Source organism: Pseudarthrobacter sp. RHLT3-21 (assembly GCF_059383495.1).
Genome location: NZ_JBWZCI010000007.1, coordinates 111882 through 167814, shown reverse-complemented (window position 1 = coordinate 167814; position 55933 = coordinate 111882). Strand labels below are relative to the sequence as shown.

The 55933-nt window shown below is 66.2% G+C and carries 53 protein-coding genes and 1 tRNA gene (2 of these 54 only partly in view); 25 read left to right on the top strand and 29 right to left on the bottom strand.

The window, feature by feature from the left end:
• The 9 genes from AC50YA_RS10330 to AC50YA_RS10290 form a co-directional block, all read right to left on the bottom strand.
• Positions 1-327 carry the 5' portion of a hypothetical protein gene (locus AC50YA_RS10330; RefSeq protein ID WP_494982190.1) on the bottom strand. 126 nt of this gene lie to the left of the window's left edge, so the window shows 327 of its 453 coding nt (coding positions 1-327); its start codon is at positions 325-327; its stop codon lies beyond the left edge, outside the window.
• Between the two features lie 435 nt (positions 328-762).
• The gene (locus AC50YA_RS10325) at positions 763-978 is read right to left on the bottom strand and encodes a helix-turn-helix domain-containing protein (RefSeq protein ID WP_494982189.1); all 216 of its coding nucleotides are present in this window, start codon (positions 976-978) and stop codon (positions 763-765) included.
• Positions 975-1103 (bottom strand): hypothetical protein, encoded by a 129-nt coding sequence (locus tag AC50YA_RS10320; RefSeq protein WP_494982188.1) that lies wholly within the window; start codon positions 1101-1103, stop codon positions 975-977. Before AC50YA_RS10320 ends, AC50YA_RS10325 begins: the two co-directional genes overlap by 4 nt.
• Positions 1104-1200: 97 nt before the next feature.
• The gene (locus AC50YA_RS10315; RefSeq protein ID WP_494982187.1) at positions 1201-1446 is read right to left on the bottom strand and encodes a hypothetical protein; all 246 of its coding nucleotides are present in this window, start codon (positions 1444-1446) and stop codon (positions 1201-1203) included.
• A gap of 157 nt (positions 1447-1603) precedes the next feature.
• On the bottom strand, positions 1604-2212 hold the full coding sequence (locus tag AC50YA_RS10310) for a type II secretion system F family protein (protein WP_494982186.1): 609 nt from the start codon (positions 2210-2212) through the stop codon (positions 1604-1606).
• Positions 2209-3090, bottom strand: a complete 882-nt coding sequence (locus tag AC50YA_RS10305) for a type II secretion system F family protein (RefSeq protein ID WP_494982185.1) — start codon at positions 3088-3090, stop codon at positions 2209-2211. Before AC50YA_RS10305 ends, AC50YA_RS10310 begins: the two co-directional genes overlap by 4 nt.
• Positions 3087-4340 carry a TadA family conjugal transfer-associated ATPase gene (locus AC50YA_RS10300; RefSeq protein ID WP_494982184.1) on the bottom strand — a complete coding sequence of 418 codons (1254 nt, stop codon included), beginning with the start codon at positions 4338-4340 and terminating at the stop codon, positions 3087-3089. The genes AC50YA_RS10305 and AC50YA_RS10300 overlap by 4 nt, the downstream gene beginning before the upstream one ends.
• Positions 4337-5578: a septum site-determining protein Ssd gene (gene ssd, locus AC50YA_RS10295; protein WP_494982183.1), complete on the bottom strand. Its 1242-nt coding sequence runs from the start codon at positions 5576-5578 to the stop codon at positions 4337-4339. The genes AC50YA_RS10300 and ssd overlap by 4 nt, the downstream gene beginning before the upstream one ends.
• A gap of 153 nt (positions 5579-5731) precedes the next feature.
• Complete coding sequence (locus AC50YA_RS10290) at positions 5732-5947, bottom strand: death domain-containing protein (protein ID WP_494982182.1); 216 nt, start codon at positions 5945-5947, stop codon at positions 5732-5734.
• A 171-nt stretch (positions 5948-6118) separates the two neighbouring features.
• Between AC50YA_RS10290 and AC50YA_RS10285 the strand changes: the two genes are divergently transcribed.
• Entirely contained in the window at positions 6119-7831 is a 1713-nt protein-coding gene (locus AC50YA_RS10285; protein WP_494982181.1) for a bifunctional 3'-5' exonuclease/DNA polymerase, read from the top strand.
• Between the two features lie 109 nt (positions 7832-7940).
• Positions 7941-8174, top strand: coding sequence for a YegP family protein (locus tag AC50YA_RS10280; RefSeq protein ID WP_494982180.1), 234 nt, complete (start codon positions 7941-7943; stop codon positions 8172-8174).
• A 92-nt stretch (positions 8175-8266) separates the two neighbouring features.
• On the opposite strand, the gene AC50YA_RS10275 is transcribed toward AC50YA_RS10280, so the two are convergent.
• Genes AC50YA_RS10275 through AC50YA_RS10265 form a run of 3 tightly spaced genes read right to left on the bottom strand, consistent with a single transcriptional unit; the run spans position 8267 to position 11066 of the window.
• Positions 8267-8944, bottom strand: a complete 678-nt coding sequence (locus tag AC50YA_RS10275; RefSeq protein WP_494982179.1) for an NUDIX hydrolase — start codon at positions 8942-8944, stop codon at positions 8267-8269.
• Complete coding sequence (gene nth / locus AC50YA_RS10270; protein ID WP_494982178.1) at positions 8941-9765, bottom strand: endonuclease III; 825 nt, start codon at positions 9763-9765, stop codon at positions 8941-8943. Before nth ends, AC50YA_RS10275 begins: the two co-directional genes overlap by 4 nt.
• 8 nt (positions 9766-9773) lie before the next feature.
• Positions 9774-11066, bottom strand: a complete 1293-nt coding sequence (locus AC50YA_RS10265) for a hypothetical protein (RefSeq protein ID WP_494982177.1) — start codon at positions 11064-11066, stop codon at positions 9774-9776.
• Positions 11067-11473: 407 nt separating this feature from the next.
• On the opposite strand from AC50YA_RS10265, the gene acs reads away from it, so the two are divergent.
• Both acs and AC50YA_RS10255 read left to right on the top strand, forming a co-directional pair.
• Positions 11474-13483: an acetate--CoA ligase gene (gene acs / locus AC50YA_RS10260; RefSeq protein WP_494982176.1), complete on the top strand. Its 2010-nt coding sequence runs from the start codon at positions 11474-11476 to the stop codon at positions 13481-13483.
• Between the two features lie 228 nt (positions 13484-13711).
• Positions 13712-14497 (top strand): DeoR/GlpR family DNA-binding transcription regulator, encoded by a 786-nt coding sequence (locus AC50YA_RS10255; RefSeq protein ID WP_494982175.1) that lies wholly within the window; start codon positions 13712-13714, stop codon positions 14495-14497.
• 19 nt (positions 14498-14516) lie between these two features.
• Here the strand turns inward: AC50YA_RS10255 and AC50YA_RS10250 are convergent, their stop codons facing one another.
• On the bottom strand, positions 14517-15536 hold the full coding sequence (locus tag AC50YA_RS10250) for a LacI family DNA-binding transcriptional regulator (protein WP_494982174.1): 1020 nt from the start codon (positions 15534-15536) through the stop codon (positions 14517-14519).
• Positions 15537-15553: 17 nt separating this feature from the next.
• Positions 15554-16753, bottom strand: a complete 1200-nt coding sequence (locus tag AC50YA_RS10245; protein ID WP_494982173.1) for a Gfo/Idh/MocA family protein — start codon at positions 16751-16753, stop codon at positions 15554-15556.
• A 214-nt stretch (positions 16754-16967) separates the two neighbouring features.
• On the opposite strand from AC50YA_RS10245, the gene AC50YA_RS10240 reads away from it, so the two are divergent.
• The 4 genes from AC50YA_RS10240 to AC50YA_RS10225 all read left to right on the top strand — a co-directional run bounded on the left by AC50YA_RS10240 (position 16968) and on the right by AC50YA_RS10225 (position 22534).
• Positions 16968-17909: a carbohydrate ABC transporter permease gene (locus AC50YA_RS10240; RefSeq protein ID WP_494982172.1), complete on the top strand. Its 942-nt coding sequence runs from the start codon at positions 16968-16970 to the stop codon at positions 17907-17909.
• A gap of 10 nt (positions 17910-17919) precedes the next feature.
• Positions 17920-18846 carry a carbohydrate ABC transporter permease gene (locus AC50YA_RS10235; RefSeq protein ID WP_494982171.1) on the top strand — a complete coding sequence of 309 codons (927 nt, stop codon included), beginning with the start codon at positions 17920-17922 and terminating at the stop codon, positions 18844-18846.
• A gap of 47 nt (positions 18847-18893) precedes the next feature.
• Positions 18894-20237, top strand: a complete 1344-nt coding sequence (locus AC50YA_RS10230) for an ABC transporter substrate-binding protein (RefSeq protein ID WP_494982170.1) — start codon at positions 18894-18896, stop codon at positions 20235-20237.
• Between the two features lie 92 nt (positions 20238-20329).
• Positions 20330-22534 (top strand): alpha-galactosidase, encoded by a 2205-nt coding sequence (locus AC50YA_RS10225; protein WP_494982169.1) that lies wholly within the window; start codon positions 20330-20332, stop codon positions 22532-22534.
• 428 nt (positions 22535-22962) lie between these two features.
• Here AC50YA_RS10225 and AC50YA_RS10220 read toward each other — a convergent pair whose 3' ends face one another.
• Entirely contained in the window at positions 22963-23412 is a 450-nt protein-coding gene (locus AC50YA_RS10220; RefSeq protein WP_494982248.1) for a pyridoxamine 5'-phosphate oxidase family protein, read from the bottom strand.
• Between the two features lie 318 nt (positions 23413-23730).
• On the opposite strand from AC50YA_RS10220, the gene aroQ reads away from it, so the two are divergent.
• Positions 23731-24210 carry a type II 3-dehydroquinate dehydratase gene (gene aroQ, locus AC50YA_RS10215; protein ID WP_494982168.1) on the top strand — a complete coding sequence of 160 codons (480 nt, stop codon included), beginning with the start codon at positions 23731-23733 and terminating at the stop codon, positions 24208-24210.
• A 49-nt stretch (positions 24211-24259) separates the two neighbouring features.
• Here aroQ and AC50YA_RS10210 read toward each other — a convergent pair whose 3' ends face one another.
• Positions 24260-25444: a MarP family serine protease gene (locus AC50YA_RS10210; protein WP_494982167.1), complete on the bottom strand. Its 1185-nt coding sequence runs from the start codon at positions 25442-25444 to the stop codon at positions 24260-24262.
• A 264-nt stretch (positions 25445-25708) separates the two neighbouring features.
• Between AC50YA_RS10210 and AC50YA_RS10205 the strand changes: the two genes are divergently transcribed.
• Positions 25709-26386, top strand: a complete 678-nt coding sequence (locus AC50YA_RS10205) for a Crp/Fnr family transcriptional regulator (RefSeq protein WP_160674379.1) — start codon at positions 25709-25711, stop codon at positions 26384-26386.
• Between the two features lie 254 nt (positions 26387-26640).
• On the opposite strand, the gene AC50YA_RS10200 is transcribed toward AC50YA_RS10205, so the two are convergent.
• Genes AC50YA_RS10200 through sp36 form a run of 3 tightly spaced genes read right to left on the bottom strand, consistent with a single transcriptional unit; the run spans position 26641 to position 28285 of the window.
• The gene (locus tag AC50YA_RS10200) at positions 26641-27552 is read right to left on the bottom strand and encodes an NUDIX hydrolase (protein ID WP_494982166.1); all 912 of its coding nucleotides are present in this window, start codon (positions 27550-27552) and stop codon (positions 26641-26643) included.
• A 17-nt stretch (positions 27553-27569) separates the two neighbouring features.
• Complete coding sequence (locus AC50YA_RS10195; RefSeq protein ID WP_494982165.1) at positions 27570-28127, bottom strand: RidA family protein; 558 nt, start codon at positions 28125-28127, stop codon at positions 27570-27572.
• A gap of 2 nt (positions 28128-28129) precedes the next feature.
• Positions 28130-28285, bottom strand: coding sequence for a Sp36 family protein (gene sp36 / locus AC50YA_RS10190; RefSeq protein WP_099093395.1), 156 nt, complete (start codon positions 28283-28285; stop codon positions 28130-28132).
• Between the two features lie 37 nt (positions 28286-28322).
• On the opposite strand from sp36, the gene AC50YA_RS10185 reads away from it, so the two are divergent.
• The 5 genes from AC50YA_RS10185 to AC50YA_RS10165 all read left to right on the top strand — a co-directional run bounded on the left by AC50YA_RS10185 (position 28323) and on the right by AC50YA_RS10165 (position 35681).
• The gene (locus AC50YA_RS10185) at positions 28323-30590 is read left to right on the top strand and encodes a transglycosylase domain-containing protein (protein WP_494982164.1); all 2268 of its coding nucleotides are present in this window, start codon (positions 28323-28325) and stop codon (positions 30588-30590) included.
• 6 nt (positions 30591-30596) lie between these two features.
• Positions 30597-31544: a metallophosphoesterase gene (locus tag AC50YA_RS10180; RefSeq protein ID WP_494982163.1), complete on the top strand. Its 948-nt coding sequence runs from the start codon at positions 30597-30599 to the stop codon at positions 31542-31544.
• Positions 31545-31688: 144 nt separating this feature from the next.
• Positions 31689-33497: an ABC transporter ATP-binding protein gene (locus tag AC50YA_RS10175; RefSeq protein ID WP_494982162.1), complete on the top strand. Its 1809-nt coding sequence runs from the start codon at positions 31689-31691 to the stop codon at positions 33495-33497.
• A complete protein-coding gene (locus AC50YA_RS10170; protein WP_494982161.1) occupies positions 33494-35434 on the top strand; it encodes an ABC transporter ATP-binding protein in 1941 nt (646 codons plus the stop codon). The genes AC50YA_RS10175 and AC50YA_RS10170 overlap by 4 nt, the downstream gene beginning before the upstream one ends.
• Before the next feature lie 170 nt (positions 35435-35604).
• Positions 35605-35681: transfer RNA gene (locus tag AC50YA_RS10165), tRNA-Pro, on the top strand.
• Between the two features lie 149 nt (positions 35682-35830).
• Here AC50YA_RS10165 and AC50YA_RS10160 read toward each other — a convergent pair.
• The gene (locus AC50YA_RS10160) at positions 35831-36040 is read right to left on the bottom strand and encodes a hypothetical protein (protein WP_494982160.1); all 210 of its coding nucleotides are present in this window, start codon (positions 36038-36040) and stop codon (positions 35831-35833) included.
• A 132-nt stretch (positions 36041-36172) separates the two neighbouring features.
• Here AC50YA_RS10160 and AC50YA_RS10155 point away from each other — a divergent pair, with 132 nt between their 5' ends.
• On the top strand, positions 36173-37447 hold the full coding sequence (locus AC50YA_RS10155) for a helix-turn-helix domain-containing protein (RefSeq protein ID WP_494982159.1): 1275 nt from the start codon (positions 36173-36175) through the stop codon (positions 37445-37447).
• Positions 37448-37486: 39 nt separating this feature from the next.
• Here the strand turns inward: AC50YA_RS10155 and AC50YA_RS10150 are convergent, their stop codons facing one another.
• Complete coding sequence (locus tag AC50YA_RS10150) at positions 37487-38440, bottom strand: phosphoribosylaminoimidazolesuccinocarboxamide synthase (protein WP_494982158.1); 954 nt, start codon at positions 38438-38440, stop codon at positions 37487-37489.
• A gap of 1 nt (position 38441) precedes the next feature.
• Entirely contained in the window at positions 38442-39758 is a 1317-nt protein-coding gene (purD, locus tag AC50YA_RS10145) for a phosphoribosylamine--glycine ligase (RefSeq protein WP_494982247.1), read from the bottom strand.
• 104 nt (positions 39759-39862) lie between these two features.
• On the opposite strand from purD, the gene AC50YA_RS10140 reads away from it, so the two are divergent.
• The 3 genes from AC50YA_RS10140 to AC50YA_RS10130 are packed head-to-tail and all read left to right on the top strand — an operon-like array spanning position 39863 to position 42872.
• Positions 39863-41440 carry a molybdopterin-dependent oxidoreductase gene (locus AC50YA_RS10140; protein WP_494982157.1) on the top strand — a complete coding sequence of 526 codons (1578 nt, stop codon included), beginning with the start codon at positions 39863-39865 and terminating at the stop codon, positions 41438-41440.
• A gap of 36 nt (positions 41441-41476) precedes the next feature.
• Positions 41477-42493 (top strand): asparaginase, encoded by a 1017-nt coding sequence (locus tag AC50YA_RS10135; RefSeq protein WP_494982156.1) that lies wholly within the window; start codon positions 41477-41479, stop codon positions 42491-42493.
• Position 42494: 1 nt separating this feature from the next.
• A complete protein-coding gene (locus AC50YA_RS10130) occupies positions 42495-42872 on the top strand; it encodes a sterol carrier family protein (protein WP_494982155.1) in 378 nt (125 codons plus the stop codon).
• Between the two features lie 98 nt (positions 42873-42970).
• Here the strand turns inward: AC50YA_RS10130 and AC50YA_RS10125 are convergent, their stop codons facing one another.
• The 3 genes from AC50YA_RS10125 to AC50YA_RS10115 all read right to left on the bottom strand — a co-directional run bounded on the left by AC50YA_RS10125 (position 42971) and on the right by AC50YA_RS10115 (position 45896).
• Positions 42971-43684: an HAD family hydrolase gene (locus tag AC50YA_RS10125; RefSeq protein ID WP_494982154.1), complete on the bottom strand. Its 714-nt coding sequence runs from the start codon at positions 43682-43684 to the stop codon at positions 42971-42973.
• Positions 43681-43971, bottom strand: coding sequence for a hypothetical protein (locus AC50YA_RS10120; RefSeq protein WP_494982246.1), 291 nt, complete (start codon positions 43969-43971; stop codon positions 43681-43683). The genes AC50YA_RS10125 and AC50YA_RS10120 overlap by 4 nt, the downstream gene beginning before the upstream one ends.
• Before the next feature lie 113 nt (positions 43972-44084).
• Positions 44085-45896 (bottom strand): glycoside hydrolase family 15 protein, encoded by a 1812-nt coding sequence (locus AC50YA_RS10115; RefSeq protein ID WP_494982153.1) that lies wholly within the window; start codon positions 45894-45896, stop codon positions 44085-44087.
• A 136-nt stretch (positions 45897-46032) separates the two neighbouring features.
• Here AC50YA_RS10115 and AC50YA_RS10110 point away from each other — a divergent pair, with 136 nt between their 5' ends.
• Positions 46033-47115 (top strand): App1 family protein phosphatidate phosphatase, encoded by a 1083-nt coding sequence (locus AC50YA_RS10110; RefSeq protein WP_494982152.1) that lies wholly within the window; start codon positions 46033-46035, stop codon positions 47113-47115.
• A 24-nt stretch (positions 47116-47139) separates the two neighbouring features.
• Here the strand turns inward: AC50YA_RS10110 and AC50YA_RS10105 are convergent, their stop codons facing one another.
• Positions 47140-48687: a GH1 family beta-glucosidase gene (locus AC50YA_RS10105; RefSeq protein ID WP_494982151.1), complete on the bottom strand. Its 1548-nt coding sequence runs from the start codon at positions 48685-48687 to the stop codon at positions 47140-47142.
• Between the two features lie 105 nt (positions 48688-48792).
• Positions 48793-49872 (bottom strand): LacI family DNA-binding transcriptional regulator, encoded by a 1080-nt coding sequence (locus AC50YA_RS10100; RefSeq protein ID WP_494982150.1) that lies wholly within the window; start codon positions 49870-49872, stop codon positions 48793-48795.
• A 77-nt stretch (positions 49873-49949) separates the two neighbouring features.
• Here AC50YA_RS10100 and AC50YA_RS10095 point away from each other — a divergent pair, with 77 nt between their 5' ends.
• Complete coding sequence (locus AC50YA_RS10095; protein WP_494982149.1) at positions 49950-51479, top strand: AAA family ATPase; 1530 nt, start codon at positions 49950-49952, stop codon at positions 51477-51479.
• Here AC50YA_RS10095 and AC50YA_RS10090 read toward each other — a convergent pair.
• Both AC50YA_RS10090 and AC50YA_RS10085 read right to left on the bottom strand, forming a co-directional pair.
• On the bottom strand, positions 51449-51757 hold the full coding sequence (locus tag AC50YA_RS10090) for an MmcQ/YjbR family DNA-binding protein (protein ID WP_494982148.1): 309 nt from the start codon (positions 51755-51757) through the stop codon (positions 51449-51451). The two genes, AC50YA_RS10095 and AC50YA_RS10090, sit on opposite strands and share 31 nt — an antisense overlap.
• A gap of 5 nt (positions 51758-51762) precedes the next feature.
• On the bottom strand, positions 51763-52542 hold the full coding sequence (locus tag AC50YA_RS10085) for a phosphatase PAP2 family protein (RefSeq protein ID WP_494982147.1): 780 nt from the start codon (positions 52540-52542) through the stop codon (positions 51763-51765).
• 109 nt (positions 52543-52651) lie between these two features.
• Between AC50YA_RS10085 and AC50YA_RS10080 the strand changes: the two genes are divergently transcribed.
• The 4 genes from AC50YA_RS10080 to AC50YA_RS10065 form a co-directional block, all read left to right on the top strand.
• Positions 52652-53773 carry a DNA alkylation repair protein gene (locus tag AC50YA_RS10080; protein ID WP_494982146.1) on the top strand — a complete coding sequence of 374 codons (1122 nt, stop codon included), beginning with the start codon at positions 52652-52654 and terminating at the stop codon, positions 53771-53773.
• A 127-nt stretch (positions 53774-53900) separates the two neighbouring features.
• Positions 53901-54938, top strand: coding sequence for an alcohol dehydrogenase catalytic domain-containing protein (locus tag AC50YA_RS10075; RefSeq protein WP_494982145.1), 1038 nt, complete (start codon positions 53901-53903; stop codon positions 54936-54938).
• A gap of 24 nt (positions 54939-54962) precedes the next feature.
• Positions 54963-55802, top strand: a complete 840-nt coding sequence (locus tag AC50YA_RS10070) for an oxidoreductase (protein WP_494982144.1) — start codon at positions 54963-54965, stop codon at positions 55800-55802.
• Positions 55799-55933, top strand: the 5' end (the start) of a protein-coding gene (locus AC50YA_RS10065; RefSeq protein ID WP_494982143.1) for a (R)-mandelonitrile lyase. It continues 273 nt past the right edge of the window; 135 of the gene's 408 nt are visible here — the first part of the coding sequence; its start codon is at positions 55799-55801; its stop codon lies off the right edge, out of view. Before AC50YA_RS10070 ends, AC50YA_RS10065 begins: the two co-directional genes overlap by 4 nt.

Genomic DNA, 55933 nt, shown 5'->3' with positions numbered 1-55933 from the left:
CGATGGCGCCACCTCAACGGAGTGCAGGCCAGTGGCGGCGTGCCAGCTCGGCGTAATGACGAATGCGGAGGAAACCACCTTTGCGCCGACGTAGTAATCAGCGCAGCCGGCGGCCAGTTCGTAGCCCGTCGGCGGGACAACTTCGCCGGAATCCTGGACGCCCAGAGTTGACACGCTGAAACTGAGATCCGCGCCGTCCGTGAGCCAGCGGTCCCCGAGGACTCGTTCCAAGTCCCCCATGAGCTCATGGGCCTTCATGCCGAGTTCATCGGCGAGCTCTGCGAACTCACGGAACGTGTTGGGCATCTTGATAGTGGTTGTAGTCATGGCTGGAGACCAACTTTCATACTTGATTGGAAGCATCCCCCCGCGGGATGCCGTGAGTGTAGCGGGATGGTGTGACAAACAAGGGGTAGCAGGTTCAAAGATGAATCGGACCTAAAGGACTGGCTTGTCATAGTCCCTCACCCCGTCACGAAACCCGCCGCCCCCGCCTCCATCAGCGACATTCCAACGCCCGTAGCCCGCCCGGTAATTCGGGGCAGGCTGGCGCTCACGCGGCTGCACGGCCGTGGCAGTCGCTCAGCCCCCGGTAGGGCAGCAAAGGGAGGTCTAAACACCGGGCCGACACTGTTTAGCGTCTAGGTCAGCAGGAACGACGCAGGCGGAAGCCTGGAACCAGCCAAGGGGGTACACAGTAAGGACACCCTTGAGCGGATCCCGACCGCCGCCACAGATGATTGTGGAGCGGGCCGGGACGGGTTATGCCACGATTGCCGACATGGGGCAGCCCAGCACCTTAGCCAGCTTGCTAATTTCCTTGGCGGTAAACGTCGTTTCACCGGAGAGCTTGCGCCGCAGCGCAGCTTGGGAAATGCCGACACCGGCAGCAATGGCCTTAGGCGTGATTCCGGCCGCTGCAATGCGTTCCCGGATCAGCTCTAGCGTCATGTCGTAGTAGGACACCTTGGCGCTCATGCCGTCACGGCTCCGAAGGTGGCACCCACGAGCAGCGAGGGGAGGAGGAAGAATGCCAACACCAAGAAGGTGTAGAAGACGAATTGCACTGTGCCTTGCACGGCGCGGGCTGTAGGCTTGTTCATGTTGCCGGTCCTGACTACTGGTAACCACGCCCCGGGGGATTGCCGTCCTGCCGGGGCTTTACCCGACTTAGAGCGGGTAACTTCAACTAGTGTCTGTCTATTCTGCCGTTGCCATTCCGGCCTCGGAACCTGAGAGCCGGCGGCGGCGCTCCTTCCGCTCGCTGGCACCGGGGTATAGCTCCACAACGTTGCCAGCGAGCTCGGGGGACTCCTGTCGTTGGCAGGTACACGCGCCCAATCCTGCATCGGAGCGTGTTCCCGAGTCCCGTAGTGCGGCGCCCGTTGCTCCGGTGCTGAACTCCGGTGCAGGCACGGCCGAAAGGCTGTCTTGGATGATGGTCATGGTGATGGTTTCCCTTCTGTGCTCCGGCCGAGTTGCCGGCTGATTCGACTCTTCCCGGCTCAGCAGGTCTCGGTAAGGGCCAACATCCTGTAAGTGGATAAGCGCGGCTTTGAGCGGATTGTGGAGGACGGGACGGGTGTGGAGGAATGGATGGGAGTCAGGACCCGGACGGCACCAGTGCCAGCAGGACCGGGACAACGCCCAGACAGATGAAGGCCGGGAGCGAGCACAGGCCCAGCGGAATGACCAGCTTCACGCCGAGGGAAGCCGCCCGTTTCTCGGCAGCGCGGAATCTTTCCCGGCGCAGCCTGGCGGCCTGCGCATAAAGGATGGCCGACGACGGCGCTCCAGTCAGGGCGGCGAATCCCAATGCGTCACGCAGTTCCAGGATTTCAGGAAGCCTGACTTCTGAACTGCGCCAGGCTGTCTCCCAGTCGGCTCCGATGGCGAGCCCAGACACCACCGGGCGCAGCGCCTTGCCGTAGTCCGTGGAGGCCGAGGCCGCGACGAGTTCCAGGGACCGTCCAATCCCTGACCCCGCGTCCAGCATCGCGGCCACGAGCTCAAGCATCATGGCCGTGTCACGCAATCCATGAAGACGGCCGCCTTGAGCGAGTGCTTCATCGGCCCCTTGCGACCTGGCACGCACTTCCACTCGCAGTCTGAGCAGTCGCGTTCGGACCCGGTTTGGCTGCGAAAGGGCCAGGCACTCGGCCGCAGCCAGAACAACTGCCAAGGCAAGCCCCGGCACAAAAATGTCCGTCATGGCACACCGGCCCCGGCGGCAGCACGGACCAGGCGGGCGGACCAGATCCTCCCGGCGATGGTGAGGCCCACTCCCGCGGCGAGCGCCGCCATTCCCAGCGGCGTCCCGATCAGAATGGCCACCGGATCCACGCCCAGCGCTATTCCCAGGCCCAGTCCCATCAGCGGGAGCCACGTCAGGAGTCTGACCGTGGCTTTAGGTCCGGCGAGGGCTGTCTGGCGTGCGGCCTCGGCATCGTCTTCCACTTCCAGTTGCGCCGCAAACCGCGCCAGGACGTCAGCTAGCGGACAGCCGCTGGCTTCGGCGATATCAAAGCAGGCGGCCAGCTCACACCAGATCCGTAGCTCCCGGCTGTCGGCGCGCGAAAACTCCGCTTGCGCGGCCTTCCTGATCGCCTCAGACACCGGTGCGCCCCGGAACGCTGCTGCCCGGACTGCGCCAAGCATCACCAGGGAGCCTGCGCTCAGGCTCGGACCGCTGCGCCCGGCCGCCGGCCCACGGGATAGTTCTGCTCTTCCTGCGTGGTCCTGCGACGCGCCTGAGCCTGCGTCCGTTGTTGCGGAACCTGACTCCGGACGGCCACCGTGGACCAGCCACAGTTCATCCCATAGCCGTGCCGGAGTGCGGCCGCCCTTCAGCAGCGCAGCAAGCTGCTGCACCACAAGGGTCAGGGACAGGTCACCCTGTTCCCGTCCGGCACGGTGCACTTTTCGCCACGAGCCGCCCGTTCTGGTGCCACCGGACCCGGGGCGAACCCGACCGGCGAAGCCTGGGCCCGCACTCCCCACGGCGCGGAGGAAACGGCCTGTGGCACCGCCGGGCGGGCTGAAAACCAGCACGACCGCCAGCCCGAGGACCACGGCCAGAAGAAGTGTCATGCGGCGGCACCCGCTGCGACGGACAGTCCCAGCCTCGAGCTCAGCGACTCCCAGGCAGGACCTGTGCCGAGCTGGCCGCGTCTGGTCTCCAGCGCCGGAACCACGGCAAGCCCGCCGGGACCGTCCTGCACCACGCCGACACAGGCAACCTGCCGCCCGTGGCTGGACCGCTCCACGTGGACCACAACGTCCAAGGCGCTGGCTGCCTGGAGACGGACGGCGTCCTGGCCCATGCCCGCGAGTGCGCCCAGGGCTGTCAGGCGGGCCGGGACAGCGGTGGCAGCGTTCGCGTGGATGGTCCCTCCTCCGCCGGTGTGGCCGGTGTTCATGGCGGTCAGGAGCTCCCGGACCTCGGCACCGCGGCATTCCCCCACCACCAGCCGGTCCGGCCGCATCCGCAGCGCCTGCCGGACGAGTTCGCCCAGGTCCACTTCGCCGCCGCCTTCGAGGTTTCCGTGCCGGGACTCGAGCGACACAATGTGCGGATGGACGGGGTTCAGTTCGGACGCGTCCTCGATCAGGACCAGGCGTTCGGCCGGGGAACACAGCCCCAGCAGGGTGGAGAGCAGAGTGGTTTTCCCCGAACCCGTGGCTCCGCTGATCAGGAAACTCAGCCGCTGAGCAACAACGCGTTCAAGGACCTCGTGGACCACGTTGCCGAACATGCCGCCGGCACGGAGTTCGTCCATTGAGAAGACCTGCTCCCGCCGGATGCGGACGCTCAGGAGGGTGCCGGCTGTCGAAATCGGCGGGAGGACGGCGTGGACGCGGTAGCCGCCGTCGAGCCTGACATCAACGCACGGGGACCCGTCGTCCAGCCGTCTGCCGCCTGCGGCCACAAGCCGCGATGCCAAAGCCCGCACCTGCGCCTCCCCGGAAAACGACACCCCTGCGGGTTCGATGCCCTGACCCCGGTCGATCCACACGGAATCCGGGGCGTTGACGAAGATGTCGGTGACGTGGACGTCCCGCGTCAGTTCCTGGAGCGGGCCAAGCCCATTCAGCTCGGCGCTGATCCGTTCCACGGCAGCGAGGGAGCCGGCAGTCCCCAGCAGCCGCCCGGTGGCCTGGACCGCGGCGGCGACCCGGGATGGGGTGACCGGTCCGGCGTCGGCCATGACGGATTCACGCACCGTTTCCAACAGCGCCGAATCCAAGAACCGCGGATCCAATACACGGGCCTGCCGACGGCGTGCCCCCGTCCGCTGGTCCGCGGGCGACGGCGGCAGGACTGGCTGCCGCGAGTTCACGGCAGGTCTCCGACGGGGATGTCGCCGTCCAGCAGATCGAGCACCGAGGCGGCGAAATGCCTGACGCTCCGCCGTTTGCCCACGTCAAGGAGCCGTCCGTTTTCCCCGGCCGCTGTAACGCCGCGCAGCTCCGGAACCCGGCCGTGGACCGGCAGCCCGACGGCGTCCGCAATCAGTCCGCCGTCCAGCGCAGCACCGGCCTTGCCCCGGACCAGGAGGGCCGCCTCAACCGGCGGCAGCTCGTGAAGCAGCCGGGCCGTAGCCACCGCGGCCTTGAGCTGCGCCGGCACAACCACCAGGATGCGGTCACAGTCCCAAGCAAACGTGCGCACAGGCTCGGCGCCCCGACCGATGTCCACCACCACCAGTTCATAGCCACGCCGGGCCGCATCCAGCACGCCACCGGTGGTGGCGGCATCCACCGGTGCGTGGCGGTCTCGGCTGCCGGGCCAGGACAGGAAGGAAAACCCGCCGGCGACCGGGAGTGAGTCGGCCAGCTGCTCAGGATCGATGCTTCCGCTCGCGTCGGCCAGGTCGGGCCAGCGCAGCCCCGGCGTCTCCTCAGCGGCCAGCGCCAGTTCCAGGCCACCACCCCAAGGGTCCCCGTCAACCAGCAATACGCGCACACCCAGGCCGGCCGCCGCCTGGGCGATCCAGATTGCCGCGGTGGTGGCGCCGGCACCTCCGCAGCCGCCTGTTATCCCGAGGACGAGCCCTCCCGCCTCGGGCGACCGCGACCGGCTCAGGTACTCTGCCAGCCAGGCCGAGGCATCCGGAAGCACCGCCACCCGCTCCGCTCCGAGGGCTGTAGCCAGGTGCCAGAGACTGTCCCCCTCCCCGTTCAGGCCCACCAACACGGCAGGGGCCCGCCGCCGCGGCGGCAGCTCACGGACATCGCTCCCCACCAACACTGCGGCCGCGGCGTCCCAGTACTTGGCGGCATCAGCCACATCCGCCACCACTCGCAGCTGGCCGCCAGCGGCAGCCACAATCCGTTCCACTTCGCCCTGCAGAAAGTCGTAGCCGGTGACCAGGAGAACCTCGGCACCAGCAGGGTCCGGCAGCCAGGCTCCCGCAGCCTGTCCCGAGGCAGGCGCACGGGACGTGGAACCACCGGACCTGGAATCGCGAGTCTGGGAACCATCGGAGTCAGATCCATGGGGCGGGGAGGGCCGGGCACGGGACAACTGGGTGGAAGGCCGCTCGGAAGGGGGTGGAGATAGCTGGTGCCTGCTCATGCAGCAACTCTCCACGGTGGTCATGGGCGAGAAACAGGGGCGTGCCACCCTATGTGGACAACTCCCCCGAACGGGCCGGCCGAACGCGCCGAACGGGCCGAACGGGCCGAACGGGCCGAACGGGCCGAACGAAAGACCAGCCCGAACAGCCGGTTATTGCTTCCTGTATTTGCGGTGGACGGCCTGCTTGCTCACCCCAAGGCACAGGGCAATGGCTTCCCAAGACAGACCGGTCTGCCTCGCCTTTCGGACCAGCGACGCTTCGGTGCGGCCAACTTCCTTCTGCAGTTCCGCTACTGCGTACAGCGCTTCAGCAGGGCCTTTCCCGTCCATTGATGCGACCAGTGCTTTCATCCGCTCCATCTCCATTCGTCAACTTTAGTTGACGCCGGAGGGTCCGTCAACATATATTGACGGCCTCCAGATCGATGGCGCTCACACCACGGCTCACACCAGAGCCCACGTCACGGGCCCAGGCCGTGTCTCACGCCCCGGCCGCCCGGTCCACACCTACCCCCGCCACAGGGCAGAATTGGACCTATGTATCTGCTGCTCGCCACCCACGCCCACGGCGCGGCCCTCCAGCAGGTCACGCAGGCCGGCGATCCGCACCCCGACCGCCCCGAACCTCGCCTCATCAGCGCAAGCGAGCTGGCCGGCGTCGTACGCCAGCTGGAAAACCGGCCCCGCGAGGCGCCGCCCCGTTGGATCTGGCACCGGACCCAGGACTGGTACCCCGCGCTGCTGGCGGCGGGCGTGGAAGTGGACCGCTGCTATGACCTCAGCCTGTGCGGCAATATCCTGGCGTATTCGCAGTTCGCCGCCCACACGGAGTACGCCCGGAACGCCGAAAAGGAACCGCTCGACGATCCCCAGGAGCTGCCCCGCACTCTCCAACCGCCGCCCCCGCCGGCGGACCAGGGCGCGCTCTTTGACGACGTCCGCCAGCGGACACCGCGCCACACCCTGGCGGAGCTCCGCGCAGAATATGCCGCGCAGCAGGCAGCCATTGCCTCGGCAGCTCCGGAGGAAAACAAGCGGAAGCGGCTCCAGCTGCTGCTGGCCGCCGAATCCGCCGGCGCCATGATCGCCGCGGAGATGCAGCACACCGGTGTCCCGTGGCGCGAGGACCTGCATGAGCAGATCCTCGCCGACTACCTCGGGCCGCGCCCTCAGGCCGGCCACCGCCCCGCGAAGCTGGAGGCCCTGAACACCGAACTGCGGGGGCTGCTCAACTCGCCCGGGCTGAACCCGGACTCGCCGCAGGAGCTGATGCGCGCCCTGCACCGCAACGGCATCGAGGTGAAGAGCACGCGGCAGTGGGAGCTGATGGAGTCCAGCCACCCCGCCATTGAACCGCTCCTCGCCTACAAGAAACTATCCCGGCTCCACGCCGCCAACGGCTGGGCCTGGCTGGACGCCTGGGTAGCCAACGGCCGCTTCCAGCCCGAGTACGTGGTGGGCGGCGTGGTGTCCGGCCGTTGGGCCTCCCGGGGCGGCGGTGCCCTGCAGATCCCGCGCCAGATCCGCGGCGCGGTCCATGCGGATCCCGGCCACAAGCTCATCGTCGCGGACGCTTCCCAGCTGGAACCCCGGGTGCTGGTGGCGCTGGCGCAGGACTCCAAAATGGCTGAAGCGGCGCGCGACAAGGACCTGTACGCCGGCATCGCAGCCCAGGGTTTCGGCGGCGACCGCGCCAAGGCGAAGATCGCCCTCCTGGGCGCCATCTATGGCGCCACCACGGGCGAATCCGGGCGCCTGATGCCGCAGCTGGCACGGACCTACCCCCGCGCCGTCGGTTTTGTGGAGCAGGCTGCGCGCGACGGCGAGGCCGGCGGCACCGTGACCACCAGGCTTGGCCGGAGCAGCCCGCCGCCGTCGGAAGGGTGGTTCCGGAGCCAGCAGTCGGCCACCGCCGAAGAGCAGCGCCGAGCGGAATCCATTGCCCGTTCCCGCGGCCGCTTCACCCGCAACTTTGTGGTCCAGGGATCCGCCGCCGACTGGGCGGCGTGCTGGCTGGCGGAATTACGACGGCGGCTGCGGGCCTTGCGTGCCGACGGTTCCGTCCAGGCGGAGTTGGTGTTCTTCCTGCACGACGAGGTGATGGTCCATGCCCCCGAGGCCGGCGTCCAGGCCTGCATCCGGGCCATCGAGGAAGCTGCCGCCGCCGCGAAGGAACTGCTGTTCGGTCCTATCCCGGTGGAATTTCCTGTCAGCGTGGCCGTGGTGGACTCCTACGACAACGCGAAGTAGCAAAGGCCCCACGGGCAGCCCGAAGAAACCTACCCGGGAGTAGTTGGTCGAACCGCTGTGACCATGGTTACAGTCAGAGCAGCGACTGAAGCAGACGGTCCAGCTATTCATGCAAAGACGCATATCAGGGGAGGTCCGGCATATGGCGGGCAGGTTTGAAATTCATCGGGTAAGTGACGAGTGCTATCGGCTCAGGCTCACCGACTCAAACGGGAATACCGTGGCGGTTTCGCCCGACTTCAAGCATCTCGGTGCCTTGAAGGACGGCATCGATGCCCTGCGTGAAAACGCGGCCACGGGCATTGTTGTTGATCTTCGGCAGCAGCCGCTCATCACCAGCTAAGTCGGTGCGCACCAGCTAAGCCGGCACACACGGTGCACGACCGGCGGGCTCAGGCCTGCCGGGCCACACGCATTCTACGGACCACACCCACGCTAGAAGGCCACCTCGTGCAGCCGGGTGCGGTCCCACGGCACGGCCCAGCCCAGCTGCTCAAAGAGGCCGTCCAGGATGATTCCTGTGAAGCCCCAGACCAGCACACCGCTGACCGCGAAGGCGGGGCTGCTGAAGGTCCTGCCATCGCGGCTGACCGTGGCCGTCACCCGGTTGGCCGGATCCAGCAGGTCCCGGACCGGGATCCGGAAAACCTGGGCGGATTCGGCGTAGTCCACCACGTGAACCGGCGACGGCGACGCCCACCACCCGAGCACCGGCGTCACCAGGAAGTTGCTGCGGGCCAGCCCAAGCTCCTGCAGCACGCCGAGGACCTCCACACCGGCGGAGTCCAGCCCGGTTTCCTCTTCGGCTTCCCGGAGGGCTGCCGCAACCGGGGTTTCGTCCCCGTCGATGGAACCACCGGGAAAGGCGACCTGGCCGGGGTGGGAACCCAGGGTGTGCGCGCGTTCCAAGAGCAGGACGTCAAGGTCCGCCGCGGCCAGCGGTTTGCCGGAGACGGCCGGAACGTCGTCGAGCACACCAAAAAGCATCAGGACTGCCGCCTTGCGGGCAATGGATTCGTCCACGGTCAGGGCCGCCCAAGCAGTGTTCGGCGCCGTGACGTCGCCGCTGTCCGATCTGCGCACCAGGTCGATCAGGTCCTGGCGTGCGCTCACGGGAGCCGCCTCTGCGATTCCATCCGGATTTCAGCGGCGCGGTGCGTCTCGGCCAGCAACCGTTCCAAGAGAATCTCGCTCCCGGGCGCCAACTCGTATTTGAGGAGTTTGGCGGCTTTGCCGGGATCGGTCTCGCCCAACCCGTAGCTGGGGCACCAGTTGGCCACCGGACACGCGCCGCAGGCAGGCTTCCGTGAGTGGCACACCCGCCGCCCGTGGAACACCACCCGGTGCGAGAGCATGGTCCAGTCCTTGGGCTCAAACAGCTCCGCGACGTCGAATTCGATCTGCACCGGATCCTCGGATGTGGTCCAGCCGAAGCGCCGTGCGAGCCGGCCGAAGTGCGTATCCACGGTTATTCCGGGGACGCCGAAGGCATTGCCCAGCACCACGTTGGCGGTTTTGCGGCCCACTCCGGGCAGCGTGACCAGGTCCTCCAGCCGGCCGGGGACCACGCCGTCGTACTCGTCCACCAGGCGCGTACTCAGCGCCATCACGTTCTTCGTTTTGGCCCGGAAAAAGCCGGTGGGCTGCAGGATCGCTTCGAGCTCGGCGGGATCGGCCTCTGACATGGCCCGGGCGTCCGGGTAGCGCGCAAACAGGATCTTGGTGACCTGGTTGACCAGCACGTCGGTGGTCTGGGCCGACAGGACCGTGGCCACCACCAGCTCGAAAGGGTTCCGGAAATCCAGCTCCGCATGGGCGTACGGATACTTCTCCGCGAGGGCCTTGTTGATCCGTCGCGCCCGGCGCTTCAACGCCAGCAAAGACTCCGGAGCTGCTGTGGCCGGGCCGGATCCGGGTCTGCGGGAGGTGGCCACGGGGCCGGCTAGCCGCGCTCGATGTTGCTGAGGTCGCGCAGCACGCCCACCCGTCCGTCTGTGTGCTGGACCAGGAATTCATGGCCGCGGTCTTCCAGGGCCAGCACCCAGCCGCCCGGTTCAATTACAAAGGCGGGGGCCCCGGTCTGGGCATCCACCGCGGTCCGGTGCTGGGCCACGGCAAACCAAAATGCCTCATGCGCCGGCTCTTCGTACGATTCTTCCGGCCTGGATGCCGGATCCACGGTGGCGCCGATGGGCTCCACGCTGCGCACCTGCTGATGCACGGCCGTGGCCGTAGGTTCCTGGGCAGACGGGCGCGCCGTGGCAGAGACACCGGTGCCGGCATCGTGTTTTGCCGCTTCGGGCTCAGCGGCGGCGGACGCTGCCGCAGCGGCCGCGGGAGCCGAGGCCGACGTCGGGGTGTCACCCTTTGTTGTCTCAGCAACGGCGGGCGTCACTGAGGCGCCCGTTGCTGAAGGGGAAGGCACGACGTCGGCCGTCTGGGTTGCGGGGCTCGGGTCAGCGGCAGCGGACCACTCGCTGACCTCCGGGGCGGAGGAGACAGCCGCGGAGGCCGCCGGTGCGGAAAAGGCCCCGGCCGAAGCGGCGGGGGTGGCGGCACTCGCGGAAGTTGCCGCTGCCGCAGAAGTCGTTGCAGGCGGGGAAGCTGCCGGGACGGGCGAGGCCGCGGGCTTGGGTTCCTTGGGCGTGTGCGGCTTGGGCAGCGGGACAGCCGAGTCGCGCGCCATCACGTGGGCCGGGGATTCGTCGCGCCCCAGGAAGTCGCCGGCGAAGAACGGGATGAACCGGCTCAGCACGGTCCCCGCGAACAGCACGATGGAACCGGCCAGGCCCACCAGCAGGCTGGGCACATAGGCCGCGGCAGCGGAAACGAAGAAGAACGCCAGGGCAAAGGAAGCCACCACCGAAGCGAACTGGTCAAGGGACAGCGACCCGATGCGGACCTTCGTCGCGGGAGCGAGCCGGCGGGCAGCAAAGAGTGCCGTGACAATCAGCGGCAACACAATGCCGAGGCCCAGGAAGAACAGGCTGCCTGCATTCCAGAGATTGAACCGGCCGAAGAAGATGGGCAGCAGCGAGGCCACCAGCAGAATGAGGGTGGCGGCGAAAACCGTCAGGTCCCGCAGCGTGAACGGACCCAGCACGGCCTGGTTGGTGGTGCCCGGTTTGCCGCCGGCCGGCTTCTGCACGCCCTTCGCTGAGCCCTCCCCCGGAGTGCTTCCAGGCCCTGCCTCGGTTGCACGGCCAAATTTCCGGCCGAAGCTTTGCTGGTTCATTCTGTACTCCTTAGCGTGGCGGCACCGGGACGGTTCCGTCCCAAAAACTGTGCCGTCCGGAACGGCGGCAACGGCCAGTCCCGGCAGCGATACGCCGGATCCGACAGCTCCGTAGAAAGTCACAATTCAATCTCAGCCTAGCCAACCGCATGGCCGATCACTAGCTGATCCGCCGCGCCGGGACGCCACCGAGCAGGGTCCCCTAACCATTCACCGCTAAATAAACGCCGTTCGTGGGCGCCTTTGTGACAGCGGACACAGCGGGCCCCGGCACGTATTAGTCTTGATTCCGGAACAGCTCTTTGCGGAATGTCCGTGATCGGCCGCTGCCCAATGCCGCGCAAGCGGCAGAGCACGGCCGGGCGACGGCAGCCGCTGAAAAAGACCGATGAATGATGAGGTTCACCATGTCACAGGACACTCCCGGCTCCACGGCCACCGCCCCCGCAGCTTCCGTGCCGAGCGACCAGCAGGGCGACGCCTTCGAAAACCTGCTGCACGAAAAGCGCACCTTCGCCCCCAGCCCCGAATTCGCTGCCGACGCCGTTGTCACCGCCGCTGATTACGCTGAGGCCGACGCAGACCGCCCGGCTTTCTGGGCGAAGCAGGCCCGCGGGCTGCTCACCTGGAGCAAAGACTTCGACCAGGCTCTGGACTGGTCCAACCCGCCGTTCGCCAAATGGTTCGTGGGCGGCGAAGTCAACGCGGCCTACAACGCGCTGGACCGCCACGTGGAGAACGGCCTCGGGGACCGGGTGGCCATTTACTTCGAGGGCGAACCCGGAGACACCCGCACCTACACGTACGCCCAGCTCACCGAAGAGGTCAAGAAGGCAGCGAACGCCTTCGAATCCCTCGGCGTGGAAAAGGGAGACCGGGTGGCCGTCTACCTGCCCATGATCCCCGAGGCAGTCATCACGCTGCTGGCCTGCGCCCGCATCGGTGCCGTGCACTCGGTGGTGTTCGGTGGCTTCTCCGCGGACGCCCTTCGCTCCCGGATCGAGGACGCCGAAGCCAAGCTCGTTGTGACCGCGGACGGCACCTATCGCCGGGGCAAGCCCAGCGCCCTGAAGACCGCGGTGGACGATGCCCTCGCCGCCGACGGGCACACGGTCCAGAACGTGGTGGTGGTCAAGCGCAACGGCCAGAACGTGGACTGGCACGAAGGCCGGGACCACTGGTGGGCGGACACCGTGGAGCTGGCCTCCAACCAGCACAAGGCCGTGGGTCACGACTCCGAGCACCCGCTGTTCATCCTGTACACCTCCGGCACCACGGGCAAGCCCAAGGGCATCCTGCATACCACCGGCGGCTACCTCACCCAGGGCGCCTACACCCATAAAGCCGTCTTCGACCTGCACCCCGCAACGGATGTCTACTGGTGCACGGCCGACGTCGGCTGGGTCACCGGCCACTCGTACGTCGCCTACGCCCCGCTCATCAACGGCGCCACCCAGGTCATGTACGAGGGCACCCCTGATTCCCCGCACCAGGGCCGCTGGTGGGAGATCATCGAGAAGTACAAGGTCTCTATCCTCTACACCGCTCCCACGGCCATCCGTACGTTTATGAAGTGGGGCCGGGACATCCCCGACAAGTATGATCTGACCTCCCTCCGGGTCCTCGGTTCCGTGGGCGAATCCATCAACCCCGAAGCCTGGATGTGGTACCGGGACGTCATCGGCGGCAACAAGGCACCGATCGTGGACACCTGGTGGCAGACCGAAACCGGCGCCCAGATGATCGCCCCGCTGCCCGGCGTCACCGCCACGAAGCCCGGCTCGGCCCAGGTCCCGCTGCCCGGCATCGCGGTGGACGTCGTGGACGAGAACGGCGAATCCGTGCCGGACGGCCACGGCGGCTTCCTGGTGATCCGGGAACCCTGGCCCGCCATGCTCCGCGGCATCTGGGGCGACCCCGAGCGGTTCAAGGAGACCTACTGGTCCCGCTTCGAAGGCATGTACTTCGCAGGCGACGGCGCCAAGAAGGACGAAGACGGCGACGTGTGGCTCCTGGGCCGCGTGGATGACGTTATGAACGTCTCCGGGCACCGGCTCTCCACCACCGAGATCGAATCCGCCTTGGTCAGCCACCCCTCAGTGGCTGAAGCCGCCGTCGTGGGAGCCGCGGACGAGACCACCGGCCAGGCCATCGTCGCGTTCGTGATCCTGCGCGGCGACGCCGTGGACTCGGGCGAGGCCACCATCGCCGAACTCCGCAACCACGTTGGCAAGGAAATCGGGCCCATCGCCAAACCCAAAACCATCCTCGTGGTCCCGGAACTGCCCAAAACCCGCTCGGGTAAGATCGTCCGCCGCCTGCTCAAGGACATCGCCGAAGGCCGAGACTCCGGCGACGCCACCACCCTGGCCGACACCACCGTCATGGCCCAGATCGCGGCGTCCCTCCGGAAATAGGTTTGGTGGGGGGGTGGCCGAGGAGTGGGAGTCATGCTCCGCGTGCTACTCCCCACCGTCCCCCTAACCTCGCAAGCTCGGTCAGGGAACCCTGACGGCGTGGGCCCCCGCTGAGGACGCTTCCGCATAACTCCCACTCCTCGTCGACGGCGCTGCTCACCATCTTGGGCGGCGCCGTCGCCGTATGCTTGGTGCAGTTCTGTCCCCCGGCTTTAAGGATGGCTTTAGATGCTCCCCGCTGCACGTCATCAGGCAATCATGGACGCTGTGCAGCGTGAGCGGGTTGTTCGCGTGTCCGACTTGGCCCAGCAGCTGGGCGTTTCGCTGATGACGGTGCGGCGTGACATCGAACTGCTGGAGGACGGCGGCCGGCTGGAGCGGATACATGGCGGCGCCAAGGTCCCGGGCGATGTCAGTACGCACGAACCGGGCTTCGAGCTTAAGTCCACGCAGCTGACGGCGGAGAAGCGGGCCATCGCGTTGGAGGCGGCCGGGCTGGTGCATGAGGGCATGGCCGTCGGCCTCAGCGCCGGGACCACCACTTGGGCCCTTGCCAAGGAGCTGGTGAACGGTCCGCGGATCACGGTGGTCACTAATTCGGTGCGCATTGCGGACCTTTTCCATCACGCCGCGTCCGGCGGCTCTGCCCGCTTCGCCTCAACCGTGATCCTGATCGGCGGCGAGCGGACGCCGTCGGACGCTTTGGTGGGTCCCATCGCTACGGCGGCACTCAAGCAGCTGCACCTGGACGTCCTGTTCCTGGGCGTGCACGGCATGGACGCCGACGCCGGCTTCACCACACCCAACCTGCTGGAGGCCGAAACGGACCGGGCGTTCGTCGCCGCCGCCCGGAAAACCGTGGTCCTGGCCGATCACACCAAGTGGGGACTGCTGGGCATCAGCACCATCGCCCCATTGGACGCCGCCGATGAGGTCATCAGCGACGCCGGGCTGGGCCCCGAAGCCCAGCGCATCCTCGGCGAGCGTGTGGGCAAGATCCGGATCGCGGGCTAGCGAACCAACAGCCATTGGTTCAAGGACAGCCGCAGGACTGGCGGACGTGGAGCTTCGTGGGGAACATCCGGTGTTGGGGCGGAGCATTGCGCCGTGCACCGAGGATGCTTTCGACGGCGGCCTCGGCCATCTCCCGGACCGGCTGGTCCACGGTGGTCAGCGCCGGCCAGGTGTACTCCGCCTCGGCGGAGCCGTCGAAGGAGGTCAGTGCTATGTCCCCGGGCACCGAAACGCCCGCTTCATGGAGCGCGCGGAGGATGCCGACTGCCTGCATGTCCGAGCTCGCGAAAATCGCCGTGGGCCGGTTGGCGGAGGCCAGGAGCCGCTTCCCCGCTTCGTAGCCGCCGGACCGGGTGAAGTCGCTGCGCGCGATGGGCCCTTCGGGGAGGCCCGCCTCCTTCAGCGCCTTCAGCCAGCCCAGTTCACGGCCGTCGACGTCGTTGCCCACGTTGGTGCCCATGGCCAGCCCGATGTTGGTGTGCCCGTGCCCCACGAGGTGTTCCACGGCGATCTGCGCCCCGGCGGCGAGGTCCACACCGACGCTGCTGATACGCGGCGCCTCGCAGTCATTGTTGAGCAGGACCCAGGGGATGTCAGCCTTCTCCAGTTCTTCAAGGTCCGGCTGGAACAGGACGCTGGCCAGCAGCACGCCGTCCACCTGCCGCGCCGCCAGGTTCCGGACGTTCCGGCGCTCCTTTGCGAGGTTGCCGTCGGAGTTGGTCAGCAGCAGGGCGTAGCCCCGCTCGGCCGCGGCGTCCTCCACGGCATGCGCCAGAAGCGAGAAGAAAGGGTTCGAGTTGTCCGGCACAATGAGCCCCAGCGTCTCGCTTGATCCCAGTTTGAGGGCCCTGGCCGCTGCGTTGGGGCGGTAATCCAGGACGCGGATGGCGTCCTGGACCTTCGCTTCCGTGGCCGGTGCCACTTTCTTGGGGCCGCCGTTCACTACATAGCTGACGACGGCGGTGCTAACGCCCGCGTACCGGGCAACATCCTTGCGGGTTACCGGGCCGCGTGGGGCCTGCACTGTGGGAGTCGTCATGGTGTACATGCTAGCTATCAGATCCCCGGGGCGTCACCGAAGTCACGGATGGGCAGCCGCTCGCCGCCGCGGAGGGCGGACTGGTGCGCCACGATGCCGGGCAGCGTGAACCGGGCGGCAACCCAGGCGTTGACCGGCGGCAGCGTGCCGGCGTTGACTGCTGTCACGAAGTCATCCACCAGGAAGTGGTGGCTTCCCTCGTGGCCGTTCGGAGCACCGCGGAACTCCTCCGGAAGCCGATCAGCGTCATGTACCGGCGAGAGTCCGGAGACGAAGGCGTCCCTCAGTTCCGGCGCAACGTTGGCCAGTGACGGGTCATCGAGGGACATGCTGGGTCGGGTTTCAAACTGCTCGGAAATGTCGTGGACGTTTTCCTTGTCCTGCCAGACCGTGACATTTGCGAGCTGTTCAAAGCTGGCCTCCGTCCCGAAGAACCGGAACCGGGACTCCCTGATGTGTGAGGGGTAGCCCACGCGGCGCATCTCATTGGTGCGCATGACCCCGCCGTCGTTGAGTTCAAAAAGGGCGGTGGCGTTGGAGAAGTCGTTGCCGAACATGCTGACCTCCTTGTCGAAGACGCCGTCGTTGCGGTCATCCTTGACGCCGACGCAGCTGACGCTGACGGCATGGGCGGGGAGGGCACCGAGGACTCCCCCGACTGCGTGCGTCGGGTACAGCATCGGCGGGTAGCTGGCGGTTTCCTTCCAGCGGTCACCGCCGCTGTACTGGTAGGCCTCGTAGAAGCCCAGGTCCATGTCGTGGACGTAGTCTCCTTCGGTGTAGAAGATCCGCCCGAACCGGCCGGCCGCATGCTGCTTGCGCGCATAGACGGTGGCCGGGTTGTAGTAGCTGGTCTCCCCCATCATGTAGACCAAGCCGGTTTCCCGGACAGCGCTGATGATCCTGGCGATTTCATCCTCGGAAATGGCCATGGGGACGGCTGAATACACGTGCTTGCCGGCGCGGAGCGCCTGCTCTACCAGCGGTCCGTGCGTCCAGCGCTGGGTGAAGATAGCCACGGCGTCGACGTCGGAGGCGAGGAGTTCTTCGAAGCTCGCCTTCGACCCCGCCAGGTGGTACCGGTCCGCTGCTTCGGCCGCACGTTCCGCAAGCTCATCCACCACATAAACGGCACTGACGCCCGGGTGGAGATTGAAGAGGTGCGCGAACTGGCCGCCGAACTGGCCAACTCCTACTACCCCGATTGAAAACGTCATTGTTTGCCTTCCCTAAGGTGCTGTGTCGGACCGCCGGGCAAGCGCTGTCCTTCAGGATTGCCAGTCTTTCACTCGAATCTACTCGAGTCAATGGCCTAGCGACTGGATGAATCCCTCTAGAAATAAAAGAAAAAGGGGCACTTGCCACTCTCGATCTACTCGTGTAGATTTCTCAGCAGTTGTTATCCACATCACAGTCAGGAAAGGGTCGACGATGACCACCCTTGCCAAAAACGCGAGATCCGCCCCGCCCCAAACCGGAGCACCCAAGCCGCGCGGCGGTTACCGCCGGCTCGGCGACCTCAAGATCGCCCTGTTCTTCATCGCCCCGGCCATGATCGGGTTCATCTTCTTCTACGTTGTCCCAACCGTCCGCGGCGTGTACTTGAGCTTCACGGAGTACAACATCCTCGGAGACCCGACATGGGTGGGGATGGATAACTACACGGCCATCGCCAAGGACCCGCTGTTCTCGAATTCCCTGGCCGTCACGGGCCAGTACGTCCTCATCAACATCGTCCTCCAGACAGCCCTGGCACTGGGGCTGGCACTCCTGATGCACCAGGTCGCGAAATCCACGCTCATCCGCGGCGCCCTGCTCCTGCCCTACCTGATGTCAAACGTCATCGCGGCGCTGCTCTGGTTCTGGATGCTCGACTATCAGATCGGCGTGGTCAACCAGTTCATCGAATGGGCCGGACTCCCCCGCGTCGCGTTCTTCGGCAGCGAGGAATGGGCCATCCCCACCCAGGCCGTGATCAACACCTGGCGGCACATGGGCTACACCGCGCTGCTCATCTTCGCCGGCCTGCAGGCCATCCCCGGCAACATCTATGAGGTCGCAAAACTCGACGGCGCCTCAGCGTTCCAGACCTTCCGCAAGATCACCATTCCGTTGCTGCGCCCGGTCCTGGTACTGGTCCTCGTGGTGACCGTGATCGGATCCTTCCAGGTCTTCGACACCGTGGCCGTCACCACCCAGGGCGGACCGGTCAACGCCACCCGCGTGATCCAGTACTACATCTACCAGCGGGCCTTCACCGAGTCGGACTTCGGTTACGGATCCGCCATCGCCGTCATTCTCTTCCTCATCCTCGCCCTGGTGGCCTTCATCCAGATGAAGTTCCTCAAGGGCAACGAGTCGGACCTGGACTAAGGAGTCCCCCATGACATCCACCACCAGCCGCGCACCGCTGCAGGCCCCGGCCCGCCGCCGTCGTCCGTTCAACACCCGCCGCGCAGGTGCCTGGGCCCTCCTGGTCCTGGCCATCGCAGTCTCCGTCCTCCCGTTCCTCTGGGTGCTGCGGACGGCGCTGTCCACCAACGCGGCACTGGCCTCCAATTCGGCCAGCCTACTTCCCGCAGAGTTCACCTTTGGCGCCTTTATGCGGGTATTCGGGCTGCAGAGCCCCGCGGACGCCATCGCGGAGGGCGGTTCCGGCGCCACCATCGATTTCTGGCTGTACCTGAAGAACTCCATCATTTTCTCCTCCATCACCACTGCCGGGGCCGTGTTCTTCAGCGCAATGGCTGCTTACGCCTTTGCCCGGCTGCGCTGGAGGGGCCGGAACGCGGTGTTCAGCCTGTTCCTGGGCACCATGCTGGTCCCGCCGATCTTCACGGCACTGCCCAACTTCCTGCTGATCAAGAACCTGGACCTGCTCAACACGATGCTCGGCATGGTCCTGCCCTACGTCTTTATGACTCCGTTCGCCATCTTCTTCCTCCGCCAGTTCTTCCTGAACATGTCCCGCGAGGTCGAGGAGGCAGCCATGCTCGACGGCGCCAAGCACTTCCGCATCTTCTTCCAGATCGTGCTCCCAAACGCCGCAGCACCCATCGCCACCCTGGCGCTGCTGACCTTCATCGGCCAGTGGAACGAGTACTTCTGGCCCCTGCTCGTCGGTTCACAGGATGATGTTCGCGTCCTGCAGGTGGGCCTCGGCGTCTTCAAATCACAGGCACCCCAGGGCTCCCCGGACTGGTCCGGCCTGATGGCCGCAACCCTGGTTTCGGCCCTGCCTGTCCTGATCCTCTTCGCAGCTTTCGGCAAGAAGATCGTCAACTCCATCGGCTTCTCCGGCATCAAGTAATCACCACAAAACCACCACTCCCCAACTCCCAAACGGAAAGTAGAACCATGAAGAAATCCCTCGGCGCCGTCGCCGTCGCCGCAGTTATGGCACTGTCCCTGTCCGCCTGTGGCGGCGGCTCATCCTCCTCGGCAGAGTCAGCCAAGGGCGAGATCAACTACTGGCTGTGGGACGCGAACCAGCTGCCCGCCTACCAGCAGTGCGCAGACGACTTCCACAAGGCCAACCCGGACGTCTCGGTCAAGATCACCCAGCGCGGGTGGGACGACTACTGGAGCACGTTGACCAACGGCTTTGTTGGCGGCACCGCCCCTGACGTCTTCACCAACCACCTTGGACGCTACGGCGAGCTCGCCGAAAACAAGCAGCTGCTGGCCATCGACGACGCCGTCGAGAAGGACAACATTGACCTGTCCCAGTACAACGAGGGCCTCGCCGACCTCTGGGTTGGCCAGGACGGCAAGCGCTACGGCCTGCCGAAGGACTGGGACACCATCGGCCTGTTCTACAACGAGGCCATGCTCGCAAGCGGCGGCGTCACCGAGGACCAGATGAAGAACCTCACCTGGAACCCCCAGGACGGCGGCACTTACGAGCAGGTCATCGCCCACCTGACCGTTGACAAGAACGGCAAGCGCGGCGACGAGGCCGGCTTCGACAAGAACAACGTCGCTGTCTACGGCCTTGGCCTCAACGGCGGCGGCGACTCGTCAGGCCAGACGGAGTGGAGCTACCTCACCAACACCACCGGCTGGTCCCACACGGACAAGAACCCGTGGGGGACGCACTACAACTACGACGACCCCAAGTTCCAGGAAAGCATGGACTGGTTCGCCGGACTCGTGGAAAAGGGCTACATGCCCAAGCTGGAGACCACTGTCGGCGCCAGCATGGCCGACACCTTCGCGGCTGGTAAGTCCGCCATCAATGCCCACGGTTCGTGGATGACCGGCCAGTACACCGGCTACCAGGGCATCAAGGTGGGCATCGCCCCCACTCCGGTGGGCCCCGAAGGCAAGCGTGCCTCCATGTTCAACGGCCTGGCCGACTCGATCTGGGCCGGAACCAAAAAGAAGGACGCCTCGATCAAGTGGGTTGAGTACCTCGCCTCGGCCGATTGCCAGGACGTTGTAGCTTCGAAGGCCGTTGTCTTCCCCGCGCTGAAGGCTTCCTCTGACAAGGCCGCCGAAGCCTTCAAGGCCAAGGGTGTGGACGTTACCGCGTTCACTGAGCACGTCAAGAACAAGACGACCTTCCTGTACCCGATCACGGACAACACTGCCAAGGTCAAGGGCATCATGGAGCCCGCCATGGACGCAGTAGTGTCCGGCAAGGCCCCGGCCAGCTCCCTGACCCAGGCCAACGAACAGGTCAACGCCCTCTTCAAGTAGGCCACCGGCTTGACCGGCTGTGCGCCGCCGGCATGGTTCCCGCGGCGCACAGCCTCATTACTTTCTCCCACACCGCAAAAGGACAGCATCTTATGGACCCCCTCCACCTCCGTTCCGCCGGCACCAGTCTGGTGATGAGCTTCGACAGCGGGGAGGCCGAGGTCATCCACTGGGGCGCGGATCTTGGCAGGACCCTGCCGGACCTCGCCATCCTCGGCGAACCGATCCCCCATTCCGCCATCGACGCCAACGTGCCCGCCGGCCTCCTGCCGCAGGCCTCGTCCAGCTGGCGCGGCCGTCCCGCCCTCCGCGGCCACCGCTTCGCCGACGGCGTATCCGGCCTTGACTTCTCGGCCCGCCTGCGCATCGTGACAGCGAGCGCCGAAGGCAACTCCGCCATCATCGTCCAGGCCGATTCCGACGCCGGCCTCACCGTCTCGTCCGCACTGATACTGCACGACGGCGGCCTGCTGGAGCTGCGCCACACCCTCACCAACGACGGCGCCACGCCCTACCAGGTCGACGAGCTGGCCACCGTCCTCCCGGTGGCGCCCGACGCCGTCGAACTCCTTGACCTGACCGGGCGCTGGTGCCGGGAACGCCACCCGCAGCGCCGCCCCATCCAGCAGGGCACCTGGGTCCGCACCGGCCGGCACGGCCGCACCGGACACGACTCCTCGCTGCTCTTCGCCGCAGGCACCGCCGGGTTCGGCAACCGCCACGGGAAGGTCTGGGCGACGCACCTGGCCTGGAGCGGCAACCACGAACAGTTCGCGGACAGCATCGGCGACGGCCGCACCATGATCGGCGGCTCCGAGCTCCTGGGCCCGGCCGAGGTCATCCTCGCACCCGGCGCCAGCTACACCACGCCGGCGCTGTTCGCCGCGTACTCGGACCGTGGCCTGGACGGCATCAGCGAGGCGTTCTACAGCTGGTTCCGGTCCCGCCCCCACCATGTGCTCCCCGCAGCCGGTGCGGCTACCGCGCCCGGCAAGCCCCGTCCCGTGGTGCTCAACACTTGGGAAGCGGTCTACTTCGACCACAACCTGTCCACCCTGATCGAGCTGGCTGACTCCGCCGCCGAACTGGGCGTGGAGCGATTTGTGCTCGACGACGGCTGGTTCCGCGGACGCCGCGACGACCACGCCGGCCTGGGCGACTGGTACGTCGACGAATCACTCTGGCCCGACGGCCTCACGCCGCTGATCGATGCCGTAACCTCGCGCGGGATGGAATTCGGGCTCTGGGTGGAACCGGAAATGGTCAACCTGGACTCCGACATTGTCCGCGCGCACCCCGAATGGATTGTTGGTCCTTCCGTCCAGAGCTACAAGGACGGCGGCCGCCTGCCGATTGAATGGCGGAACCAGCATGTGATCGACCTGGTGAACCCTGACGCGTGGCAGTACATTTTCGACCGCGTCGACGCCCTGCTGCGCGAGAACAACATCAGCTACCTCAAGTGGGACCAGAACCGGGACCAGCTGGAGCACGGCCACGCCGGCCGCTCCTCGGTCCACGAACAGACCCTGGCCGCCTACCGGCTCTTTGACGAACTTAAGAAGTCCCATCCCGGCGTCGAAATAGAAAGCTGCTCCTCCGGCGGCGCCCGGGTTGACCTGGGCATCCTGGAACGCACCGACCGCATTTGGGCCTCAGACTGCAACGACGCCCTGGAACGGCAGACCATCCAGCGCTGGACCGGGCTGGTGGTCCCACCGGAACTGGTGGGCGGCCACGTCGGCCCCACCACCTCGCACACCACGGCCCGCACGCACGATCTGTCCTTCCGCGCCATCACAGCGCTGTTCGGCCACTTCGGCATGGAGTGGGATGTCCGCGGGGTCCAGGGCGCCGAGGGCGAGGAACTCAAACGCTTCATCGCCCTCTACAAGGAGCACCGCGGCCTGATCCACTCCGGACGCATGGTGCGTGCGGACGTCCCCGGCGATTCCCTGATGCTGCACGGCGTGGTGGCTTCCGGCGTCGGTCCGGCAGGCTCTGCACCAGGCACGACGGCGGCGCTGTTCGCCCTGGTCAGCACCGGCACCGCGTTTGCGGAACAGACCGGCCGGATCACCATCCCAGGCCTGGACGCGGACCGGGACTACCGGGTGGAAGCCATCTTCCCGGCGCCCGGAGACGCCGACTACGCCCACACGTTCACCCAGGTCCAGCCCCCGGCCTGGCTGGGAGACGGGGCCGTTGCCGGTGGCCGCTTCCTGGCCGAAGTGGGCCTGCCGATGCCCATCCTCAACCCGGAACACGCCCTGGTCCTGAGGTTCACGGCGCTGTAGGGTCCCTACCCCGCTGACCCGCGCTAAGGACGAGGCCGGCCGGCTGACTTCTGGCTTCGATTCCGACCTTGCAGTGGCTTGTCTTACGCCGGGTAGTCCGGCGGGCCTCCTGGTGGATCCCTGTCAACGCTGGTGCTTGGGCTGCTGGCATCCTCTGGACATTCGCGCCGTCTCCGTTCATTGACGAGAACACAGCACTTCCTGCCCTGTTGGCGTCATATTTAGTGGCCGGCATGCTCATGGCGGTCACTGTGGGTGCCCTGACTGGCTTCGCTGCGCGGCACGTAGTGGAATCCACTCACTACTCGCCAGCACAGGGCACTGATGCCGGCAAATCCATCCAACAGCGACCGACCCCCTGAACGGCGCTCAGCCTGTAGTCAGCAGGCCGGCCCCACCGAACTCGCCCCGACTCCCGCCCCGGAACCTCAGGGCTCCCGTGGTGACCACCATCGTGCGGACGGGTTGATGGCAAACTGGCGTCCAGTAATTTCCGTCGGCGTAATGCGGAACAGCTGATCCTTAGCCCCCGGCTCCCAGGGAGACAGGCTCTGATCCACCTTGTCCTGATCAAGTTCGTTGTCCGGGACAGCTTCAGGACGGCCTTTCACCACGACGCTCCACGCAATGGTTCCGTAGGGGTTGAGGCCGTCAGCCTCCAGTGCGACCGCTCCCCCTTCCAGCAAAGCGTCCAGTTTGGTTCCCGGACCTGTTCGGAAAAACAGTGATCCATCCTCCGGCAGGTAGTTCACGGGAAAGATTTCAGGTCCGTTGGTGCCAATTACCGCCAGTCGGCCGACTGAAGCGGACCGAAGGGATCTCCAGCACGCATGTGTTCCAAGAACCTTTGATGCTGATGCTTCTTCGAAGATGTTCATGTGCCGAGCATACATACGTGATGGATCAAGGCAGAGCACGCCCCCTTTAGCGCGCGGACTCGGGTGAGCGGCGACAGCGGACAGCCGGAAGTAGCGAGCGCCCGCCAGCGAATGGCCCTCTTGGCAGCGCGGCCGGCCCACCAGCTGTGCGAAAAGTAAGTGTCGTCCGTGGAACGTCAACGTCGTCGCCTAGGGTTCCTTTGCGACGAATTCTGCACCATCATTCACCTGCCACAGTCCACGGCCCCCCGGAAATCCGGCCAAGTGGAATCGCCTGGGCCGAATGATGGTGCAGAATCCGGCAGGTAGATTGGATCCATGACTGACGTTTCCTCCCCTGACTCCGCATCTGCCTCCGCTGCCGGACGCGGCACCATCCTCGTGATCAACGGCCCCAACCTCAACCTGCTGGGCACCCGTGAACCGGAGAAGTACGGTACCTCCACCCTCGCGGACGTGGAGCAGTTGGCAGCCACCGCGGCCCAGGCCCACGGTTTCAACGTGGAATGCGTCCAGTCCAACCATGAGGGCGTGCTCCTGGACGTCATCCACGCCGCCCGCGGCACCGCCGTCGGGATTGTGCTGAACGCCGGCGCCTTCACCCACACCTCCGTGGCCCTGCGTGACGCCCTGGCAGCGGTGCAGCTGCCCGCCGTCGAGGTCCACATCACCAACGTGCACCAGCGTGAGGAATTCAGGCACCACTCGTTCCTGTCCCCTGTGTGCGCCGCGGTGATCGTGGGCGCCGGGGTCTTCGGCTACAAGCTCGCCATCGACTACCTCGCCGAAACGCTGTAGCCGGGCGTCGAGTGGGTCGGGGCTGTCCCGGCGGCTCAGGCCGCCCTGGCTACTTCTGGATGCACTGCCCGGAGGAGACGGGAGCGCTGAAGCCGGCGGCCTGGGACGCGACCGGGAACAGGTCATCCATGGTAATGGCGAACCCCACCTCGGTGTCCGACGTTGCCTTGGCGAAAATGACGCCCGCCACCAGGCCCTCCATGGTCAGCAGCGGCCCGCCCGAGTTCCCGGGCTGGACGTCGCCGGCCAGGCGGTAGATCTCCTCGGGGGCCGGGTTGTCGCCGTAGATATCGGGCACCAGGACCGAGGTGATGTCCTGGACAGTGGCCGGGTTGGACTTGAACGGACCTCCGTGGGGGTACCCGGCGAACGCGGCCGGGCTGCCGTTCGGGAGGTCGGACGTCAGCGTGAGCGGTTCGGACGGTAACCCGTCAACGGCCAGCACCGCGAGGTCGTGCCTGGTGTCGAAGTACACCACCCGCCCGGGCATCGCGCCGCCGTCGGGAATTTCAACCACAGGCTGCGACACGCCCGCCACAACATGGGCATTGGTCACAACGCGGCCCGGGGAAACCACAAAGCCGGTGCCGGTCTGGTTCTGGCCGCACTGGTAGGCGGTTCCGGCAATTTTCAGGACTGACTGCGCGGCCCGGTTCAGCGCAGGCGTATCGGTGCTGGCATTGGGCACCGCCACTTGCGTCCCCTGATCCAGGCCTTCAAGCAGGGTCGGGATTCCGTTGCCGATCACCGTGGACCGCAGCTGCGCCATGGTGGTCTTCAACGGGACGGGCGTCAGCCCATCGATGTACCGGATGACTTTGGACTCGGCCAGTTGCTGGGACACAAACGGAACGCCCAGCGCACTGACGCTGAAAGCCAGCATGGACAGGACAAGCGCCGAGACCACCACATTGACGGCCCCGCCCACCAGCCGGTCCACGGCACGCAGCGGCTTGATCCGCACGGCGCCGCGGATTTTGCGCCCGATCATGGTCCCGAGGCCGTGGCCCAAGGCCATCAGTACGACGGCGGCGGCCACGATGGCGGTCAGCCTCCAGCCGGAGTCATCCACGAAGCCGCTGACCAGCGGAACGGCAAAGAATGCGGCCACGGCGCCCGCGGCAAAGCCGGCGATACCGCCGAGGGTTACCAGGAAGCCGTTGCGCAGGCCATAGATCAGGTAAGACAGCAGGGCCAGGATCAGCGCCAGGTCCAGAACGGTCAAGCCAAACACTGACGCTCCTCTAGTACGGTTGAGACCCAATTCTAGTGGCGCAGGCTGACATTGTTCTGTGGGCGCCAGCCCGCCGCCCGTTCGCGCCAGGTCCGTGCCGGGCTCGGTCATGAAAATCACACCCCAGGCGCGGCCCGGCAGCGGATCGTGCCCGCATTAAACGCTGTCAGCGGCGTTTCCGCTGCCAAGTACGTCACAGAACCTTGAAAATTCTGAAACAATGGCAAAAGCGCCACAGCCGACACTTTTTATTCAGGAGATTTCATGGACATCGAGGTACTGCGCCGAGCACCCCTATTCGCCACGCTCGACGACGAAGCATTCCGACTGCTGACGGACGAGCTGACCGAGGTGGACCTCTCCCGCGGTGCATCGGTATTCCGCGAGGGCGACCAGGGCGACCAGCTCTACTTCATCGTCTCCGGCAAGGTGAAGCTGGGACGCACGTCCCCTGATGGCAGGGAGTCCCTGCTCGCCATCCTGGGCCCGGGTGAACTGTTCGGCGAAATGGCGCTCTTTGACCCCAGCCCCCGCACGGCCACGGCCACGGCCGTTTCCGAAACCCGTCTTGCGGGCCTGAAGAACGAGAGCCTCAACGCCCTGCTGCGGACGCGCCCCGAGGTTTCGTCACAGCTGCTGCAGGCCCTGGCCCGTCGCCTGCGCCGCACCAACGATTCGCTCTCGGACCTGGTGTTCTCCGACGTCCCCGGCCGCGTGGCCAAGGCACTGCTGGACCTGGCCGACCGCTTCGGCCGCCCGGCAACGGACGGTGTCCTCGTGGCCCACGAGCTGACCCAGGAAGAGCTGGCCCAGCTGGTAGGCGCTTCACGTGAGACGGTCAACAAGGCCCTGGCAGAGTTCGTCCAGCGCGGCTGGCTCCGCCTCGAAGCCCGCGCCGTAGTGATCCTGGACATGCAGCGCCTCCGCCAGCGCTCCCGCTAGTCCCAGTTGCGTCCGGCCCGAGGCCGGCATCCTCCGCGTGCTGCTCCTTCGTCGCTCTGACGCACGCTTCCGGATGCCGGCCTCGGGCCTTTTGCGTTGGGGCAGCGGACTGGGTGACGGGCACGAGCTGAGCGGCGGTCTTTCGCGTAGGAGCGCATCGCGGCGCATCGGGAACCGGAGGTCGCCCAGCGACCGAAGGTTTCCCTATGCAACGTGTCTAAGCGACGGCGAAAGGCCGTTGCACAGCGGACGGACTAGCGTTCGCGCTGGGGGTCTCCGGCTACGGTTTTGGCGGCCTCGACTTCGAGCATAAGCGCGCCTTCTTCTTCGACGAGCCGCGCCTGATACACGTGGGGTTTGCGCTTGTAGCTGAGGTAGGCGATGCAGCCGTTCGCTACGGCCATCTTCTCCAGCATGATCTCCGAACCCGGCACCAGGAGCTGGCCAAGGGTGAGGCCCACGGTGTTCTCCTGGCCCACTTCATCACCCAAGGCAGTGGTGATGCGGGCAGCGATGGCCTGGGTGGCGCACACCCAGCGGCCCCAGACGCCCTTGCTCCCCAGCAGGCTGGGCTGCTGGTTCATGGGGACGGTGGCGGCGAAATAGCGGGTGTCGAACCGGCGGTGCGCGAAGTCCGGGCTGCGCCAGTTGACGAGCGGCTTCAGCAGGTCGGTCCGCAGCGAGATTCCCCGCTTGGCGAGCATCTCCGTGAACGTCTTCTCCTGGTCGGCAACGGCCACGCGCGCACGCATCCAGTCGTGCGTTGACGTGCCTTCAACCGTGGTGGACATGTCCGGCCCGGCCAGCAGCACGCCGGTTTCCTCAAACAGTTCGCGGATGGCGCCCACCACGTGGCGGCGCGCCAGCCCGACGTCGTCCGTCCCCATCTGCTCAGCCCAATGCTGGGGTGAGGGGCCCAGCCAGCCGACGGCGTCGTCGTCGGACGCCTCCAGTGAGCCGCCGGGGAAGGCGAGGACGCCCAACGGCGAGGAGCCGGGCCGGTAACCCAGCCACGTCTCCAGGCCGGTGGGAGAGTCGCGCAGAAGCACAACTGACGATGCGTAGCGGGCGGCACGCGGGGTCCGCTCGCCGTGTTCGAGCCAGCTTTGGGCAGCCCCTTCAAGATCCGGAGGAAGGGCAAACAAGCGTCGGGCGAGCTGAGGCAATTGAGTGAACCGGGTCCTTAGCTGAATTCAGCGATCAGTTCGACCTCTACGGGAGAATCGAGCGGAAGAACAGACACGCCGACGGCAGAGCGGGCGTGCCGTCCTGCGTCACCAAAGACCTGGCCGAGGAGCTCGGACGCACCGTTGATGACGCCGGGCTGTCCGGTGAAGGCCGGATCGGAGGACACGAAGCCCACCACCTTGACGATGCGGGTGATGCGGTCCAGATCGCCGATGACGCTCTTGATGGCCGCCAGCGCGTTGATGGCGCAGACAGCGGCGTAGGCCTTGGCGTCCTCCGGGGACACGGTGGGCTCGTCGGAGGCCCCTTCTGTGCCGGTGGAGACCTTGCCGGTTGCTTCGAGTTTGCCGTTAATAAACGGCAGCTGGCCCGAGGTGTAAACATGGCTGCCGGTGATGACGGCCGGCACGTAGGCGGCGACGGGAGCAGCCACCTCGGGAAGGGTCAGTCCCAGCTCGGCGAGGCGCTGCTCGACGGCGGAAACCGGCGCTGACTCAGACGCGTTTCCCGGCGTGGATACACGGCCGGACGTGGTCTCTGCGGGGGTGCTCATTGCTACTGCTTCTCCCTCTTGAGGTAGGCAACCAGGCCGTTGCCGTCAGGTCCGGTGATGACCTGGACGAGCTCCCAGCCGTCCTCTCCCCACTGATCCAGGATCTGCTTGGTGGCGTGAATAATGAGCGGAATCGTGGCGTACTCCCATTTGGTCATGAGAGAAAGACTAGTCGTTGCCGGTAAAGTGGAAAACATGGTGACTCGTAAGAACCCCATTTTCGACACGGCCACTACCCTCGGAAAGATTTTTGGCTTCCTTGGTGTGAGCGCGATTTGTGGTGTCCTGGTGGCGGGCCTGCTTGTCCCGGCCGCGGCCGTTTCGGGCAGCGCGGCAAGCGGTTCGATCGAGTTCTTCGATACCCTCCCGGCAGAGCTGCAGGTGGACCCGCCCAGCCAGTCCACCCGGATCCTCGCCGCGGACGGCAGCCTGATCGCGAACCTCTACGAGGAAAACCGGACCAAGGTTGCCCTCGACCAGATCTCGCCGTTCATGAAGGAAGCCATCATCGCTGTCGAGGACAGCCGGTTCTATGAGCATGGCGGTGTGGACACCACCGGCATCCTCCGCGCCATGGTCAGCACAGCCCGCGGCAACAAACAGGGTGCCTCCACCATCACCCAGCAGTACGTGAACAACGTGCTCAACGCGAACCTCGCTGCCGAGGGAAACACTGACGACATCAAGCTCAACGGTGTTAACAAGGGCGTCGGAGACAAGCTCCGCGAAATGAAGCTCGCGATCGCCCTGGAGAAGGAATTCTCCAAGGAGCAGATCCTCGAGGGATACCTCAACATCGTCTTCTTCAACCGTGATGCCTACGGCATCGAGGCCGCGTCCAAATTCTTCTTCAGCAGCACGGCCAAGGATCTGACCCTCCCGCAAGCAGCGCTCCTTGCGGGGCTCGTCAACAGCCCATCAGCGTTTGACCCCGTCACCAATCCGGAGAACGCCAAACAGCGCCGCGACCTGGTGCTGGGCCTCATGCTGGACCAGGGAAAGATCACGCAGGCCGATCACGACGCCGCCGTGGCCACTCCGGTGGAGCCGAAGGTCACGCCGTCACGCCAGGGCTGCGCGTACGCCTCCACGGCACCTTATTTCTGCGACTACGTGCTGCACCTGCTGCTGAACAACCCGGCATACGGTGCCGATCTCAAGGAGCGCACCAACAACGTCTTCCGCGGCGGCCTGACCATCACCACCACGCTGGACGTCAACGCGCAAAACGTTGCCCAAGCTGAGTCAGATGCGGCAGCCGGCGCTAACCCTGACAACTGGGGCGCGTCCATCGTCTCCGTGCAGCCCAACACCGGCAAGATCCTGAACATGGCGCAGAACACGTCGTTCCTGCCCACCGAAGGCAAGTTCAACCAGACGCAGAACTTCAACGTTGACAAGTCGGACAAGGACGGCAACGACCTCAACGGCCTGGGCGGATTCCAGCCCGGTTCCACCATGAAGCCCTTCACGTTCGCTGAATGGCTGAATGAGGGTAAGTCCATGAACACCAACATCAACGCCGCCACCCGCAAGTACCCACAGAACTTCCCCTGGAAGAACACGTGCCCGGACCCCACCGTGGGCTGGTATGACGCCAGGGTTGCCGGCAGCTTCGACCTGCAGAACTCCGACGACGGCTATTACCGGAACATGACGGTCCTGTACGGCCTGCAGAACTCGATCAACACGGCCACGTTCGCCTCGGCGGCGCAGGTTGATCTTTGCGGCATCCAGAAGATCGTGGATGCCGTCGGAATCCACGGTGGCCTGCCGTCGGGTGACGATCCCCACCCGCCGGTCAAGATGACCACGCTGGCCAACCTGATCGGCTCCACGCAGACCGCCCCGCTGACCATGGCCTCCGCGTTTGCCACGTTCGCCAACGACGGCAAGTACTGCGAGCCCATCGCCATCACGTCTGTCACGGACCAGACCGGCGCACAGCTCCCGGCCCAGGCCAGCACCTGCCGTGATGCCGTCAAACCGGAGGTCGCCCGGGGCGTGGCGTATGCCATGCAAAAGGTCCTGGATGAGGGTTCCGGGTCCCTCATCCAGCCGCGGCTCTCCACCAAGACCAACTTCCCGGTGGCAGCCAAGACCGGCACCAACGACACCAACGGCTCCACCTGGGTGGTCGGTTACACCACCGGTGTGGCCACCGCGGCCTGGTTCGGTGACCCGCTGGGTAACCAGAGCCGTGAAGGCCGTAACCTGACAGTCAACGGAAAGTTCTACAAGGCGATCGACGGTTACATGATCGCCGGGCCCATGTTCTCCAAGTACATGGCCCAGGTCGCTCCGGCGTACGGCACCAACCCGTTCCCCGCCCCGCCCACCAACATGGTGAACGGAACGCCGGCCCGGACTACTCCGTCAACCCAGGCCACCGCGCCTGCCACGGCGCCTTCCACGGCCCCGTCCACCGCGCCGAGCAACAACGGCAACGAGAAGAAGAACTAGCCTCCCATGGCAGTCAGCCCGGCATTGGCCAGCCGCGTCCGGAACATCGGGCGCGGCTTGGCCGTCACCGCCGGCGCGGGCACTACAGCGGGTCTCGCCGCCTTCGGATACGGGTTGTGGGAGAAGAACCAGTTTGTCCTGCGTGAGGAGACACTGGCCATCCTGCCGGCAGGACACGCGCCTTTCCGGGTCCTGCACCTGAGCGACATCCACTTCGTACCGGGCCAGGACACCAAGGCGCGTTGGCTCGAGTCGCTGGCGTCGCTGGAGCCGGACCTGGTGGTCAACACCGGGGACAACCTCAGCCATGTCAAGGCGGTGGAGCCCCTGCTCAAGGCACTGCGCCCGCTGCTGGAATTTCCCGGCGTTTTCGTCCCGGGGTCCAACGACTACTACGGCCCGAGCTTGAAAAACCCCGCGTCCTACCTGCTGGGCCCATCCCAGGCCAAGCCCAAACAAACCGAATTGGACTGGCCGCGGCTGCGGTCGGGCTTCGGCATGGGCGGCTGGGTCGACCTCACCAACCGGCACCAGTCGGTGGTGTTGAAGGGGATCCGGTTCGACTTCTCCGGCGTGGACGATCCGCATTTGGGCCGGGAGCGCTACGCGGGCTGGCCCCGCGGCACCCGTGACCAGGACAAGAACGCGCATCTCCGGGTTGCGGTCATCCACGCCCCCTACCAGCGGGTCCTGGACCACTTCACGCAGGACGGCGCGGACCTGCTGCTGGCGGGCCACACCCATGGCGGCCAGCTCTGCATCCCCGGCTACGGCGCCCTGGTGGCCAACTGCGACCTCCCCACGTGGCGGGCCAAGGGACTCAACAACTGGGAAAGCAACGGACGTACGACGCCGGTCAACGTCTCGGGCGGCATCGGCACCTCCCGTTTCGCCCCCATCCGCATCGCCTGCAAACCCGAGGCTGTCCTGCTGACGCTCACCTCCCCCGAATAGGCCCGTTGCTCTATCACTTCGAGTCGCTAACTGGCTCGGATAGCAACCGGAAGTGATAGAGCTAAGGGTGTGAAACGGCTCACGCCATGGCATAGGGTAGTTGCTAAGGGAAACTACATTCGATTTAGAGCTTGAGAAGCGGGCATGGCCAAGCAGACCTCATTTTTCAGATCCATCAGCCGTCTTTATCCTCACGTAAGGCTGATCATCCCCCGGCTTGTGATGGGGCTACTCTGCGCACTCCTGGCCAGCCTCGTGGCACTGACCATTCCGCAGGTGCTGAGGGTCCTCGTAAATGAGTCCCTCAAACCCGGTGGCGCGTCGGACGCCGTCTGGACTGCCGCCGTCGTAATCCTGGTCCTGGGCATCGCCGAGGCGGGACTCGTGGCCCTCCGCCGGCAGTTTGTGATCAACCCGGCCACCACCGTGGAAACCCGGATGCGGGTCTCGCTGTATGGGCACCTGCAGGACCTGACCGTGTCCTTCCACGACCGCTGGGGCTCCGGCCAACTGCTGTCACGCGCCATGACGGACCTGAACTTCCTGCGCCGCTGGATGGCTTTCGGTGCCATCATGCTGGTGGTCACCACGCTCACGGTGGTCATCGGCATTGTGGTCATGTTCTCCATGAGCTGGCAGCTGGCCCTGATCTTCCTGGCCGCAGCGGTGCCCATCATGGCGTACGGTTTCCGGTTCCGGACCCGCTTCAGCAAGGTGGCGCGGCGGAGCCAGGACCAGGCCGGCGACCTCGCCACCACTGTGGAGGAATCCGTCCACGGCATCCGCGTGCTGAAGGCCTTCGGCCGCAGCCGCGAGGCCCTGGAGAACTTCAACGAGCAGGCCGAGGAACTCCGCCAGACGGAGATTATGAAGGCGAAGCACCAGGCCACCTTCACCATGGTGGTCACCCTGCTGCCGGAACTCGCGCTCGGCGCCGGGCTGGTGGTGGGCGTGATGCTCTGCGCCAGCGGCCAGCTGAGCATCGGCGCCCTGGTGGCTTTCTTCGCCACCGCTGCGGTCATCGCGACGCCGGTGGAATTCTCCGGCATGCTGCTGGCCATGGCACTCACCGCCAAGTCCGCCGTCGACCGCCACTTCGAGGTCATGGATTCGGTTAACACCATCACCAGTCCCGCGGAGCCGCGAACCCCCTCGCAGCTGAAGGGCGCGCTCAGCTTCAACAACGCCACGTTCGCGTTCGAGGACGCACCGGACAAACCCATCCTCAAAGAGATCAACCTGGACGTCCGGCCGGGCGAAACCATGGCACTGGTGGGCATCACGGGCAGCGGCAAGAGCGCGCTGATCCAGCTGGTCCCGCGCCTGTACGACGTCACCGACGGCTCCATCACCATCGACGGGGTGGACCTGCGCGAGTTCGACGTCGAGGGGCTCCGGCGCGTGGTGGGCGTCGCGTTCGAGGACACCACACTGTTCTCCAATTCGGTCCGCGACAATGTGCTTCTCGGGGCGCCGGACCGGACCGAGGAAGCCCTGGACGAAGCCCTGGATGTGGCGCAGGCGCACTTCGCGTACTCGCTGCCGGAGGGCGTGGATACGCTCATCGGCGAGGAGGGCCTGAGCCTGTCCGGCGGGCAGCGGCAGCGGATTGCACTGGCCCGGGCCATCGCGGCGCGGCCCCGGGTCCTAGTGCTGGACGACCCGCTGTCGGCCCTGGACGTGCACACCGAGGAGCTTGTGGAAACCCGGCTCCGTGCGGTCCTGAAGGACACCACCACGCTGATCGTCGCGCACCGCCCGTCCACCGTGGCGCTGGCCGACCGGGTGGCGCTGCTCGAGGATGGCCGGATCGCCACCGTCGGAACCCACACGGAACTGCTGGCGCACAACCCCCATTACCGTTATGTCATCGCCAGCCTGGACCAGGAACCACGGGATCTGGATTCGGAACTGTCGGAGCTTGAGGACGAGGCAGAGGACAGCATCCGATGAGCAACGCAACCTTCGGCACCGCCAACGAGGACAATACCCACCTCAGCAAAGCGGACAGCAAAACAGTACGACGGCGGTCGCTCGCCCTTTTGGCCACGCTGATCCGTCCCGTGCGGCTCAGGTTCTGGCTGACCATCGCCACCGTGGTCCTGTCCCAGGCCGCGCGGGTCGCCGGGCCGGCGCTGATCGCGTTCGGCATCGACAACGCGCTTCCCGCGCTGCAGGCGGGCGACAACCTCCCGCTGGTGCTCACCGGGGTCGCGTACCTGCTCGCGGCGATCGCGACGGCGGGGCTCACCGCCCTGTACGTCACCTCCACCGCGCGGCTCAGCCAGGCGATGCTGCTGGACCTGCGCGTCCGGGTCTTCCGGCACACCCAGCGCCTGAGCCTGGAGTTCCACGAGAAGTACACGTCGGGCCGGATCATCGCCCGGCAGACCTCGGACCTGGAAGCGCTGCGGGAACTCCTCGATTCGGGCGTCAGCTCCCTGGCCTCGGGCCTGCTGTTTATGGTCTTCACGGCTGTCACGGTCTTTGCCCTGGACTGGCGCAGCGGCCTGATTGTGCTGGCCGCGGGCGTCCCCATGTACTTCCTGTCGCGCTGGTACCAGAAGCACTCCCAGATCGTGTTCCGTGAATCCCGGGTAGTGTCCGCCCGGCTGATCGTGCACTTCGTGGAGACCATGACCGGGATCCGCGCAGTGAAGGCCTTCCGCAAGGAAACCGAGAACGCCGAACGGTACGGCCAGCTGTCCGAGGACTACCGGCTGGTCACGGTGCGCTCCATCAACCTCAACGGCATTTTCCAGCCCGGCCTGGTGCTGATCGGCAACGTCTGCGTAGCCGTGGTGCTCCTATTTGGGGGGTTCCGGGTCCTTGGCGGGGACCTCGCGGTGGGCGTGCTCCTGGCGCTGATCCTATCCACCAAGCGCTTCTTCCAGCCCGTGGACCAGATGGCCATGTTCTACAACTCCTTCCAGAGCGCCCAGGCGGCCCTGGAGAAGGTCTCCGGCCTGCTGGAGGAGGTTCCCACGGTCCGCCCGCCCAAGAACCCTGTGGAGCTCCGCGATGCCCGGGGCACCATCGATTTCAACGGTGTGGAGTTCCGCTACGGCGACGGCCCGGTGGTCATCCCCACCCTGCACCTGCACATCCCCGCTGGCCAGACCGTGGCCTTGGTGGGGCAGACTGGCGCCGGGAAATCCACGCTGGCCAAGCTGATCGCCCGCTTCTACGACGTCTCCTCCGGATCGCTGACCCTTGACGGCGTGGACCTGCGCAGCCTGACCACCACGGACCTGCGCCGGAACATCGTGATGGTCACCCAGGAGGCGTTCCTGTTCAGCGGCTCCGTGGCGGACAACATTGCCCTGGGCCGGCCCGAAGCAACCCGTTCGGAAATCGAGGATGCAGCCCGGGCCGTGGGCGCTCACGAGTTCATTACCGAACTCCCCCAGGGCTATGACACCGATGTCAACAAGCGCGGCGGCCGGGTGTCCTCCGGGCAACGGCAGCTGATCAGCTTCGCCCGGGCGTTCCTGGCCCGGCCTGCCGTCCTGATCCTTGACGAGGCCACCTCGTCCCTGGACATCCCCTCTGAGCGGCTCGTCCAGAGCGGCCTGGCGCGCCTCCTGCGGGCAACGTCCGACGCCGGAAGTTCGGCAGGCGCGCCGGGCTCTGCTGGTGCGGGTTCGGCTGCGGGGTCCGCCGCGGCCGGGACTGCGGCTGCCGGGTCTGCTGCTGCCGGGTCTGCTGCCGCGGGAGGCGGCCGGACGGCGCTGATCATCGCGCACCGCCTCTCCACTGTCGAAACTGCCGACCGCGTCCTGGTGGTCCACGACGGCCGTGTGGTCGAGGACGGCACCCCCGCAGAACTCATCGGAGGCGGCGGACGCTTCGCAGACCTCCATGGCGCCTGGAAGGACTCCCTGGTCTAGGGATCTGGTGCCGTGTTGCCGCTGGGTTTCCCCAGTTTTGGGCAGCGACGGCGGCGTGTTGCGGCGGGACACTGAGCAAACCTGAGCAAACCTGGGGGATCCCGGCGGCCGCCGATTTCGCATCCGGGCCTGGCGTCGGCTATTCTTGTAAAGTTGCTTTTGCAGCGGATCGGGATGTGGCGCAGCTTGGTAGCGCGCGTCGTTCGGGACGACGAGGTCGCAGGTTCAAATCCTGTCATCCCGACCAATTGAAAGAGGGTTTCCCCCAGGGGAGGCCCTCTTTTGTATCTCCCGGCTGTCACGTAGCCGGACGGAGAACGGTCAAGTATCCGGACAAAGAAAAAGCCCCGAGGCATGATGACCATGCCCCGGGGCCGCGCCTCCTAAGAGGATTCCTTACATCGGGTCAGGCCAGTTGCCCACGTAGGTGGTGTAGGTCTTGCCGTTTTCCTTGACGGGCTTGGACATGGGATCGGGCCAGTTGCCAACGGCTACGGATACGCCGGTGGTGTCGGCGATGGAACCTGCCGACAGGACAGCCGGGGCCGCCGCAGAAAATGCCAAGGCCGCAGCGAGTACGCCAGCGGCCGCAATCTTCTTCAACATATAAGTTCCTCAATACGAGTCGGATTCGTTACAAAGTCAGCACTGTCCTTGTTGACATACATTGTAAAATGTTTTCCACAGGGACTGTCAAGCATTGAGTACAAAGACTGTCCAGAATTAGGAGGAAATCCCGTGGGCAACGGATTCGGGGAGAAGCTCCGTGCGGAGCGTCTCGAACGTGGGCTGACACAGGCTGAACTGGGCAAGGACCTGTATTCCCCCAGTTATATCTCCCTTCTCGAAACCGGCCGCCGCGAGCCGACGGCCGAAGTGATCGAGGAGCTCGCCCGCAGGCTGGAGCTGGCGCCCAAGGCGCTGGAAGCCTGGAGCCAGCCCATCACAGTCAGCGACGCCGAGTACGTCCTGGCCGGCCTCTACGCACGCCAGGCCTGGGACCTCAGGGACTACCCGCTGGCCGCCACCCACGCAGCCACCGCGGCCCAGATAGCCCTGGAAGGCAAGAACACCAGCGCGTGGTGGAACATGACCTACATGCAGGCCGAATGCCTGATCAAACAGGGCAACTGGCAGGAATGCCAAAAGATCATGCAGCACCTCCTGGAGCACCCGATGGCCACGGAGTCTGCCGGCCTCGCCGTCCGTGCCCGTCAGATGCTCGCCGCCATCTGCCAAGGCCAGGGCCAGCTGAGTACCGCCGTGGAACATGCGCTGGCGGCCGTACAACTCTGCGGCCAGCTGCCCAACGGTTCCACCCTGATCATCGGCGCCTACCGCGCGCTGATCGGGGCGCTGGCGGAGAGCGGCCGCCTGGACGAGGCCTGGAAATACTGCCAGGCCATGAACGACCAGATGGACGAGCACTCCATGTCCCAGCTCGCCGGTGAGGTTGCCTGGGTGATCGGCAACGTGGCCTTTATGCGGCACGATTACCCCGAGGGCATCAAATACCACGAGCGCGCCGCCCGGATGCTGTCGCCCGCCAATGACATCGATCTGTGGGCCCGTTTCAACAAGGCCTCGGCCGCCGTCCGGCTGTCCTCCGGAATCGTTGAACCGGAAACGCTCTCCAGCATCGAGCGCGCCGAACTGGCGCTGTCCATTGTGGGCGGCAACAAGAGCGACGAGCTGGAAGTTGCGTTCATCCGCGCGCGCTGGCTGTATCTCACCGGCGACATCGTGGCTGCCATCAACAAGCTCCGCGAGATCCACTCGGAACTGGGGGCTCTGGCCAAGCACACGGCAGGGGAAGTCTCACTCCTGCTGGGCAAATCGCTGAAGGCTGCCGGCGAGTCCGACGAAGCCCTGGTCTACCTCGAAGAAGCGCAGAAGGCCTTCAGTGCCGCGGGAGCCTCGGACCGCGTCCAGCAGGCCCTGGACGCGGTCCTTGAGATCAGGCTCGCCCAGCAGCGGGCCGCCGCAGCAGCGAAAAACGCCAAGGCAAGCTAGGACCGGGCCCTGCCGGAAGCCGGGCCCGTCAAAGGTGTTCTAGGCGAACGTCCTGCCAGTGATTTTCTCGTAGGCCTCGATGTAGCGGCTGCGGGTCCGGGCCACCACGTCTGCCGGCAGGGCGGGCGGTGGCACATCGGAGGACCGGTCCCAGCCTGATTCGGCCGACGTCAGCCAGTCGCGCACGTACTGCTTGTCATAGGAAGGCTGCGCCCGGCCCGGCTCATACGTGGCCGCATCCCAGAAACGCGAGGAATCCGGCGTCAGGACCTCATCGCCCAGGGTGATGGCCCCGGACACGGCGTCGTAGCCGAACTCCACCTTGGTGTCGGCCAGGATGATGCCGCGTTCGCGGGCGATCTTCTCGGCGCCGGTGTAGATCTTGAGGGTCAGCTCGCTCAGGCGTGCGGCGATGTCGTCCCCCACCATGGCCACAACATCGTTGTAGGAGATGTTCTCGTCATGCTCGCCCACCTCGGCCTTGGCAGACGGCGTGAAGATCGCCTGTTCCAGCCGGGATCCGTCCACCATGCCCGGCGGGAGCGGAATCTCGCAGACTGTCCCCCTGGCCTTGTACTCCAGCAGTCCGGAGCCGGTGAGGTAGCCGCGGGCAATGCATTCCACGGGGAACATGTCCAGCTTCCTGCAGATCATCGCGCGGCCTTCCACGGCCGCGGGAACGCCGTCTTCCACGGTGGACGCCAGCACGTGGTGGACCACGTCAAGCTGGTCGAACCACCACAGGCTCAGCTGCGTGAGGATGCGGCCCTTGTCCGGAATTTCGCTGGCCAGCACGTGGTCATAGGCGCTGATGCGGTCGCTGGCCACCACCAGGACGCAGTCCTGGCCCACCTGCTGGCGGACGGCTTCGTCCGCCGGTTCGTAGAGGTCCCGGACCTTGCCGGAGTAAACGTGCGTCCAGCCCGGCAGGTCCAGGGTCTCGGTGCTGAAGCCGCGGGGCTGCTGTGGTTCCTGAGCGGAGTTCTCAGTCATGTTATGCCTTCGCCTTCGTGACAGGGAACGCTCCGGTTGCATTGGAGGCAACCTTGATCTCGCCGCGGGCGGCCTTGCGGCCGATGTCCGTCCGGAACTGGGAGCCTTCCAGCTGAACCAGCTCCACGCCGTCGTACGCCCGTTCCCGGGCCTCCACCAGGTCGCTGCCGAGAGCAACGACGGCGAGCACCCGGCCGCCGGCCGAGATCACCTTGCCGTCGTCGTCGAACGCGGTGCCCGCGTGGATCACGTGCACGCCGTCGAGCTCATCCACCTTCTTGAGTCCGCGGATGCGGTCACCGGTACGCGGGGAATCCGGGTAGTTTTCGGACGCGACGACGACGGCGACGGCCGTCTCCTTGGACCAGCGCAGCTCGTCTGCCTTGTCCAGTTCGCCCTTGGCAGCTGCCAGCAGCAGCGCACCGAGCGGGGTTTTGAGCCGGGCCAGCACGGCCTGCGTCTCGGGGTCGCCGAAGCGGACGTTGAATTCGATGACGCGGGTGCCGCGCGTGGTCAGGGCCAGGCCAACAAACAGCACACCCACAAACGGGGTGCCGCGGTTCGCCATCTCGTTGACCGTGGGCTGGGCCACCCGGTCGATGACTTCCTGGACCAGTCCGGCGGGGGCCCATTCCAGCGGGGTGTACGCACCCATGCCGCCGGTGTTGGGGCCTTCGTCATTGTCGAAGATGCGCTTGAAATCCTGCGCCGGGGACAGTGCCACGGTGTTGCGGCCGTCGCACAGGACAAAAACGGAGACCTCAGGGCCATCGAGGAATTCCTCGATCACCACGGTGCCGGCGGCGTCGAAGCACGTCTGCGCGTGGGCCAGAGCTTCGTCGCGGTTGATGGTGACCACAACGCCCTTGCCGGCTGCGAGGCCGTCGTCCTTGACCACGTAGGGTGCGCCGAAGGTGTCCAGGGCCGCGGCTGCTTCCTCGGCGTTTGTGGCCACCATCGCCATGGCCGTGGGAACTCCCGCTTCGGCCATGACTTCCTTGGCGAACGCCTTGGAGGCTTCCAGCTGGGCCGCGGCCTTGCTGGGGCCAAAGACCGGAATGCCGGCGTCGCGGACGGCGTCGGATACCCCGGCAGCAAGGGGCGCCTCGGGGCCTACCACCACCAGGTCCACGCCGAGCTTGGTGGCAAGCGCCGCGACGGCGTCGGGATCATTCCCGTCAATGTTGTGGGTGGGGACCAGCTTGCTGATGCCGGCGTTGCCGGGAGCCGCATGGACCTCGGAGACGTTGGGGTCGGCGAGCAGGGAGCGGACAATGGCGTGTTCGCGGCCTCCAGGGCCAATGACGAGTACCTTCACAGTCTCCAAGGGTACTTTGTGCACCCTGCCCTTTCCTAAGGGAGTGCTCCTAAGCTGTGTCCTCGCCCGGCCATCCCTGCGGCCCTCCGCAACGAATCCAAGGCATGAAGAAGCTTCTGAAGTGGCTCAAGAGTCCCGCCGCAATGGCCGCGCTGGCAGGCGTGGCGGCTGCCGCCGTCGTACTTTCCGTTGCGGAACTGATCGGAGCGTTCTTTACCGCCCGGGCAACCCCGGTGATCGCGCTGGGGTCCACGTTCATCGACTTCACACCGCCGTGGATGAAGGATTTCGCCATCGCCACGTTCGGCACGAATGACAAAGCCGCGCTGTTTATGGGGATGGGCCTGACCATTTTCCTGCTGGCCTGCGTGCTGGGTGTGGTGGCCTACCGCAAGTGGGCGCTGGGCGTTGCCGGCGTGCTGCTGATGGGCGCGGTGATCGTGGCCAGCGTGGTGACACGGGCCAGCGTGAAACCGTTGGATGCCATCCCCACCGTGCTGGGCACGATCGCCGGGCTGGTGGTGCTGAGGCTGCTGATCGCCCCGCTCTGGCGCCTGAAGTCCTGGCCCGAGGCACCTGCCGACACGGGTGCCGAGGAACCCGACCGGCCCGCCACCAGCCGCCGCCGCTTCTTCGCCGCCGCCGGAATCACTGTGATCGGCGCCGGCATCGCGGCCACAGGCGGACGCCTCCTCAGTGCCGCGCGCAGCAACATCTCCAAGGCCCGAGACGCCCTGCAGCTGCCCACCCCGGCAAAGGCCGCCGCGGCCGTGCCCGCCGGTGTCCAGTCGCCCGCCGCCGGCGTGACACCCTGGATCACGCCCAACAGGGACTTCTACCGGATCGACACCGCCCTCAGCGTCCCCGAAATCAACGCCGATGACTGGGAGCTCCGCGTGCACGGACTGGTGGAAGAAGAAGTCCGCCTCACGTTCCAGGACCTGCTCGACGCCGACCTCATCGAATCGCACGTGACCCTCACCTGTGTCTCCAATCCTGTGGGCGGCAACCTCGCCGGTAATGCGCGCTGGCTCGGCCTTCCCATTCGCGAGGTCCTCAAGCGGGCACGTCCCAAGGACGGCGCGGACATGGTGCTGTCCACGTCGATCGATGGCTTCAGTGCCTCCACGCCGCTGGAGGTCCTGCAGGATGACCGCGACGCCATGCTGGCGATCGGCATGAACGGCGAGCCCCTGCCGCTGGAGCACGGCTACCCGGTGCGCATGGTGGTGCCCGGGCTGTACGGCTTTGTCTCCGCCACCAAGTGGGTGGTGGACCTGGAAGTGACACGGTTCGCGGACAGCAAGGCCTACTGGACCCAGCGCGGCTGGTCCGAGCGCGGCCCCATCAAGACCATGGCACGGGTGGAAGTCCCGAAGTCCTTCGCCAAGGTGCCGGCCGGCCGGGTGGCGATCGGCGGCACTGCGTGGGCGCAGACCCGCGGCATCACCAAGGTGGAAGTCCAGATCGACAACAACCCCTGGGCCGAGGCAATCCTGTCCACCGAGGCGTCCCTCATCACGTGGCGCCAGTGGTCCTTCGACTGGGAAGCCACCCCCGGACCGCACTACATCAAGGTGCGCGCCACCGACGGAACAGGCGCGGTCCAGACCGATCAGCGGGCCGATCCGGTACCCGACGGCGCCTCCGGCTGGCAGTCCGTCATGGTCACCGTGGAGTAGCCCGGCATTCGGCGATTCCGCCCATAGACTGGCAACATGCCGCACAACCCGCATGCCACGTTCACCGTGGACTCCGCCGTCGAACTCGCTGTTGTTGAACGAAGCGGTTTTGTGGAGTCCCGGCACATTGGCTCCGCCGTCGTCCTGTCCGCCGACGGGTCCGTCGTCACCGAACTCGGCGACATCAGGACTCCCCTGTACGCACGGTCCGCGCTCAAACCGCTGCAGGCGTTGGCATCCATGCAGTCCGGAGTCCCCCTGCGCGGCGCGCAGGTGGCGCTGGCCTGCGGCAGCCACGTCGGTTCCCTGGACCATATGGATGTGGTGGAGGGGATGCTCAAGGCCGCCGGCGTCCGGGAAGACCAGCTGCAGTGCCCCGCCGCCTGGCCCAAGGACGAGACGGCCCGCAACTGGCTGGTGCGTTCCGAACGCGGCAGGTCCAAGCTCGCGTTCAACTGCTCCGGAAAGCACGCCGCCTTCCTGTGGGCCTGCACGGAAAACGGCTGGGACACCCACAGCTACCTCGAGCCGAACCATCCGCTGCAGCAGCGCGTCCGCAGCGTGATCGAGGAATACGCCGGCGAACGGATCGCGCACCTGGGCATTGACGGGTGCGGAGCCCCGGTTGCCGCCATTTCGCTGACCGGACTGGCCCGCGCGTTCTCGCTGCTGGCCAAGGCTCCTGGCGACAAGAACTCCAACGCCCGCGCCGCCACCATCGCCACGTCCATGCTCGACTACCCGTGGGCCGTCCAGGGCCGCGGCGAGGCCAACACCATCGTGATGGACGAACTGGGCATCATCGCCAAGATCGGCGCCGAGGGTGTCCTGGCCATGGCCACACCCCAGGGTGTCTCGGTGGCCATCAAAATGCTTGACGGGAACCTCCGCGCCACCTCCCTGGTGGGCCTGACCCTCCTTGCCGCGGTTGGTGCCGTGGATATCCCGGGCGTCTCCAGCGTCCTGGAGAAGGTGGTGGATCCGGTGATGGGCGGCGGCCATCCGGTAGGCAAGATCCGCCTGGGTCCGGCCGTGTCCGCGCTCCTGGACTGACATGGCTGTAGCGCGCCGTCGGATCGGCATCGAAGAAGGCACCGCGGCACTGGCCGCGTGGCAGGAAGCCGCCGGATCGCCGTCGGACGTTCCACTCCCCCGCAACGTCACCGCCACGGCCGTGCGGTACACGCTGGAGGAGGTGACCGCGCGGGCGCCGGGGAATTCGGTGGAGGTGCGGGTGCCGCCGTTCGGGGTCACCCAGTGCGTGGAGGGTCCGCGGCACACCCGCGGGACCCCGCCCAACGTGATCGAGTGCGACGCCGCCACCTGGCTGGGCATGGTGACCGGCCAGTTGAGCTGGGCGGACGCTGTCGCGGCAAACAGGGTGGCTGCCTCCGGACTGCGCGCGGACCTCTCAGCCCTGCTGCCGCTTTAACTCGCCGTTATTGCGGAGCCCGACGCCGAACTCGCCGGAAACCTTCGAGTTCGCCGGACATTCCGGCGACCTCGAGCGGTTCCGGCGACCTCGAGCTTTCAAGCATCCTGCGGCGTCAGCAGTTTGCCGATGGCGCTTGCCTGCAGGTTGGCCAGGATGTCCCTGGGCCCGTCATAGACCTCGGCCGCGCCGGCCTCGCGGAGTTCAGCTGCACTGGTCCCGCCGCAGGTAACGCCGATGGCGGGGATTCCCAGCGCCGCAGCGGCCTGCATGTCCCACACCGCATCGCCCACATACACGGCGCCGGCCGCGGCAACACCAACAGCTTCCAGCGCCGCCACCAGGATGTCCGGCGCAGGCTTGCTTGCCTTCGCATCGTTGGCGCTGGTGGCGGCATGGATGAACGAGTCGGCACCGAGGGCCCTGCGGGTGGCCGCCAGATCCTGCGTTCGCGCGGATGATGCCAGGGCGACGGCGAGGCCACCGGCGTGGCACTGGGCAAGCAGCTCCTTGGCGCCGTCGAACGGGCGCAACGACGGCCAGCTCTGTGCGAAGACCGCCGCGTGGCTGGCCAGGATTTCGGCGTCGGCGTCCCGGTTCCGGTCAGCAGGAAGGAGGGTGTCCACCAAACGGTCTCCGCCCATCCCGACGCACCGGTGGATGGCGGCCATGGGGACGTCGTGCTGGTGCTGCCGGAACGCCTGCCACCACGCCAAGGTGTGGATATACGCGGAGTCCACCAAGGTCCCGTCAACGTCAAAAAGTACGCCGTACCTCCGCCCGCGGACCAGGGCATGGCTTTGGGTGATCACCCTGCTACAGCGCGCGCGGCCCCGGACAGCTTCTTGCCGCGGCCGGCGCTCTCCTTCGGGGCGGACACGGGGCCAATCCGGTCCCGGATGACGGCTCCAGCGACGTTGCCGCTGCGGTCCCTGATCAAACCCGTACCGGCAATCTCGCGGGCCATGGCAACCCCGGCCACCGCTGCGCGCTTCGTCGGGAAGGTCACCGAGATAGCCATCAGGCTCCCTGAACCATCCAGCATCCGTACCCTGTAGCCGCCGTCAGGCGCATCCACCAGCTCAAAATGTCCGGCCATTACAACCACCCCTCGTTCAGTCACGGCGCTGAGCCCTTTAGGAGCGCTCCGCGAGTCTAGTAAGTATACTTACCTCTCTCCCGGAGGTGAAGAGCGGGCCGGCCCTCAGGCCGTCATTGCCCAACCCTTTCGGTCTCCGGGGGAATAGGTGTGTCACTGCGGCGAACTGTATCCTGATGAAGCTCAAGAGCGCTTGTCACAAGCGCGAAGTGGCTGAAAGCCTGGGGCGTATTGCCCAGCTGCCGTCCTGCCCTGACGCCCCACTCCTCGCTGAGCAGGCCTACATCGTTGCGCAGTTCCAGCAGCCGTTCGAAGAGCTCAGTGGACTCCTCGGTGCGCCCTGCGCCCAGCAGCGCCTCCACCAACCAGAAGGAGCAGGCCAGGAAAACGCCTTCGTCTCCCGGGAGTCCGTCGTCGCTGTCGGCGGGACGGTAGCGGAGCACAAACCCGTCTTCGGTGAGCTCCCGCTGGATCGCGTCGATGGTCCCGAGCACGCGGGGATCATCAGGCGGCAGGAAGCCCACCCGCGGGATCAGCAGGAGGCTGGCATCCAGCTCCGGTCGGCCATACGACTGCACAAAGGTGTTGCGGGCAGGGTCGAAGCCGTTGGCCATGACGTCCCGGTGGATGGTGTCGCGAAGGGCCTCCCAGCGTTCCACGGGGCCGGGCAGGCCGAAGTCGCGGACGCCCTTGACCATCCGGTCAGCGGCCACCCAAGCCATCACCTTGGAATGCGTGAAATGGCGCCGTGGCCCGCGCATCTCCCAGAGTCCGTTGTCCGGCTGGTCCCAGATGGTCTCCAGGTGCTGCATCAGGGCAACCTGAACGTCCCAGGACTCATCGGTGTGTTTCAGCAGCGAGTTCCTGGTCAGCGCGAGGCAGTCCAGCACCTCGCCCCAGACGTCCAACTGAAGCTGCTCGGCAGCGCCGTTCCCGGTCCGCACCGGTTTCGAATTCTCGTACCCGGCAAGCCACGGCAGTTCCATCTCCGGAAGCCTGCGTTCGCCGTGGATCCCGTACATGATCTGCAGGTCGGCCGGGTCGCCCGCCACGGCGCGGAGCAGCCAGTCACGCCAGGCGGCAGCCTCGGCGGTGTAGCCGGCGGCCAGCAGCGCCTGCAGCGTCATGGCGGCGTCCCGCAGCCAGCAGTAGCGGTAGTCCCAGTTGCGGGGACCGCCGAGCTGTTCGGGCAGGGACGTGGTGACGGCAGCGACGATGCCGCCCGTGGGAGCGTACGTCAGGGCTTTCAGGGTCACCAGCGAACGGACCACGGCATCCTGGTACTTGCCTTTGACTGTGCACTGGGACGCCCAGCCGCGCCAGAATGCCAGGGTGGTGCCCAGCACTACCTCAGCATTCACCGTGTGGGGGCGGGGAACATGGCTGGGCGCCCACGTCAGGACAAAAGGGACGCGCTCCCCGGCCTGGACGGTGAAGTCGCTGACGGAGTGCATATTCTCGCCGTGGAGGGGCGCCTTGGTGACAAAGTAAACAGCGTCCGGGCCGGCGATGGCATGCAGGCCGTGCTTGTCGCGCCGCACCCAGGGAACGATGTGCCCGTAATCGAACCTCAGCGCCAGTTCGCCGTGCATCCTGACGCTTCCGCTCACGCCCTCGACTATCCGCACGATGTCCGCCACCTCGTCACGTGGCGGCATGAAATCAATAACCCGGACAGTACCCTCGGCGGTATCCCATTCTGTTTCCAGGATCAGGGTCCCGTCCCGGTAGCCGCGCCTGGTGCACGTGCCGCCACTCTCGGGCGCCAGCAGCCAGCGTCCGGCCTCCGGCGTATCCAAGAGCGCGTTGAAACATGCCGGGGAGTCGAAGCGCGGCAGGCAAAGCCAGTCGATGGAGCCTTCTGTGCTGACCAGGGCGCCGGTGTGGAGGTCGCCAACAACTGCATAATCTTCAATGCGCGCCATTCCCATACACTGCCACACGGATTGCTGATGGGGTTGGGTGGGCACTCCATGTTCCTGATTGAGGGCTGACGTCACGGACGACGGCGGGACCGGCGCACGTGCCCGGCGAGCGGCTGCGCTGTGGCAGAGTGGAGACATGGACAGGGCTCCTCAGAATTCACCGCAGAACACTCCGCACCCCGCACCAATGTCCGGCACCCAGATTTTCCGCCTGGCGCACCGGATCTCCGCCGTGGTCAACGCCGTCCGCATCCAGCTCGCCAAGGGCTGGAATTTCGCACCGCAGACCATCGCGTACCAGGGCTACGGTTCAACCGGCTGGGTACGCGTGCTCGGCCGCGTCCTGTTAACCAAGAATCCGGCCCCAGGCAGCCGGGCCGAGCAGGCGGCCCGCAACGGCACGCAAAACATCCGCGGCTGGCGGGCCTTCACCAGCGTTCCGGTTCAGTTCATCGAAGTGGAAATCACCATCGGCGGCGTCACCACCCGGGTCCGGGCGGACCGGGGCGGGCTCATCGACACGGTGGTGGACGTGAAGCTCTCCCCCGGCTGGCACACCGCCGTTCTGCGGGCTGAGGGAACAGAACCCGTGGAGACGCTGATCCAGGTGATCAGCGCCGACGCGAAGTTCGGCATCGTGTCCGACATCGACGACACCGTGATGGTCACCGCCCTGCCCAGGCCGTTCCTGGCACTGTGGAACACTTTTGTCCTCAGCGAACGGGCACGGATGGCCACACCGGGAATGGCCGTCCTGCTGGACCGGCTCACGCTTGAACACGCCGACGCGCCGGTCATCTATCTGTCCACGGGTCCCTGGAATGCCGCCCCCACCCTGGCGCGGTTCCTGAACCGGAACATGTATCCTTCCGGCGCCCTCCTGCTCACCGACTGGGGCCTGACCCAGGACCGCTGGTTCCGCAGCGGGCAGGAGCACAAGCACCGCAACCTCGAACGCCTTGCCAAGGAATTCCCGGACGTGCGCTGGCTCCTGATCGGCGACAACGGCCAGCACGACGAACAGATCTACTCAGGCTTCGCCCAGGAAAACGCCGACAAAGTGGCCGCCATCGCCATCCGGCAACTCTCCGTGAGCGAGTCCGTCTTCGCCGGCGGGCACTCCGACGACGGCGATCACACCACCTCTGTGGTGCCGTGGATCTATTCGACGGACGGCGCGGGGATGGCCAAACAGCTCAAGGTCCTGGACCTCCTTTAACCCCGCCAAGCCAGCCCCATCAGGCTAGGCGGTGGCACCTGAGGTGGTCACGCCGTCGTCGGGCGCTTCCGTTATGTCCGGTTCCGGGCTGGCGGCCTGCGCGACGGCGGCACCCGCCGCCGCGGCAAGGTTCCGCTCCTCGATGAGCTCCTGCAGCCAGAAGTAGGACGCCTTTGGCGTCCGCTCCAGGGTCTCGAAATCGACATGGAGCAGGCCGAACGGCTGGTTGTAGCCTGCCGACCATTCGAAATTGTCCAGCAGCGACCACACGTAGTAGCCGCGCAGGTCAATGCCCTCGGCTTCACCGCCGGGAGCCGTCGCCTTCAGCGCGGACTCGATGTGGTCCGACAGGTATTTCAGCCGCCGTTCGTCCGGGATGAAGGTGGTGTTGGTGGACTTGTCCCGGACGATGATGTCCTCAAAACTGGCCCCGCCCTCGGTGATGATCACCGGCGGCAGATGCGGGTACCGTTCCGCCATTTCCTTCAGCGCCACCGTCATGTACTCGGGCTTCACCGGCCAGCCGTAGGAGGTGATGTCCGCTTCGGGCCAGGCCCCCACGTGGAACGGCGTGGAGACATTGCCGGCCGCACTCAGGTCACTGCCCATGGCCTCCGCCATGCTCGCCGGCACAGCCCCTTCACCGGGGCCGACGGCCACCTTGGTGGGCATGTAGTAGTTCAGGCCGTAGAAATCCAGCGGCTGGGAGATGATATCCATGTCCTCGTCCGGGTGGTCGAATGAGCCGAAGAACTTCGCGGCCCGGATGAGATCCGGATACTTGCCCGTCAGGACAGGGTCCGCGTACAGCCGGTTTTGTGCGATGTCCATCAGGCCTGCACTCATCCAGTCCAGGGGGTTGATGGAATTCGGGACCATGGGCGAGTACACGTTGCTCATCCCAATCTCGCCGGGGACACCCGCCGCCCGCAATGCCTGCATCGCGAGCCCATGGCCCAGAAGCTGGTGGTGCACGGTGGGCAACGCGTTGAGCATCAGCGCTTCGCCCGGTGAGTGCAGGCCCATGGTGTAGCCGTTGGTGCTGACCGTGGCGGGCTCGTTGATGGTGACCCAGCGGGCAACGCGGTCGCCGTACGCAGCGGCGGCGATCGCGGCGAACTCCCCCAGGCGGTAGGCGGTATCGCGATTCATCCAGCCGCCGGCGTCGTCCAGTGCCAGCGGAGTGTCCCAGTGATAGAGGGTGACCATGGGCGAAATCCCGTTGGCCAGGAGCTCGTCCAGGAGCCGGTCGTAGAAGGCCAGCCCGGCAGGGTTCACCGGGCCGCTGCCGTTGGGCTGGATCCGGGGCCAGGAGAGTGAGAACCGGTACGAGTCGACGCCCAACTGCTTCATGAGGGCCACGTCGCCGGGCATGCGGTGGTAGTGGTCGCAGGCCACGGCAGGGCTGTGGCCGTCCACGATGGCTCCCTCCTTGGCCGAAAACATGTCCCAGCCCGCCGGGCCCCTGCCGTCCTCGGTGAGCGCGCCCTCTATCTGGAAGGCTGCGGTGGCTACCCCCAGCGTGAAGTCCGCGGGAATGAGGGCGGCCAGGTCCTTGGCGGAAATGTGCATGGGGTCAGCTCTTTATGCCGGAGAAGCGTGGAACGCGTACATCTCAGAATGGCACACCGGAACGCGGCTGACGAGATCCCGGGCGGGCCAGTTATCTGCGGGTGACTAGGCCGGCGCCAACGCCTGCACCGAGGTTCGTTCCACGCTGGGACAGTAGATTTTTGCGACGGCACTGGCCGGCGCTTCATCGAGGCCCAGCAGCATCCGCACCCCGGCTGCACCAAGTTCGTAATGGGGCAAGGATACCGTGGAAAGCGGGGGCCGGAGGTGGGCGGCGATGACTTCCTGGTTGTCGAACCCCACCACAGCCATGTCGTCCGGGATGGACATGCCGTGCTCGCGCAGGCCGTCGTAAAGTCCCATCGCCATTCGGTCGTTGTAGCAGTACACGGCGGTGACGTCGCGCTTGAGGAGTTCCTCCGTGGCTCCGTACCCGCCCTCCTGGTCTGGGTAGGCTTCCAGGACCAGACCCGCGTCGAACGGAATGCCTTCCGCTTGCAGCGCTTCCTGGTAGCCCTGGAGCCGTCCGTCCTTGGCCGGGGCCGGGATGGTGGCGTTGATGAAGGCGATCCTGCGGTGGCCGTGCTTCAGCAGGATCTCGGTGGCTGACCGGCCGCCCTGTACTTCATCCGGGACGACAGCCCGGGAGCCGGGCTCCGTGGAATAGCAGTTGACGAGGACGAAGTCCGACTCCCGAAGGGACGCCGGGATGTCCGTGGCCCGGTGGAACCAGGTGGAGTAGAGGATTCCGCGCACCTTGTATTCGAGCATCATGGCGATGGCGTCCGTCTCCAGTTCGCGGTTGCCTTCGGTGTTGGCGATGAGAAGCGCATAGCCGTGCTTCCATGCTTCATCCTGGGCGCCGTGGATGATCTGGCCGGCAAATGGGGTGGTGGCAATGGCGTCGGCGACGAGCCCGATGAATCGCGAACTCCCGCTGACCAGGGTTTGTGCCATGGCATTGGGCCGGTAACCCAGGTCCCGGATCGCGTCCCGCACCCGTTGGCGCGTCTCGTCGGAAATCCGTGCCGTCTTTTTCTTGTTCACTACCAAGGAGACGGTGGCAGTGGAGACGCCCGCGGCCTCGGCTACTTGCCGGAGGGTGACGGGTTGGCGGCGCCCGGGACGTTCGAGGGGTGCAGCCGCACCCAGTGGCGTGCCCGAACTATTCTCCTGCGAAATCATGTGCCCTCCTTGAGGAGTATATCCATCTGTTCCTGCCGTCATCCCTTGGCCGCCCGGCGCACTGCTAGGGTCTGTGCATGGATGAAAAACTGGGGAAGTTCATCGACGATTTTTCCGAGCTGGTTCAGCTGGCGCAGGCGGGAAACCACCGGCAGCAGGCGGGTAAACAGCTGCTCGAAGCATTGACGGAGCATCTGGGAGAGCCGGCCGATGGCCTCTCCGTGGTGGTGGAAAATATCCCGCCGCACCGGTTTGTGGACGCGGACATCCTGATGGCGGAGTTTGCCGGTCAGGATCCGGACAGCCGGCTGGTGGGCATCGGCGGCGCCCAGCGGCACCACCAGTCACTCAGCGACATGGTGCAGCAGTCGCAGCTGTTTCCCCAGTTTCCGCTGTCCCAGCCCGACTACACGAACCTTGCCGTAGGACCTGATGCGCAGCGGCAGGCGGTGGCCATGGGGCTCTGGCTCTTCAGTTTCGAAGGACACAGGCTGGCGGTCTTTCAGCGCGACGCGGACCCGCGGACTGGGCGTCAAACCGCCACCTTGGAAGTGCTGGCCGCCGGGCCGCAAACAGCCACGGAGTTCCTGGCGGAGTTCCGCCTCCGGATGGAAAACAACAGCGTCCTCAAGGGGCAGGTCATCTCCCTGGTCATGTCCGAGTATGGGCCGAGCACGGCGGGAGTGACGTTCCACCACCGCCCCAGCCTCCCGGCGTCGGACGTCATCATGCCCGACGGCCTGCTGCAGAAGGTCGCGGACCACACCGTGGGCATCGCCACGCACCGGGCGGCCCTCAAGCAGCACGGCCAGCACCTCAAACGCGGCATCCTGCTGTACGGCCGGCCCGGGACCGGCAAGACGCACACCGTGCGCCACCTGCTGAGCCAGAGTGAAGGTTCGACGGCGATCCTCCTCTCGGGCGGGTCGCTCGCCAGGATCTCGGAGGCGGCACGCATGGCGCGGGCGCTGCAGCCCTCGATTGTGGTGCTGGAGGACTGCGACCTCATTGCCGAGGACCGGAGTTTTGGGCACGGGCCGCAGCCGCTGCTGTTTGAGGTGCTGGACGCCATGGACGGGCTCGATAACGACGCCGACGTTGCGTTTGTCCTCACCACCAACCGGCCGGACATGCTGGAGCGGGCGCTGGCGCAGCGCCCGGGCAGGGTGGACCTCGCGGTGGAGATCCCGCTCCCGGCCCATGCCGAACGCGTCCGGCTGCTGGAACTCTACGGCCGCCTGGTGGCGTTCAGCCCGGCGGCACTGGATGCCGCCGCGGAACGGACGGCGGGAACCACAGCATCCTTCGCCCGGGAACTGGTCCGGCGGGCTGTGGTGGCTGCGGCGCTGGATGACGCGCCGGTGTCCGATTCGCATCTGGCGGCCGCCGTGGAGGACCTGATGGCCGACGCCGAAACCCTCACCCGCAGCCTGCTGGGCAGCGGCACGGACGCGGCCGGTTCGCCTGGTTTCCCGGGACCTGGTTTCCAAGGGCACGGCTTCCCTGGACCCGGCGTCCCAGCCCCGGGCATGCCAGGCCCGGGTATGCCCGGGCCCGGCCTCTCCGGATCGGCCGGTCAGGGCCCCAGGCCGCCCGCCAGCCGGTAGGACTCCTCAAGCAGTTCCGCCAGTTCCTCGGTGCCGATGCGGTCCAGCCGGACCAGTACCAGCTGCGGCGAACGCTCATGGTGCAGGGTCCAGAAATACGTACCGGGTTCCGTGCCGGCCAGGGCCTCCCGCTCGGTGGTCTTGACCGTCAGCACGCCGTCCTCCCACAGGCGCGCCATCAGGGTCTTCGCGAACCAGGCGGGCTGGTTCCAGCTGCTGCGTTCGGTGACACCGGGCAATGCCAGGCACATCCTCCGCACGTCCTCCTCGGTTGCCATAGCGGCTAGTCCCCCGGTACGTCCGCTTTGGAGAGCTCGCCCGTGATCCGTTCGCCGGGGATCCGCGCGGTGCGCCACGTATCCAGGGCGATGACGGCACCGAGAATCAGCAGGGAGAGGGAAATCGAGGCCATCGCATCGCTGAACCAGTGGTAGCCGAGGTACAGGCGGCTCAGCGCGGCCAGGACAACGCCGATGCCCGCGCCGACGAAGCCGATAGCGGCCGACCTCGGGTTTTCCCGCCTCGAGAACACGAGGAAGGTTGTCACCAGCAGGAAGTCACAGGCACCCAGCACATGGCCGGACGGGAACGAGAACGTGTGGTCAGCGCCGAACAGCATCAGTTCCACCGGCGGCCGCGAGCGCTGGACGATCGCCAGGATGATCTGCGATATCACGACGCCGGTCAGCATCGCGGTGGCGAGGACAATCGGCCGCCAGGCGTGCTTGGCCGCGACCCCCCACACAACCGTCACCACCAGCACGATGATGGGCAGGGCAACGGGGCCGAAGACCACAGCGAGAAAGATCATCACAGCAGTGAGGGTGTCCGACCGGAGCGAGAGCAGCCAGTCGCGGATGGATTCGTCGGGCCCCCAGGGGCCGGTGTTGCTCTGCAGAACGCCCACCAACGTAACGATGAACAGCAGGGCCCCCACACTGATGAGCACCACAGCCGTCCGGTACAGAGCCTTGCGCGCGGCCGGTTCCATAAAGCGTTCCTCCACCACGAACTTGTCATGGAAGGTCCGCCAAAGACTGTTCTTGCCTGCCTGTTCTGCCACTGTGTTTCCGTCCGTGCGCCGTTGAGGAGTGCTTAGGGTGAAGAATATCCCTTCTGCCCGGTGTTGGCCCTCCGCCGGGCCTGTCAGCCCGCCGGGGTAGCCTGACTCAATGGGCGCGATGAATGAGCTGATCAACCGGCAGGGTGTGGAAATACTGGCCCGGATACTGGCTGAGGCCGCTCCGGGATCGGACTGGCCACACGTCGCTGCTGCCGCCGCACAATTGGACGAGCTCAGCCTGCGCGGCCGGACGGATGCGGTGAGCAGTGCGCTGCTGGCGGATGTGCGGCAGCTTCCGGATCCGGGATATCCGACGGCGGCACGCATCTTCCGGAGCGCCCTTTCCGGAGCCGGTTTCACGGGTTGGATCCTGTGGCCGGTTTCCGAGGCCGCCGTCACGCTGGCTCTGGAACCGGCTAACGGCTTGAACCCCGGCCGCGACTTTGACGACTGCCTGGCCCTCCTGTCCGAACTGACCCCGAGTCTGACCGGCGAGTTCGCCATCCGCCGACTGCTGGCCGCGGACCTGGAGCGCTCCCTCGAGATCATTCAGGGCTGGACCGGGCATCCGGATGAGCATGTCCGCCGGCTGGCCAGCGAGGGGACGCGGCCGTACCTGCCCTGGGCGGTGCGGGTACCCGCCGTCGTGCTTCATCCGGAGGCGTCCCTCCCGATTCTGGACGCCCTGTACCGGGACCCCTCCGAGTACGTGCGGCGCTCGGTGGCGAACCACCTCAACGACGTGGCGCGGCACGCGCCCGCTCTGGTGGCGGCGACAGCTGCTGGCTGGCTGGCCGCCCCGGACGCCAACACCGCGTGGGTGGTCAGGCACGGCCTGCGGACCCTGATCAAGAACGCACACCCCGGTGCGTTGGCCCTGCAGGGGTTCGTGCCGGCGTCGCTCGCTGTCACGGGGCCGCGGCTGAACCGGAACTCGGTGTCCATGCCGGGAGAACTGGCTTTCGACTTCGAGATCGCCAATACCGGGAACGGCGATGCCCGGCTCGCCGTTGACTACGTGGTCCACTACGTCAAAGCCAACGGCAGGCAATCGGCCAAGGTCTTCAAGATCGCGGCGCTTACACTCGCCGCCGGTGAGACCCGCGCACTCTCGAAGCGCCATTCATTCCGGCCGATGACCACCCGGGTGCACCACCCGGGGGTCCATGCCCTGGAGCTGCAAATCAACGGGATCCGCCACGGGCATACGGAGTTCGAGCTGCACCTCTGAGCTATTCCGGTTGGGAGGCACTGCGGGTACCTGTATCAACAGCCACTCCCACACACGCGGAATATGCGGTTGGCTATAGAAGTAAGACCCGGGCTCCAGCCCCTGACGAAGTGATGAGGAAACGAAAATGCGAGCAACCATCATGTATGGCGCCGGCGACGTGCGCGTGGAAAACGTGCCCGACCCCGTCATCCAGAATCCGACCGACGCCATCGTGCGGATCGTCAATTCCTGTATCTGCGGCTCCGACCTGCACCCCTACCACGGCATGCCCCCGTCCCGGCAGGGCAGCCCCATGGGCCACGAGTTCATCGGCGTCGTCGAGGAAACGGGCAAGGCCGTGTCCACCCTGCAGAAGGGCGACTTCGTCATCGCCCCGTTCGCCTGGTCCGACGGGACCTGCGACTTCTGCCGTGAAGGTCTGCAGACCTCCTGCCGACACGGCGGGTTCTGGGCCGCCGGCGGAATCGGCGGCGCCCAGGCCGAGGCCGTCCGCGTCCCGTTCGCTGATGGCACCCTGGTCAAGGCCCCGGTGGGTGAGGACAGCGAGCTGCTGCCCTCGCTCCTGACCCTCTCCGACGTCTACGGCACCGGCTACCACGCCGCCATCAAGGCAGGCGTCAACGCCCGGACCACTGTCACAGTCATCGGTGACGGCGCCGTCGGACTGATGGCGGTGCTGTCCGCCAAGCAGCTCGGTGCCGAGCAGATCATCCTGATGGGCCGGCACAAGGCCCGCACTGACCTGGGCATCGAATACGGCGCCACCGACGTCGTCGCCGAACGCGGTGAGGCCGGCATCGAGAGGGTCCGCGAACTCAGCGGCGGCGACGGAACGCACACCGTTCTTGAGTGCGTGGGGCACCGGCCGGCGTACGACCAGGCCCTCGGCGTTATCCGCCCGGGCGGCGTCATCAGCAGGGTGGGCGTGCCCCAGTACGAGGACGCCCCCATCGGTTTCGGCTCCATGTTCGGCCCCAACATCACGCTCACCGGAGGCCCGGCCCCCGTCCGCGCCTACATCGAGACGCTGCTGCCCGGCGTTCTTGACGGCACCGTGAACCCGGGCAAGGTGTTCGACCGCACCATCAACCTGAACGACGTGCCCGACGGCTACCGCGCCATGGATTCGCGCGAAGCACTGAAGGTCCTCGTCCGTCCGTAGCGTCACTCTCGAAAGGAAACAACCATGGCTACCTGGCTCATCACAGGCTGCTCGACCGGACTCGGCCGCGCACTCGCCCAAGCCGTGCTCTCGCACGGCCACAACGCCGTCGTCACAGCACGAAGCCTCACCGCGGTGGAAGACATCGCGGCCGCCTACCCGGACACGGCCCTGCCCCTTCAGCTCGACGTCACCAACAGCGCAGAGATCGGCTCCGTAGTACAGCAGGCCCGGACGCGCTTCGGCGGCATCGACGTGCTGGTCAACAACGCCGGCTACGGCTACCGCTCAGCGGTTGAAGAAGCGGACGACGCCGACATCCGGCAATTGTTCGACACAAACGTCTTCGGCGCCATCGACATGATCAAAGCAGTCCTCCCGGGCATGCGCGCGAACCGGTCAGGGTCCATCCTGAACATCTCCTCGATCGGAGCGCGCATCTCGCCGGCCGGATCCGGATATTACTCCGCAACCAAAGCGGCCCTGGAGGGCTTGTCCGGATCCCTCCACAGAGAACTGCAGCCACTCGGGATCAACGTCACCGTCATCGAGCCCGGCGCGTTCCGCACCGATTTCGCGGGCCGCTCGCTGACCCAGTCAGCGACGGCGATTGAGGACTACGCGGAGACGGCCGGGAAACGCCGCAAGGAGAACGATACGGTCCACGGCACCCAGCCGGGCGACCCGGCCAAGGCGGCGGAAGCCATCCTGGCGGTCGCCGCAAGCCCGAACCCGCCGTCTCTGCTGGTGCTCGGCAGCGACGCGTTCAACGCATTTGCGGCCGTCGCCCAGGCACAGCGCACCGAACTGGACCAATGGCGGGACCTCAGCCTCAGCACGGACATCGGAGGAGAACAACCATGAGCACGCAGAAGCAACCGAAGGCCCCCACCGTCAAGGGACCCGAGGACTGGTTTACCGGCGACGTCTACTTCAACGCGTACTACTCCGGTCAGCGACCCTCCCGAGCCCGGCTGAATCTCGTGCGCTTCACC

Excerpts from the sequence above, each read along its gene's own strand:
- AC50YA_RS10325 (WP_494982189.1), bottom strand. The coding sequence starts at position 978 with ATGAGCGCCAAGGTGTCCTACTACGACATGACGCTAGAGCTGATCCGG.
- AC50YA_RS10320 (WP_494982188.1), bottom strand. The coding sequence starts at position 1,103 with ATGAACAAGCCTACAGCCCGCGCCGTGCAAGGCACAGTGCAATTCGTC.
- AC50YA_RS10315 (WP_494982187.1), bottom strand. The coding sequence starts at position 1,446 with ATGACCATCATCCAAGACAGCCTTTCGGCCGTGCCTGCACCGGAGTTC.
- AC50YA_RS10310 (WP_494982186.1), bottom strand. The coding sequence starts at position 2,212 with ATGACGGACATTTTTGTGCCGGGGCTTGCCTTGGCAGTTGTTCTGGCT.
- AC50YA_RS10305 (WP_494982185.1), bottom strand. The coding sequence starts at position 3,090 with ATGACACTTCTTCTGGCCGTGGTCCTCGGGCTGGCGGTCGTGCTGGTT.
- ssd (WP_494982183.1), bottom strand. The coding sequence starts at position 5,578 with ATGAGCAGGCACCAGCTATCTCCACCCCCTTCCGAGCGGCCTTCCACC.
- AC50YA_RS10290 (WP_494982182.1), bottom strand. The coding sequence starts at position 5,947 with ATGGAGATGGAGCGGATGAAAGCACTGGTCGCATCAATGGACGGGAAA.
- AC50YA_RS10285 (WP_494982181.1), top strand. The coding sequence starts at position 6,119 with ATGTATCTGCTGCTCGCCACCCACGCCCACGGCGCGGCCCTCCAGCAG.
- AC50YA_RS10280 (WP_494982180.1), top strand. The coding sequence starts at position 7,941 with ATGCAAAGACGCATATCAGGGGAGGTCCGGCATATGGCGGGCAGGTTT.
- AC50YA_RS10265 (WP_494982177.1), bottom strand. The coding sequence starts at position 11,066 with ATGAACCAGCAAAGCTTCGGCCGGAAATTTGGCCGTGCAACCGAGGCA.
- acs (WP_494982176.1), top strand. The coding sequence starts at position 11,474 with ATGTCACAGGACACTCCCGGCTCCACGGCCACCGCCCCCGCAGCTTCC.
- AC50YA_RS10255 (WP_494982175.1), top strand. The coding sequence starts at position 13,712 with ATGCTCCCCGCTGCACGTCATCAGGCAATCATGGACGCTGTGCAGCGT.
- AC50YA_RS10250 (WP_494982174.1), bottom strand. The coding sequence starts at position 15,536 with ATGACGACTCCCACAGTGCAGGCCCCACGCGGCCCGGTAACCCGCAAG.
- AC50YA_RS10245 (WP_494982173.1), bottom strand. The coding sequence starts at position 16,753 with ATGACGTTTTCAATCGGGGTAGTAGGAGTTGGCCAGTTCGGCGGCCAG.
- AC50YA_RS10240 (WP_494982172.1), top strand. The coding sequence starts at position 16,968 with ATGACCACCCTTGCCAAAAACGCGAGATCCGCCCCGCCCCAAACCGGA.
- AC50YA_RS10235 (WP_494982171.1), top strand. The coding sequence starts at position 17,920 with ATGACATCCACCACCAGCCGCGCACCGCTGCAGGCCCCGGCCCGCCGC.
- AC50YA_RS10230 (WP_494982170.1), top strand. The coding sequence starts at position 18,894 with ATGAAGAAATCCCTCGGCGCCGTCGCCGTCGCCGCAGTTATGGCACTG.
- AC50YA_RS10225 (WP_494982169.1), top strand. The coding sequence starts at position 20,330 with ATGGACCCCCTCCACCTCCGTTCCGCCGGCACCAGTCTGGTGATGAGC.
- AC50YA_RS10220 (WP_494982248.1), bottom strand. The coding sequence starts at position 23,412 with ATGAACATCTTCGAAGAAGCATCAGCATCAAAGGTTCTTGGAACACAT.
- aroQ (WP_494982168.1), top strand. The coding sequence starts at position 23,731 with ATGACTGACGTTTCCTCCCCTGACTCCGCATCTGCCTCCGCTGCCGGA.
- AC50YA_RS10205 (WP_160674379.1), top strand. The coding sequence starts at position 25,709 with ATGGACATCGAGGTACTGCGCCGAGCACCCCTATTCGCCACGCTCGAC.
- AC50YA_RS10195 (WP_494982165.1), bottom strand. The coding sequence starts at position 28,127 with ATGAGCACCCCCGCAGAGACCACGTCCGGCCGTGTATCCACGCCGGGA.
- sp36 (WP_099093395.1), bottom strand. The coding sequence starts at position 28,285 with ATGACCAAATGGGAGTACGCCACGATTCCGCTCATTATTCACGCCACC.
- AC50YA_RS10185 (WP_494982164.1), top strand. The coding sequence starts at position 28,323 with ATGGTGACTCGTAAGAACCCCATTTTCGACACGGCCACTACCCTCGGA.
- AC50YA_RS10180 (WP_494982163.1), top strand. The coding sequence starts at position 30,597 with ATGGCAGTCAGCCCGGCATTGGCCAGCCGCGTCCGGAACATCGGGCGC.
- AC50YA_RS10175 (WP_494982162.1), top strand. The coding sequence starts at position 31,689 with ATGGCCAAGCAGACCTCATTTTTCAGATCCATCAGCCGTCTTTATCCT.
- AC50YA_RS10170 (WP_494982161.1), top strand. The coding sequence starts at position 33,494 with ATGAGCAACGCAACCTTCGGCACCGCCAACGAGGACAATACCCACCTC.
- AC50YA_RS10160 (WP_494982160.1), bottom strand. The coding sequence starts at position 36,040 with ATGTTGAAGAAGATTGCGGCCGCTGGCGTACTCGCTGCGGCCTTGGCA.
- AC50YA_RS10150 (WP_494982158.1), bottom strand. The coding sequence starts at position 38,440 with ATGACTGAGAACTCCGCTCAGGAACCACAGCAGCCCCGCGGCTTCAGC.
- AC50YA_RS10140 (WP_494982157.1), top strand. The coding sequence starts at position 39,863 with ATGAAGAAGCTTCTGAAGTGGCTCAAGAGTCCCGCCGCAATGGCCGCG.
- AC50YA_RS10135 (WP_494982156.1), top strand. The coding sequence starts at position 41,477 with ATGCCGCACAACCCGCATGCCACGTTCACCGTGGACTCCGCCGTCGAA.
- AC50YA_RS10130 (WP_494982155.1), top strand. The coding sequence starts at position 42,495 with ATGGCTGTAGCGCGCCGTCGGATCGGCATCGAAGAAGGCACCGCGGCA.
- AC50YA_RS10120 (WP_494982246.1), bottom strand. The coding sequence starts at position 43,971 with ATGGCCGGACATTTTGAGCTGGTGGATGCGCCTGACGGCGGCTACAGG.
- AC50YA_RS10115 (WP_494982153.1), bottom strand. The coding sequence starts at position 45,896 with ATGGCGCGCATTGAAGATTATGCAGTTGTTGGCGACCTCCACACCGGC.
- AC50YA_RS10110 (WP_494982152.1), top strand. The coding sequence starts at position 46,033 with ATGGACAGGGCTCCTCAGAATTCACCGCAGAACACTCCGCACCCCGCA.
- AC50YA_RS10105 (WP_494982151.1), bottom strand. The coding sequence starts at position 48,687 with ATGCACATTTCCGCCAAGGACCTGGCCGCCCTCATTCCCGCGGACTTC.
- AC50YA_RS10100 (WP_494982150.1), bottom strand. The coding sequence starts at position 49,872 with ATGATTTCGCAGGAGAATAGTTCGGGCACGCCACTGGGTGCGGCTGCA.
- AC50YA_RS10095 (WP_494982149.1), top strand. The coding sequence starts at position 49,950 with ATGGATGAAAAACTGGGGAAGTTCATCGACGATTTTTCCGAGCTGGTT.
- AC50YA_RS10090 (WP_494982148.1), bottom strand. The coding sequence starts at position 51,757 with ATGGCAACCGAGGAGGACGTGCGGAGGATGTGCCTGGCATTGCCCGGT.
- AC50YA_RS10080 (WP_494982146.1), top strand. The coding sequence starts at position 52,652 with ATGGGCGCGATGAATGAGCTGATCAACCGGCAGGGTGTGGAAATACTG.
- AC50YA_RS10075 (WP_494982145.1), top strand. The coding sequence starts at position 53,901 with ATGCGAGCAACCATCATGTATGGCGCCGGCGACGTGCGCGTGGAAAAC.
- AC50YA_RS10070 (WP_494982144.1), top strand. The coding sequence starts at position 54,963 with ATGGCTACCTGGCTCATCACAGGCTGCTCGACCGGACTCGGCCGCGCA.